Raw genomic sequence first — 57,671 nt, forward strand, 5'->3', positions numbered from 1 at the left:
GTGGATGAATCGGTGCAGATCTACAATAGGGAGCGGCCACACTTATCCCTGAAATACAAAACGCCCGATGCGGTGCATCGGGCGTTTTGAGCGTGAAACAGGTGTAAACCTATTTCAGGACTAGACAGACATCAGTTCATCATGTCCTTGACCATCCGCTCTTGTTCAATCAGATCCTTTTGCCGTGCATCGATGCGCGACGCTAGCTGAAAGTTGTTTGCCGCGCGGCGTTTGGCAAAGTCCAGCTGCTGGATCGCCTGACGGAAATCGCCGACCAGTGCGAAATATTCGGCACGCGCCTGATGCAGGCCGATGGTGTTGCCATTCAGGCCACGGGTTTCCGCCACGACGTACCAGATGTCGGGATCATCCGGGCGGGTCTTGAGCAGCGCTTCAAGGCTTTTTTCGGCTTCGGCGGTTCGGTTCTGCTTGAGCAGCACGTCAATGCGCACGTCATTGAGCGGGTAGCTGCCTGGGTACAGCGTCAGCATGCGATCGACCCGTTGCTGGGCATCGGCCAAGCGGTTATTGGTGATATCCAGGTCGATCTGCGTCAGATTGTAGGTGATGTCATTTGGCGCTTTTTCGATTAATGGCTTGAGGGTTTCTCTGGCTTCGTTCAGTTGCCCACCCTTGATCTGTGCGATGGCCAGACCATAGCGAGCCGGATCGGATTTCGGGTTTTCAACCAGTTGCGCACGAAAACGCTTGGCGGCGATACCAGGTGTTTCTTCGTATATCAACGCAACGCGGGCGCGCATCAGTTGATACAGCAGGCTATCTTCCTTGCCCCCAGGCTTGGCCTGCTCGGCGCGGTTGCGTGTGTCAGCGATCCGCGATTCGCTCACCGGGTGAGTCAGCAGAAACTCCGGTGGCCTTGCGTCAAACCGATACTGACGCATGAGCCGCTCGAACATGGTGGGCATGTTGCGCGGGTCATAACCGGCCTTCTCCAGATTGAGAATGCCGATACGGTCGGCTTCCTGCTCGTTCTGACGCGAAAAGCGACGTTGCTCCTGGATTGCAGCCGCCTGTGAGCCGGCGATGGTTGCGATACCGGCATCACCGGCACCTGCGGCAGCCATGACAATACCCGCCAGCATCGCGGCCATTACCGGCACCTGCATGCGTTGCTGGGCCTCCATGCCTCTGGCGAAGTGGCGTTGCGACAAGTGAGCCAGTTCGTGGGCCAGCACCGACGCGTATTCGCCCTCGGTCTGGGCATTTAGGAACAGGCCGCCGTTGACACCGATGATCCCGCCGGGTGCGGCAAAGGCGTTGAGTTGCGGGCTGTTGATCAGGATAAATTCAAGGCGACGGTCCTGAACCTGGCTGGTCTCGGCAAGGCGATACACCGAGGTCTCGACGTAGTCCTTGAGTTGCGGGTCTGACAGTTGCGCGACCTGGCCACGCAGCAACCCCAGCCATGCTCGACCCAAACGGTGTTCCTGTTCGGGGGAGACAATCGAGGAGCTGGCGTCGCCAAGTGAAGGCAGGTCATCAGCCATGCCGTGCGTAGCGAACAGGCAAGCGAGGGTGAGCAGTGTAGGACGCAAAAAATTCATGCACGAAGCTCTGGTCAGAAGAACCTGTACTGTAGCTGGCTCAATGGCGTGCTGACCAGAGTGAGGTATTCTTGCCGCCTTATCCGCCATGCCTTTTCGGACATGGTTTGTAATTCGATGTGTCCGCCTGGAGAGAAACGATGTCTGACGCTGTAGTGCGCCCCGAGGTGTGTGACGCCGAACTGGATGCCAGCGGTCTCAACTGTCCATTGCCTCTGCTGAAAGCCAAGATGGAGCTCAATCGTCTGGCCAGCGGCGCGGTGCTGAAGGTGATCGCGACTGACGCCGGATCGCAGCGGGATTTTCGAACCTTTGCCAGACTTTCCGGGCATGAGTTGCTGCATGAAGAGGTCGATGCCGGCACTTATCTTTACTGGCTGCGCAAGGCTTGAACCGCCACCGCCGTTTTTTTGAAAAGGATGTTTGATGTTCAATGTGCTTCGCAATTGGGTGCAACGCTACTTCTCTGACGAAGAGGCGGTGGTCCTGGCGGTTTTGCTGTTTCTGGCGTTCACCCTTGTCCTGACGCTGGGCGGCATGCTGGCGCCGGTCCTCGCCGGTCTGGTGCTGGCGTTTTTGATGCACGGGCTGGTCAGTGCCCTGGAGCGCCTGCGCATGCCCGAAATGGCCGCCGTCGGTCTGGTCTTCACCCTGTTCATCGGCGTATTGCTGGTGTTCCTGTTGGTATTGGTGCCCCTGCTCTGGCACCAGTTGATCACTTTGTTCAACGAAGCCCCGGGTATGCTCGCCAAATGGCAATCCGTGCTGTTGCTGCTGCCAGAGCGCTACCCGCATCTGGTTTCCGACGAGCAAGTGTTGCTGGCGATCGAAGTCGCCCGTGGTGAAGTGGGCAAGCTCGGTCAATTGGCGCTGACCTTCTCGATCTCCAGTCTGCCATTGCTGGTCAACCTGATGATCTACCTGGTACTGGTGCCGATTCTGGTGTTCTTCTTCCTCAAGGACCGGCACATGATCGGCCGCTGGGCACGCGGCTATCTGCCTCGCGAGCGTGCGTTGATCAACCGGGTGGCGGAGGAGATGAAGCGGCAGATTGCCAATTATATTCGCGGCAAGGTCATCGAGATTTTTATCTGTGGTGGTGTGACCTACATCGCTTTCGCCGCACTCGGGCTCAATTACGCAGCGCTGCTGGCAATGCTGGTCGGCATATCGGTGGTCGTGCCTTATGTCGGCGCGGTGGTGGTCACAGTGCCGGTGGCGTTGATCGGACTGTTCCAGTGGGGCTGGGGTGATCAGTTTATCTATCTGATGATTGCCCACGGCATTATTCAGGCGCTGGATGGCAACGTTCTGGTGCCGTTGCTGTTTTCCGAGGCCGTCAATCTGCACCCGGTCGCAATCATCTGCGCCGTGCTGCTGTTCGGCGGGTTGTGGGGGTTCTGGGGGATCTTCTTTGCGATTCCGCTGGCCACGCTGTTCAAGGCCGTCCTCGATGCCTGGCCGCGCAATGAGCCGACGGTAGCACCGTTGCTTTGACGCGATAGCCGCGACAGCAGGGCTGAATCGCTGCGGCACCTTGCGCGCCGCAGCGGGGCACGCGGATCAGCCTTTGTTCAGGGCCTCGGCCTGCGCCAATACTTCAGCTACATGGCCAGGCACTTTCACGCCGCGCCATTCCTGACGCAGTACGCCTTCCTTGTCGATCAGGAAGGTGCTGCGGTCCACGCCCAGGTATTCCTTGCCATAGAGCTTCTTGAGCTTGATGACGTCGAACAACTGGCAGACGGCTTCGTCCTTGTCCGAAATCAGCTCGAACGGGAAAGACTGCTTGGCCTTGAAGTTTTCATGGGTCTTCAGGCTGTCTCGGGAAACACCGAGCACAACCGTGTTGGCTGCCTGAAACTGCGCAATATGGTCACGAAAGTCCTGACCCTGCGTGGTGCAGCCGGGCGTGTTGTCTTTCGGGTAAAAATAAATCACGACCTGCTGCCCCTTGAGCGCAGACAGCTCTACGGTCTGTCCGCTGGTCGCGGGTGCCTGAAAGTCGGGAACCGGTTGATCTACTGTGACGGTCATGGGAACTCCTTACATTGGGGCTTGTGGGCGCCAGGGTTCGATCAGTGCGTCGAGATTCAGCGCGTCGGCGAAATCGAGGAATTGATCGCGCAGCCAACTGATCTGTGTGCCTGCAGGCAGTGTCACCGTGAATGTGGCATTAAGCATGGTGCCACCGGTCTGCGGAGCCTGATACGTGTCACAAATCAGATTTTCCAGCTCGACGTTATGGTCAATGAAGAACTGGCACAGCTCATTGATGATGTCCGGGCGGTACGCCGAGCTGACGTAAGCCACGTAGGGCAGGGCTTCCGGGCGATTCTCCAGGGTAGCGCTGCGCACCACGCTGGTGGTGAACGCATGCTTTTTGGAGAGGCTCGACAGGCCGGTTTCAAGGCGCGCCAGAGCGTCCCAGCTGCCTGATACCTGAAGAATAAGCGCACTGCACTCACCGTGGCGAGTAAGGCGCGAGGTGACGACCGAGCAGCGGTTTTCATGGCTGGCGCGGCACAGGACGTTGGTCAGCTCCATGGGGTTTGCGCCAAGGGCACTGATGACAAGGAATTGTTCGCGAACTGTGGGGGTGGACGACATGCAGCATTCCTAGACGATGAGCGGTCGGTACTTTTTCGGACTTGCGGGGCTGTTTCGACAATCGATGGCGCAAGATACCTTCCCGGGTCCCGGAGCGCCTGCCTTGCATGGAAGGACCATGACGGGGCTGGAGTGCACTGGGGCAGGGCTTCTGGCGACAAATTCGACCGATTGAGCGAGGTGCGCAGGTGACCAGTACCGATCAAAGGACGAAGGGTAGCGAAAACCATCGCTCAGGGGAATGCTCAGAGCGCGGTACTTCGCTTGTACAAGGCTGATAGCGCCAGTACCATTACGGCTCTCTTTTTCCGGCAGGAGCGGTTGCATGATTGCGGGCAGTATGGTGGCACTGGTCACACCAATGGATGCACAAGGTCGTCTGGACTGGGACAGCCTGAGCAAACTGGTTGACTTCCACTTGCAAGAGGGCACCAACGCCATTGTTGCCGTAGGCACCACCGGTGAATCGGCGACGCTGGATGTGAGCGAACACATCGAGGTCATCCGCCGTGTGGTTGCTCAGGTTGCAGGACGTATTCCGGTCATCGCCGGTACAGGCGCCAATTCGACGCGCGAAGCCGTCGAGCTGACCACCAACGCCAAGACCGCTGGCGCCGATGCGTGCCTGCTGGTAACGCCTTATTACAACAAGCCGACGCAAGAAGGCCTGTTTCAGCATTTCAGCCACATCGCCAATGCCGTAGACATTCCGCAGATCCTCTACAACGTGCCGGGCCGTTCTGCCTGCGACATGTTGCCAGAGACTGTTGCGCGTCTTTCCACGGTCAGAAACATCATCGGCATCAAGGAAGCCACCGGCAACCTGCAGCGCGCCCAGGACATTCTGGCCAGTGTCAGCAGTGATTTTCTGGTGTACTCCGGTGACGACGCTACTGCAGTCGAATTGATGCTGCTGGGCGGCAAGGGCAATATTTCCGTCACCGCCAACGTTGCACCGCGCCTCATGAGCGATCTGTGCGCAGCGGCCATGCGTGGCGATGCCGAGACGGCGCGGGCGATTCACGAAAAGCTCATGCCGCTCAACAACACCCTGTTTATCGAATCCAACCCTATCCCCGTGAAGTGGGCCTTGCATGAAATGGGTAAGATGCCAGCCGGTATCCGTCTGCCGCTTACCTGGCTCAGCGAAGCCTGTCACGAACCGCTGCGTCAGGCCCTGCGCCAGTCCGGCGTCCTGGTTTAATTGAGGAAGTATCACGCAATGAAGCGATTGGCCGGACTTTCCGCACTTGCTCTTATTATCTCCAGCACCAGCGGTTGCGGTTGGCTCTGGGGCGAAGATGGTTACTTCCGTGATCGCGGTAGCGATTATCTCCAGGCCACCCAGACCCCACCCATGCAGGTGCCTGCCGATGTGTCCGGCGTCAAGCGCCTGGACCCGTTGCTGCCAATCCCGCGCAATGTGGCTGACAGCACCCAGAAGGAAGGCGAATACACGGTCCCTCGCCCTCTGCCGCTGGGCACGACTTCCGAGTCGAGCGATTTCAGCCTGCAGAAAAGCGGCGATGCGCGCTGGATTCTGGCTCAGCGTCAGCCAGCCGAAGTCTGGCCGGTGGCTCATCAGTATTTCGAAGACAACGGTTTCCGTATCGCTGAAGAGCGTCCGCAGACCGGCGAATTCAGCTCCTCGTGGCAGCGCCTCGATGAGCTGTCCGCTTCGGTGGCCAAGCGCCTGAGCGCCGCTGGCGTTTCAGCCGACGCTGAAACCCGCGTGCGGGTTCGTATCGAACCGGGCGTGCAGCGCAATACCAGTGAAGTCTACGTGGTCAGCGTCGAGCGTCCTGCCGGCAGCACTGCCGACGTGGCCTTCCCGACGCGTACCACCAACCTGGGCCTTGATGCAGCACTGACCGACGATCTGCTGGCCAGCATGGGCCGCAACGCTGAAAAGGGCGGTTCGATTTCCCTGCTGGCAGCGCGTGACTATGACACCCCGAGCCGTGTTGCCTTGAGCGAAGACGGTAGCGGCAACCCGGTGTTGAACCTCGGTGCCGATCTCGACCGTGCGTGGTCGAGTGTCGGCCGCGCGCTGGATCAGGGTGACTGGCGCGTCGAGGACATCAACCGCAGCCTGGGTCTGTACTACATCAACCTGGCCGAAAAGGCCAAAACGCCTGAAAACGAGCCTGGTTTCTTCGGTCGCCTGTTTGGCAGCAAGTCGAGCAAGGAAGAGATCGATGCCCGTGCCGAGCGTTATCAGGTTCGCCTGAGCAAGGTGGGTGACAACGTTCAAGTGACCGTCGAGAAGAACATCAACACCGTTGCGCCTGCGGATATCGCGCGTCGGGTGTTGAGCGTTATTCAAGACAACCTGGGTTAAGTGCGTTTCGCGGTTCTCGGCAGCGGCAGTCGTGGCAACGGCACGCTGGTCGCAAGCAACGATACGTACGTACTGGTCGATTGCGGTTTCTCCCTGCGGGAAACCGAGCGCCGCCTGGCGCGTCTGGGCGTCGCTGCAAGCCAGTTGAGTGCGATTCTGGTAACCCACGAGCATGCCGATCATGTGCATGGCGTGGGTTTGCTGTCGCGGCGCTACAATGTGCCGGTCTACCTCAGCAGTGGTACCTTGCGCGGTATGCGCAAACCGGTTGAAGTCGCCGGTTTGCTGGCGGGCGGGGAGAGCTTGCAGGTGGGCGCACTGGGCATCGATGTGGTGTCTGTCGCTCATGATGCGCTTGAACCGACGCAGTTTGTCTTCAATGACGGCAAGCGCCGCTTCGGTCTGCTGACCGACCTGGGCTCTTACTGCTCCAACGTATTGCAGCGTTATCAAGGCCTGGATGCCTTGATGATCGAGGCCAATCACTGTCGCGACATGCTTGCCCGAGGCCAGTATCCGGTCTTTCTCAAGCAGCGCGTTGGCTGTGAAACAGGTCATTTGAACAACCATCAGGCCGCCAGCCTGGTGAGCGAGCTGGGATGGCAGGACCTTCAGCACTTGGTGCTGGCGCATCTGAGCAGCAAGAACAACCTGCCGCATCTGGCCCGGCAATGTTTTGTCGACACCCTTGGGTGCGACCCGGACTGGCTGCAATTGGCCGATCAAGATTCAGGGCTCGACTGGCGACATATCGCCTAGCCCAACTACTTAGCAAGCGGAGCCCATCATGGAAAAACGTGAAGAACTCTACCGCGGCAAAGCCAAATCGGTTTACAAGACCGACGACGCTGACCGCTTGATCCTGCTGTTCCGTAACGACACTTCGGCGTTCGACGGCAAGCGCATCGAACAACTGGACCGTAAAGGCATGGTGAACAACAAGTTCAACGCCTTCATCATGCAAAAGCTTGAAGAAGCGGGCGTTCCAACCCAGTTCGACAAGCTGCTGGGCGACAACGAGTGCCTGGTCAAGAAGCTCGACATGATTCCGGTCGAATGCGTCGTGCGTAACTACGCTGCCGGCAGCCTGGTCAAACGGCTGGGCATCGAAGAGGGTACCAAGCTCAATCCGTACACCTTCGAACTGTTCCTCAAGGACGACGCCAAGGGCGACCCGTTCATCAACGAGTCCCACGTAGTGGCGTTCGGCTGGGGCACTGCCGAGCAACTGGTCCGCATGAAAGAGCTGTCGATCAAGGTCAATGAAGTCCTGACCAAACTGTTCGACGACGCTGGCCTGCTGCTGGTCGACTTCAAGCTCGAATTCGGCGTATTCCACGGTGAAATCGTTCTCGGCGACGAATTCAGCCCGGACGGCTGCCGCCTCTGGGACAAGGACACTCGCAAGAAAATGGACAAGGACCGCTTCCGCCAGGGGCTGGGCGACGTCATCGAAGCTTACGAAGAAGTCGCAAACCGTCTGGGCGTGCCGCTGTAAGCGGAAAAAACACGCAAGCGCTTGATAGCACGAAAAAAAACAGCAGAAGGGCTTCGCCTTCTGCGCTGATACTGTTATGATGCGCGCCGTTGGAGAGATGCCAGAGTGGCCGAATGGGACGGATTCGAAATCCGTTGTACCTTCACCGGTACCTAGGGTTCGAATCCCTATCTCTCCGCCATTATGCGTCCTAAAAGCCCCGCTTTGCGGGGCTTTTAGGTTTTTAGCGTCAGTTGTTTCCCCATATGTCCCCCATTGCAGTCGTGCGCCTCTATTGGGACTAAGCGGCTGTATGACCGCTGTTCGGTTCACCGGCAGCCCTGGCGGCCAGGACCACCAATCCCAATGCTGCCGCAAGCAAGCTTACCGTAAGCAGGCTGAGCTCTGCAGCGACGATAACTTTTGCCGTGCTGAGTATCAGGGCTAATGCCGCAACGGCGCAGCCCAGCGCTAGCTTCAACATTATGAACTCCTTTGTACCTAAAAAAGAAATATGGGATGACCTGAGGGCATCCCATGTATGCGCCTGAACGTTCAGGCAACGAGCTCAAGCGCAGCATCCAACGCACGCTGTTTGATTCCTGCGCCTGGGCCGAACCAGGCCGAGTCCAAGCGGTAGTCTACCGATCGGGCACGCCTCTCGTGATCCACGTACTCGGTGACGGCGTTCAGCAAGCCCCAGGCTGCTGCAGGTGGGGCATTTGGCTGACATTTAACAGAACTCAGCTGTGGATTCACCTGAGCTATATAGATCTCAAATTTTGTGGAATCGAATAGACGAAGCCGGCGCATCCCGGCCAGTGCATCTCTCACTCTAGTAGCAGCTATTCCTGCTATCGAATAGCAGATCTGGTCCTTTGGCCCCCTCTACCTCCGTTATCTAGTCTGAAATTGCACTGTAATTCGCTGTAACCGTTTCAGAATCCACGTTGATCGCTTGCGTGGTGATAGGGGCGTGGGGAAAGAAATCCTTAACACAGGAGCAGAGTGTAGTGGTCCAATGATTCCGGACACCCATTTAGGCGAGAATGCTCGCCAGATAGATGTGTCTGATGACCAAACAACGTCGTTCCTTTTCAGCTGAATTCAAACGCGAGGCCGCAGGCCTCGTGCTCGATCAAGGCTATAGCCATATCGAAGCCAGCCGCTCGCTTGGGGTGGTCAAGTCCGCGTTGCGTCGCTGGGTTAATCAACTCCAGCAGGAGCGCAACGGCGTTACTCCTCAGAGTAAGGCGCTGACGCCTGAGCAGCAGAAAATCCAGGAATTGGAAACTCGAATCGCTCGCCTTGAACGGGAGAAATCCATTTTAAAAAAGGCTACCGCGCTCTTGATGTCGGAAGAGCACGAGCGCACGCGCTGATTGATCAACTGAGCGCACAAGAGCCGGTCGATTGGCTTTGCACAGTCTTTGACATTACTCGCTCGTGTTACTACTCCCACCGCCTCAGGCACCGAACTCCGGACGTTGAGCGGCTTCGGTTGCGCAGTCGGGTCAACGAACTGTTTACGCAAAGTCGAAGCGCCACCGGTAGCTGCAGCATCGTGTCGATGATGCAGGAAGACGGTGAGCAAATCGGGCGGTTCAAGGTGCGTGGCCTGATGCGGGAACTGGAGTTGGTTAGCAAACAACCTGGATCACATGCCTACAAACAAGCGACGGTTGAGCGGCCTGACACTCCGAACATCTTGAATCGAGAGTTTGATGTGCCGGCGCCGAATCAAATCTGGTGTGGCGACATCACCTACATCTGGGCTCAAGGGAAATGGCATTACCTGGCTGTCGTTCTGGATCTCTACGCACGCCGAATTGTGGGTTGGGCGCTGTCAAACAAGCCGGATGCGGATCTTGTCATCAAGGCGTTGGATATGGCTTACGAACAGCGTGGCAGGCCTCAAGGGCTGCTGTTTCACTCGAATCAGGGCTCGCAATATGGCAGTCGCCAGTTTCGCCAACGGCTCTGGCGTTACCGTATGCGCCAAAGCATGAGCCGTCGTGGAAACTGTTGGGATAATGCGCCGATGGAGCGCGTGTTTCGCAGCTTGAAAACTGAATGGATACCGACCGTGGGCTACATGACAGCTCAAGAAGCGCACCGCGACATCAGTCATTACCTGATGCATCGGTACAACTGGATTAGACCGCACCAATTCAACAACGGATTGGCCCCGGCTCAGGCCGAGAAAAAACTTAACGTCGTGTCCGGGATTAGTTGACCACTACAAGCGAACTCAAAAAAAGCATCAGCGGGAACACCTTCAACGCAGATTGAAGCGAATGGATTACGAGTATAATCTGACTGGCCACGGCATCCGCGGGACCATTTCAACAGCACTGAAAGAGATCGGCTACCTCAAGGCCTGGTTGGATACGCAGTTGTTCCCATGCGGATCCGAATAAGGTAGGTTCGGCCTATGACCCGGCTAAATAAGTTGAAGACGAAGAGGGCTAGGTCGATCAAGTCATCAAGCTCTACCTGGGGGTGATAGCACCGAGTCACGACACAGCGAGGATGAGGAGAACCATAGTCACGCATAGGCGTCCCTGGTTTTGGCGGGTTGTGCGAAAAGGCCGGCAAGGGCACACCGAGGACAGAGCACAGAAGCCTATGGAAGGTGTGACAGGGGAAATGTACAAAATTGGTAAGGACATACCTATCGTGCCCTCTACATAAATTGATTGCTCGACATCAAAACACCGTACTTGAAGTGCCTTCCAGTGGATTAATATGTATGGATGCTATCTAGAACAGGCGCACGCAGTTTCGATGTTGGAAGGGGATTGCTGGTCGCAACGTGGCTCCTGCCCTTATCGGCAGCCGGCGTATGTCCGCCAGAGATGCGAAAATAGACTAATCGCCCAATGAAGGGCCCGTTCGGCGGAGATGTTCCGCTAGGGACATGACAATGGACAGTAAGATAGAAGCAGCGACGCCCGACTCGCCCATGGATGCGTCGATTTTCCAGAGCGCGCTTCCCAACGCCGAGAAACTCGAGCACGCGCGCACGCAGTTGCTTGACCTCTCAGCGCGAAATCGACTCCTTAATATGCCGCGATCGAGCCGTACCTCGGCGATTGCGGTCGTCGATGAGAAGACATCCGAGGTCTATCGCCTCCTCGTTCGGGAGGGAAAAGCGTTTACCTTCCTGGCCGGCAAGGCGGCAACTGATGAGTCCGATAATGATTCGGCAGCCGACGATGCAAAGCCGGCCAAAGACTCCGATGAAATCGACCAGCTTGCCCAACCCGACGACAGCGTCGACGAGAGGGGCGTGCTCACCCGTCACAGCGACACGAAACTCCAGACTCGCCTCACGGGCAAGGGTCTGCAAAAGCATCTGCTCGAGCTCTACCTGAACTCAAAGACACTCGAGGAAGAGCAGGGCGTCAACGTCCTCTTTGCCTCCCTTGGCGCCCTCAAGTGGATCGATCCGAACAATGCGGCCAACGTTCGCCATGCGCCCCTGATCTTAATTCCGGTCGAGTTGAATCGCGGAACGGCGGGCGAGAAATTCCGACTCAAGGCCCGCGCTGAAGATGTCGCATCCAACCTGTCGTTGGAAGCGTACCTGGACCGCATCCACAAGCTTCGTATGCCCGCCTTCGAAGCCAGCGACAGCTTCGACATCGATACCTATTTTGCAGAGGTCGCGGCTGCGGTGGCGGACAAGCCCCAGTGGGAAGTGCTGCCGGATGAGATGACCGTCGGGTTCTTTTCGTTTGCCAAATTCCTGATGTACAGAGACCTCGACCCTGCCGTGTGGCCCAAGGGCAGCACACTCGTCGATCGCGCACTTATTAAGGGCCTGCTCTCAGACGGCTTCCCGGGTGGAGAGGGAATGCTCGACGAGAGTGCCAACATCGATCCGGTCATCCCGCCGGCGGACATGCTCCACATCCTCGATTGTGACAGTTCGCAAGCCATTGCCATCCATGAGGTGCGTCGCGGTCGCGACATGGTCATCCAGGGCCCTCCTGGCACCGGCAAGAGCCAGACGATCGCCAATATCATTGCGTCGGCTATCAAGGACGGCAAAACGGTCCTGTTCGTGGCCGAGAAGATGGCTGCTCTGGAGGTGGTAAAACGGCGCCTTGACGAAAAGGGCGTGGGCGATGCGTGCCTGGAACTCCATAGCAACAAGGCCAATAAGCGCGCGGTACTCGATGAGCTGCGACGCACCTGGGATCTCGGAGCCCCGAAGCCAGCTCCCACGGGAAGCCTGATTGCTCGCCTGACCGAAGCGCGGGACGAGTTGAACGGCCATGTGGCCCGGCTGCATGCCGTCGACCCAGCATCCAGTCTGTCCTCTTTCCAGGTCATGGGCCATCTCGCACGCCTGCGGCAAGCGGGGGTGATGCCCAATGATGTCGTTCTGGAGGGGATCGAAGCTTGGGGGGCGGATGGTTTCGAACGGCGTCATGCGCTTCTGAATGACTTGGTCACACGGATCGAGATCATCGGCAGACCCGACGACCACGCCTTTACCGGAGTGGGCATCGAAGCGATGCTGCCCACCGATCGTGAGCGTCTCGTCGCCCGTATCGAAACGCTGCGCGGCCAGCTCGAGGACGCCCGGCAGTACATGAATGCTACTGCCAGTTTGCTGGAAGCCCAGCCTCCGTCCAGGCTCGACGAACTGGCCGCTGTCAGCGCACTTGCCCGGCGCATCAGTGTGGCGCCTGTGCTTGATGCCGACGCCATGGCAGATGACGGTTGGTCGAACGTATCGGCGGTCGATACATTGCTGGCGTTGGGTCATCGCTATGCCGCCTTGCGCCAGTCGCTGTCGAGCGAAATCAATGTCGAGGCGTGGGACGAGGACACTCACGAAGTGCAGCAGGCGCTCACCGAATGCCCTGGTGACTTCGATGCGGACGCTGTTCGCCGCCTCTGCGCCGTCCGCGACGCTATCCCGGCGTTATTGCAGGCGGGCCGCGGTCTCGCTCACGCACTGGGCCGCGAATGCACGCCGACCGCTGGGGAATTTGCCCGCCTCGCCAAGATCGGCGAGCGGGTTGCAAATGCGCCACCGGCAAGCCCCGAAACGTTCGCTTCCGAGCTATGGGACGGCGGCGTAGAGCGGGCCGGGCAGATCGCCCAGACCGCTGCCGACCTCGAAGGAGTTCGTACGTCACTGGCAGGTCAGCTCCACGAGCTCGCCTGGGATATCGACGTAGGGCCCGCCCGCGCCGCGCTCGCGGCCAAGGGCACGAGCCTGTTCCGCTTCCTCAGTGGCGACTGGCGTGCAGCCAACAAGCTCATGCGCTCGGTCCTGGTTCAGCCCGCCCAACCTCTCCCGGTGACCCTGGCTTCTCTCGATACCCTGATCCGCGGTCAGGAAGCGCGGCGCGTGCTGCGCGATGAAGACAGCTTCGGCAAGGCTGCCTTCGCTGAAGACTGGCAAGGCGATCGCTCGGCTTCCGCGCCGCTGGTGGCTCTGGTTGAATGGATGCGGTCCCTGCGCGGTCTCGGGGCAGAACCCCGCCTCATCGCTTCCCGCGGTCCTGAGAAGGATGATGTCGCCCAGCGTTCGAAGCACGTAAGCCTTTTGCTCTCCCAGGTCGCTCCCGACCTATCCGGCGTCCATACCGATTTTCTTGCACAGGCAACGCAGGTGTTCGGTGACGCCACCGCGCCTGAACAACTCGACCTCGAGTCGTTGTTGCAGCTCGCCGTCCGCCACACGAACGCCTGGTCGACGGCCAGCCGCTTCCTGATTCAGCCCCCCACCAGCGCAGCATCAGCCTGTGCCATTTTTGAAAGGCTGGACGCGGGACGCGAGGAGCGCCAGGGCGTACGAGATGGGCATAGCCTCGGCCACGCGCTGTTCGGCTCCGCGTGGCGAGGGCTTGACAGTGATTGGGACGCCCTCTCGACAGCCGCTGGTTGGCTGAAAGTCAACGGAGACATCCGCGCGCTGGCCGGTCGAGTCAGCGAGCGTGAGGCGCTCATTCCTCGCGCCGAGGCTCTTGACGAGCAGGCCGCGCATCTCGCCACGGCCTTCCACTCCATTGCAGATGAGCTTGCACTCGATCTGTCAGCCAGTGTCGCTGCGCCGCGGATCTATGAGGTGCATTTGGATTCCCTGGCAGCACGGCTATCACGCTGGGTTACCGAACAGGAAGAACTGCACCGGTGGCTGGCCTATCGCGATCGTGCTGCACGAGCCATTCGCGACGGTTGCGCGGATGTCGTCGCCAGACTTGCCGATGGACGGCTATCGACGACGAGCGCGGTCGCTGCGTTCGAGTTCGCTTATTTTGAAGGGCAATACCGTCGGGTGCTGAAGGCTGAACCGGCTCTGGGCCGCTTCGATGGCGTCGCCCACGGCCATATCGTCCGCGAGTTCGCCGACCTTGACCGCCAGCGCATCGCAGCGGCGGCAGGCGAAGTCGTTCAGGCTCACCACCAGAATGTTCCTCGAAGGGACAGTGGTTCGATTGGCCCACTCGGGGTGCTTCGGGGGGAAATTCAGAAGAAGAAGGGTCACATGGCCTTGCGAAAGCTGGTCGAACGCGCGGCCCCTGCGCTCACCGCCCTGAAGCCGGTCTTCATGATGAGCCCGTTGTCGGTCGCGCAGTTCCTGCCGCCGGGCGCACTGGAGTTCGACCTGCTCGTGATGGACGAAGCGAGCCAGATCCAGCCGGTCGACGCCCTCGGTGCGGTGGCTCGCGCCAAGCAGGTAGTTGTGGTCGGTGACCCTCGTCAGCTACCGCCAACCAGTTTCTTTGCCAAGCTCACCAGTGGCGATGAAGACATCGACGAGGATGAGCCAACGAAGGTCGGCGATGTTGAAAGCATCCTTGGCCTGTTTACCGCACGCGGCCTGCCCATGCGCATGCTCCGCTGGCATTACCGTAGCCGCCACCAGTCGCTCATTGCGGTCAGCAACCGCCAGTTCTATGAAAACAAGCTGTTCATCGTGCCCAGTCCCTGGACTCAGGAGGGTGGGCGGGGCCTGCGCTTCCACCCTGTTCGGGATGGCGTCTTCGGTTCACCGGTCAAGAGCGTCAACGGGCCGGAGGCCAAGGTAGTCGCTGAGGCCATCGTCCAGCACGCCCGACTGCACCCGAAGCTGTCCTTGGGTGTGGCAGCGTTCTCCGCATCGCAAAGCCGCGCCATCTTCGACGAGCTTGAAGTGCTGCGCCGTGGTTTGCCAGCGGAGGTGGAGGCCTTCTTCAACCGCCGCAACAGTGAGCCGTTCTTCATCAAGAACCTTGAAAACGTTCAGGGTGACGAGCGGGATGTCATCTTCATCTCGGTTGGCTATGGACCGACCGTACCGGGCGGCAAGGTACCCATGCGTTTCGGGCCTCTCAACAACGAGGGCGGCGAGCGCCGGCTCAACGTGCTGATCAGCCGTGCCAAGCAGCGATGCGAGGTGTTCTCCTCGATCACCGATGAGGACATCGATCCCGCATTTTCCGCCAGCCGCAAAGGGATCGAGGCGTTCCGCATCTTTCTCCGCTATGCCCGCACGGGGAAGCTCGACACGGCGGCCGTCACGGGACGGGACTTCGATTCCATCTTCGAAGAGCAGGTTGCAGCAGCGCTCGAGGCTCGGGGATACAGTGTCCAGCGTCAGGTGGGCCTGGCCGGGTTCTACATCGACCTTGCGGTGACTGATCCGGAGCGCCCAGGTCGCTTCCTCTTGGGCATCGAATGCGATGGCGCGTCGTACCACAGCGCTCAGTCCGCCCGGGACCGTGACCGCCTCCGCCAGCAGGTTCTGCTTGATCATGGCTGGAACCTCCACCGCATCTGGAGCACCGATTGGTTCCAGCGTCCCCAAGAACAGCTCGACCTTGTCTGCCGGCATATCGATGCAGCGGGTGCTGCGTTCGACGAGCGCGTAGCCGAGGAAGTCCTTTCAGTTGAGCAGGCTGTCGCTGCAGCCGCCATCGAACGGGAAGTGAGGGCTGAAGACGGTGATTTCACCTTCGAACCGTATGTCGAAGCGAGTCCACAGCGGCCAACACGTCGTTCGGAAGAAATCCACGAGACTCCGACAGGCATTCTTACCGAGATAGCGGTTGATGTTGTGCGCATCGAAGGGCCCGTGCATACCGATGAGGTCGTGTCCCGTGTCCGTGACGCTTGGGGCGTCAAGCGAGCTGGAAGTCGCATTCAGGACGCCGTCGAAAGGGCAATCGATGTGGCTGTCCGCCAGAATTCCGTGGTTCGGGACGGCTCCTGGCTCGCCATGGCCAGCGCACCTGTTGTTCCACGCGATCGTTCGCAGGTATCTTCACTGGCGCTCCGCCGGGCGGAGTACCTACCTGAGGAAGAACTTGCAGAGGCCATAGTCATCGTCGTAGCGCGTAACTTTGGCGCGAATCGCGATCAGGTCATCGAACGCGTTGCGCGCGCCATGGGTATCCGAGCTATCTCGGCCTCGGTACGAGAGCGTGTGGCGGCGGTGGTCGAGCAGGCCGTCGCCTCTGGTCGTTTGGTCAATGAGGAAGGCCTCCTGAAGATTCGAGAGTAGCTATCTGCTTGGGGCGTCCTGATCGAGGCTAGCGTGTCGTAAGACATCTGCGATCGGTGAGGCGTCCGGCAACACGATGAGGAGTAAGTGCCCGGTGAACACACCTACCGAACTCCAGCATTAATGGCGATGGTGTCCGCGTATTTTTAAGCGGACGCGATCGCCCTTATCGCCAGGATTTTCATGCGCCAACTAAGCTCTTATCCAAAAACGTTCAAAGCCCAGGTGGTTCAAGAATGCCTGCAACCGGGCGCAACCATTGTAAACGTACGGGGAATACGCCTTGCGCAGATCAGCCAGTTATCCACTGATGCGGCAGCAGCTGCTCGATCTCAATGGCCTTCTGCGTCTGCAGCCGAGTCAGCACATCCTTGAGATACGCGTACGGATCATGCCCGTTCATGTGTGCCGACTGGATCTAGCTCATGACCGCCGCAGCCCGCTTACCGCTGCGCAGCGGCCCAGCGAAGAATCAGTGCGAACTTCCAAGTCCCTGTGGCTTGGTCTGACTCACCACTGCATATCGCCGGCCGGGTTACGAAACGGGGTTGGATGCCGTTGAGTGGCATTCAGTAGGACTATCTATCCGCCATACAAATAAAGACCCGTAGCTGATTCAGCTACGGGTTTTTTATTGCCTGAAATAACGATCCGGTAGTCCCGCCTTTCGGTAAACAAGCCCAGTGACAGCCAGCGCGAAGGCTGTTCTCAAACATTCGTGGCGGCAGACTCGACGCAGAGATTAGCTCAGCCTGCCATGGCCCAGGCAAAGCCCCGCTCATTTCCTGAGCTGGCGGAGGTTGCATCGCGTTTGTAACCGGACCTGGCTGATGCCCGTGCGCTTGCTACACCGCTGGGCCTTCTTGCCCCATCACAAACTATTCACTCCTCCCGGTTTCCCCTTTAGCCCTTTCTGATCTATACCTTGGGTTCAACGTTTTGTGAGGCGAGGAGCTATCAGATGTCGGACGTAGATCAGGTACAAAAGTCGCAACCCTCTCCCAGTCAGAGCCATGATGATGTGATTGCCCAGTTCAAGTGGCAGGGCAAGCAGATCGACTGGTTGCTGCAATGGCTGGTCAAGTTTGTCGCGAACACCAAGGTGGAGATGGGCGTGACGCTGTCGGTGGGCGGGAATCTGGTTTCCGGGCACCTGATTTCTCACGACACCTATTTTGAGCAGTTGGCTGACGATATTTCGGCGCCGTTCAGTTCGTTTGCAAATGGCACTGACGCGACGATGAAAGAAATGATTCTGTCCTTCAAGCCGGGAGAGTCTTCCGAAGACACGCCAGCATTCCATTTCATTCACTTGAAGGATTGCCGGACCTATTCCACTGACGGTAATCCGATTTGCGACGCAGGTGTGTTGTGGCGCGGCAGGATCTCGGCGGTGGACGGTTTCACTATCGGGCTCATCGCTGAAAAACCAGACGTGTCCTGACCTTTTAAGGCCCCGGCTTTCGTCGGGGCGTTCTCATCCATTCTGATGATGGTCTCCAGCGTGCTATGTGCACCCGCTGGTGTGGAAAGCTGCGCCGGTAGTAGCGTCACTTAGCCATTCTTTGCGCGACAAAATGTCGCAATGGGCCTTTAGCCGGGTAATATGTTCGCCCTGACCTTACACGCCGAATGGTTTTCGGCATGGCCTGATAGAGAACTGGCGACAAGAAAAAATAACAAGAAACGAGCCAGGCTGCCCGCCCCGGTCGACGTAAAGAATTAATGAGTAGACGAAAAAGGCGATTAGAGAAAATGACCAAGACTTCGCGACCTTTGTACATTTCCTATGCAGGACCCGCACTGCTGGAAATGCCCCTGCTGAACAAAGGCAGTGCCTTCACCCCGCAAGAGCGGGTCGAATTCAATCTGATCGGGCTGCTGCCGCAGAACGTAGAGACCATCGAAGAGCAAGTCACCCGGGTCTACAGCCAGTACAAACAGTGCGCGAGCGATCTGGACAAGCATATCTACCTGCGTTCGATCCAGGACAACAACGAAACCCTGTTTTTCCGCCTGCTGGACTCGCATCTGGACGAGATGCTGCCGATCATCTACACCCCGACGGTGGGTCAGGCGTGTCAGGAATTCTCCAAGATCTACCGCACGCACCGTGGCCTGTTCATTTCCTACCCCGAGCGCGACCGCATCGATGACATTCTGCGTAGCGCCACCAAGGACCGGATTAAAATCATTGTCGTGACCGACAGCGAGCGAATTCTCGGTCTGGGCGACCAGGGCATTGGCGGCATGGGCATTCCGATTGGCAAACTGTCGCTGTACACCGCTTGTGGCGGGATCAGTCCGGCGTACACGCTGCCGATCGTACTGGATGTTGGCACCAATAACCGTGAGTTGCTGGATGACCCGATGTACATGGGCTGGCGTCACGAGCGGGTATCGGGCAAGGAATACGAAGACTTTATCGCCTTGTTCATTGATGCCGTACAGCGTCGCTGGCCCGACGTGTTGTTGCAGTTCGAAGATTTTGCCCAGTCCAATGCCATGCCGTTGCTTGAGAAGTATCGGGATGAGCTGTGCTGCTTCAACGATGACATACAGGGCACTGCGTCGGTTGCCGTGGGTACATTGCTGGCGGCCTGCAAGGCCAAGAATGAAACCCTTGGCCAGCAGAAAGTGGTGTTTGTCGGTGCCGGTTCGGCGGGCTGCGGTATTGCCGAGCACATCATCGCAGCGATGCGCATTGAAGGCCTGAGTGAAAGCGAAGCGCGCAAACGTATCTTCATGGTTGATCGCTTCGGCCTGCTGACCGAGAGCATGGACAACCTGCTCGATTTCCAGAAGCGTCTGGCGCAAAAGACCGCCGATGTGTCTGGCTGGACTGCTGGCACAGAAGCCTTCCCGCAGTTGCTCGACGTGGTGACGAACGCCGGGGCTACGGTGTTGATTGGCGTGTCCGGGCAGCGTGGTCTGTTCACCGAACAAGTCATTCGCGAACTGCACAAGCATTGCGCCAAACCACTGGTAATGCCGCTATCCAATCCGACTTCCAAGGTAGAAGCCACCCCGGAAGAAATCCTGCGCTGGACGGATGGCAATGCGCTGGTTGCTACCGGCAGTCCGTTCGCGCCGGTGGAGATCAACGGTCGCACCGTGCACATCGCTCAGTGCAACAACTCCTATATCTTTCCAGGCATCGGCCTTGGCGTGGTGGCCTGCAAAGCGTCGCGCATCACCGACCGCATGCTGATGGCGGCGTCCAATGCGCTGGCCGAGTGTTCGCCGATGGTCACCGGGCAGGGCGATGCGGTGTTGCCGCCGCTCAAGGAGATCCAGCAGGTGAGCCGCAAAATTGCGCTGGCTGTCGCCAAGGAGGCCCAGGCTGAAGGCTTGGCACTGGAAACCTCCGAAGAGGCACTGCTTGAAGCCATCGAACGTAATTTCTGGCTGCCGGGCTATCGTGCCTATCGCCGTCGTTCGGTCTGATCGAGCGCTTCCAGAGTGACAGCGTCTGCGCGAGCCTGCTTGCGCAGACGCTGTATTGGCGGGGTTATTGAACGTTCATAGGCGCGTATTGCTTCACGGTGAAATAAGCTTCATTCAACCCGATCCTCTCACCTTTTTCACATAAAATTGATGCAGCGCTGCCTAGAGTGCGCGCCATCGGGGAGTTATCTGACTCCTGAATGCCCGATGCATATTAATTCGATAAGCAGACCACGATGCCGACACCCAGAACTGTTCGTCCAGAGGTTGTTACCTTACTTGCCAGTGCCTTTCTGTTACTGGGTTTCAATATAAATCTGTGGCAGCATCTTTTCGCGATTACCAGCTCCGATGCCAAAGGCCTGGCCATGCGCTTTGCATTCGGGCTGATGATTTTCTGCGTATTCAATATCGTTCTGACGCTGTTGGCATTTCGTCGTGTGTTTAAACCTGTGGTGATCGCTCTGTTTATGATCAGCGCCGGGGTGGTGTATTTCATGACCGAGTACGGTGTCATGATTGACGCCGGGATGTTCCGAAACTTCGCCGAAACCAACGTGACGGAAGTGCAGGGGCTACTGTCTTTTAAACTGGCGTTGTATATCGTTCTGTTGGGTGTACTGCCATCGCTGATTCTATGGAAACTGCCGATCAGCTACCGTCGCTGGCACCTGGAACTGTTCAGCAAGCTGGTGGTGGGCGTGGTCTGTTGCGTGGCGATAGGCGGCGTTGCACTGGCGAATTATCAAGGCTTGTCCTCGTTGTTCCGCAACCATCACGAATTGCGCCTGATGGTCGTGCCAAGCAATTACATCGGTGCCTCGATCGGCTACCTGAGCGAGCAGGTGATCTCCGCACAGCGCCCGTTCGTCAAGATTGGCGAGGACGCCAAGCGGTCGGCGGACTGGGCCACGCATGCCCGCAAGTCGTTGACCGTGCTGGTGGTGGGCGAAAGTGCCCGTGCCGAAAACTTCGGGATTCTTGGCTATGGCCGCGACACCACGCCGAACCTCAACAAGGAGAGCGGGTTGGTGGCGTTTACCGATGTTTACTCGTGCGGCACCGAAACCGCAGTGTCGGTGCCGTGCATGTTCTCCAACATGGGTCGCAAGAACTACAACGCAACCAAGGCCCGTAATCAGGAAGGTTTGCTGGATGTCCTGAAACGTGCCGGTATAGAAGTGGTGTGGCGTGATAATCAGGCGGGCTGTAAAGGGGCCTGTGATCGAGTGACCTTCCAGGATGTCAGTAATCTCAAGGACCCGCTGCTGTGCAACAGCCACGAATGCCGCGATGAAATACTGTTGCAAAACCTGCAGGGGTTTATCGATAGCCTCGACAAGGACACTGTTCTGGTTCTGCACCAGATGGGCAGCCATGGCCCTGAATACTTCAAGCGTTACCCTAAAGAGTTTGAAAAGTTTACGCCGGTGTGTGAAAGCAATGCCTTGAACAATTGCAGCCGGGACAGCATCGTCAATGCCTACGACAACACACTGCTGTATACCGATCACGTACTGGCCACGTTGATTGATCTGTTGCGCAGCAATCAAAACAAGGTCGACACTGCTATGGTGTACCTGTCGGACCATGGCGAGTCGCTTGGCGAGTACAACTTGTTCTTGCACGGCACACCGTATGTGCTGGCTCCTGATCAGCAAAAGCATGTACCGATGCTTATCTGGTTGTCCGATACCTACCAGAAGTCTTTTGCGGTCAGCCCGGAGTGCCTGGCCAAACAGCGCAATGCGCCGTTGAGCCAGGACAACCTCTTTCATTCAATGCTCGGCTTGTTGAAAGTCGACACCCAGGTCTACAACCCAAGCCTGGATATGTTTGCCGGGTGCCGCACTGAGCTGGCGGCCGCCGACAAGCAGTAAAATGTGTGCTTGCTGAGGATAGAGATCGTTTCCACGCTTGCGTGGGGACGCTCATCCTTGGCCCTTTTTCCAGGCAACAGCCCCTCCTGTCCGTCATTTGCGTGAAGATACGCCAGACCGGGACGACAGACGCGCGATAATCTCCCATCACGATATATACTGCGCGCCATTGTTGAAGGGAGAGCCGTGTGGCCATCGATATTCACTGGATTCGCGACGACGACAGCCTCGCCCGGCATTGCGCAGAATGGCAATTGCTGCCTTTTGTCGCGCTCGACACCGAGTTTATGCGGGTCGATACTTTTTACCCGATAGCAGCGCTACTGCAGATTGGCGACGGGCAAGGCGCCTGGCTTATTGATCCTTTGCTGATCAACGACTGGCGGCCGCTGTCTGCGTTGCTTGAAAACCCCGACGTCATCAAAGTGGTGCACGCGTGCAGCGAGGACCTCGAAGTTCTGCTGCGTCTGACTGGCAGCCTGCCGGTGCCGTTGTTTGATACCCAGTTGGCAGCCGCTTACCTGAACCTCGGCTTTTCCATGGGCTATTCGCGTCTGGTGCAGGAGGTCCTCAACATCGACCTGCCCAAGGGCGAAACCCGTTCTGACTGGCTGCAACGTCCGCTGTCAGAAACGCAGATCAGTTACGCCGCCGAAGATGCTGTGCACCTTGCCGAACTGTTCGCCATCCTGCGCCCGCGCTTGTCCGATGACAAATACGCCTGGCTGCTGGATGACGGCGCCGAACTGGTCGCCAACCTGCGCCGCGAAGTTGATCCGTACGAGGTGTACCGTGAGGCCAAACTGGCCTGGAAACTGTCCCGCGCCCAGTTGGCGGTGCTGCGTGAGCTGTGTGCCTGGCGTGAGCGCGAAGCGCGCGCCCGCAACCTGCCGCGCAACCGTATTGTGCGCGAGCACTCGCTCTGGCCCTTGGCCAGGACGCAGCCGGACAACCTCGCTGCACTGGGGCGTATCGAAGACATGCACCCGCGCACCGTTCGCCATGACGGCGAGTTTCTGCTTGAGCTGATAAAGACCGCAGGCACGCTTCCACCAGAAGAGTGGCCGCCTGCATTGCCTGAGCCACTGCCCATTGATGCGGCCGGGTCCATCAAGCGTCTGCGTGCAATCGGTCAGCAATACGCCGAGCAACTGGACATGGCCCCCGAGTTGATGCTGCGCAAGAAGACTCTCGAAGCGCTGCTCAAGAGCGGCTACCCGGACGGTCCTTACCAACTGCCCGACTCGCTGCGTGGCTGGCGTCGCGAGTTGATGGGTCAGGCGCTGCTGGACAGCCTGGCCACCCCCGGAGAACAGTCTTGAAGCGTATCTGCTCGATTTATCGCAGCCCGAAAAGAAACGAGATGTACCTTTACGTCTTGAAAAGCGATGTCCTCAAACGCGTGCCGCCTGAACTGCTGGTCGCGTTTGGCAAGCCGGTTCATGCATTCGACCTGGTCCTGAGTCCCGAGCGTGCGCTGTCGCGCGAGGACATCAATGTGGTGCTGGAGAATCTCGATAGCCAGGGCTATCACTTGCAGATGCCTCCCGCAGAAGATGACTACATCGAGCATTTGCCGGAAGAGCTGCTGCGCCGCAACGATCCGATGTAATAGTTGCTCACGTTGTAAAGCGGTCCACATCGCCGTGGGCTGCCTGTCCTGTTTTTAAGGTTTTTGAAACATGCGCGTTCTGATTGCCGAGCACGATTATCACGTTTATACCCAATTGTTGCGCAAGGCTGCGCCTGACCTGGAAGTCTTCAGCACGGGCGACTCCGCCGAGCTGTCGCGAATGGCCAGCGATTGCCCGGTCTGGCTGGGACAGCCGGACCTGATGGCCAACCTGCTGCGTCAAGGGCACAAGCCTCAGTGGCTGCAATCCACATGGGCGGGCATCACGCCACTGCTGGCCGACAGCCTGTCGCGCGAATATCGCCTGACGCGTGCAGTAGGGATTTTCGGTCAGGTCATGGCTGAATTTGTTTTGACCTACATGCTCGGCCACGAGCGTGAGGTGCTGGCGCGTCTGATGAGTCAGGTCGAGCGCAAGTGGGACAATCGTACTGGCCAGAGCCTGTCTGGTCGCAAGGTACTGATCGTGGGTGCCGGTGACATCGGCCAGCGCGTTGCCGAGTTTCTTTTGCCGTTCGGTGTGCAGGTCTACGGCGTCGCCTCCAGTGCGCGCACTCAGGCGCCGTTTATCGAGGTAACAGCGCTGTCAGACATGACGCGGCTGCTTGGCGAGATGGATTACGTCATCAACCTGCTGCCCAATACACCTGAGACCCACGACCTGTATGACGCGAAGCTGTTCACCAGCTTCAAGCCAACGGCACTGTTCATCAACGTCGGGCGCGGTGTGGCGGTTGTGGACGCAGATCTGGTCGAGGCGTTGAAGGAAGGCTATCTGGCCGGCGCGGTCATTGACGTGTGCCGTCAGGAGCCTTTGCCGCAGCGCCATCCATTCTGGACGGCCTATGGTCTGCTGTTGACCGGTCACAGTTCGGCACCGACATCGCCGGTGGCCATGACCGAGCTTTTCGTTGAAAACCTGAAGGCGTTTCAGGCTGGAGAAGCACTGCGCGGAGAGGTCGATTTTTCGCGAGGTTATTGAAGCCGTCCCGAGCGAGCCGACGTTTCAGGCGTCGGCTCGTTGGCATTGATTGCAGAAAACAGTCAGTTACAGCGAAAAATCACCTTCAGCGGCCAGCTCTGCCAGTGGCTTGCGCGGGCTTGGCGCTTCGCGGCCTTGCAGGTATTCCGGCAGTGTCGACTTGTCACCGATCTTGCCGATGGCCACCGCGGCATGCAGTGCGTAATCCTCTGGAATATTCAGCTCCTTGCGGGTCAGGTCCTGATCGAAGCCCGCCATGCCGTGGGTGTGCCAGCCGCTCAGGCTCGCTTGCAGCGCAAGATAACCCCAGGCCGAGCCGGTATCGAAGGTGTGCCACAAGGCCGGGCTTTCTTCGGTTGCCCCTGGTGCGACGAAGGTGGTCTTGGAGACAACGATCACCAATGCTGCTGCATGTTGCGCCCAGTTGCGGTTGAACTCGTTGAGCAGGCCCAGATAACGCTCCCAGTTAGGCGTGTCGCGACGTGCATACAGAAAACGCCAGGGCTGCGTGTTGTAGGCTGAGGGTGCCCAGCGTGCGGCTTCGAAAAAGCTCAACAGGGTTTCCTGATCGATACTTTCGCCGCTGAACGCGCGTGGCGACCAGCGTTCGGTGAATTGCGGGTCGATAGGGTGATCGGCGATGCGAGGGTTCGTGCTCATGAAAGTCCTTGATAGCGAAGGTGGAAAACGAGCGTGGCTTGATGGGCCGTGGTCGGCAGGCATCGCTTGAACGCACTGGAAAGCCCGTTAACGCTACTGTTTTGCCCTGTCGCTGACAAGTCCCGGCTACCGGCAGTCGCAAGTGCTTGGCCGGCACCCCTTGTACCTCTAGACTGGCGGCCTTTTCATTTTCGATACCGTTGTCCGAACCATGGCCGCTAAAGTTGAACCCTTCTGGATTCGCAAGACCCTTGACCAACTCAGCACCGAGGAGTGGGAATCGTTGTGCGATGGCTGTGGCTTGTGCTGCCTGCAGAAGCTGGAAGACGAAGAAGACAACAGCGTTTATTACACGCGGATCGCCTGCAAGCTGCTGGACCTGAAGACCTGCCAGTGCTCCGATTACGCCAATCGTCGTGCATCGGTGCCTGACTGTATTCAGCTGACGCCGGGCCAGGCAGATGAATTCAAATGGCTACCGCCTACCTGTGGCTATCGGCTGGTCAGCGAGGGCAAGGACTTGCCGCTCTGGCATCATTTGGTGTGTGGTGATCGCACAGCTGTGCATCACGAGCGTATCTCCCAGTCCGGCCGCATGCTCAGTGAGAACACGGTGGCCGAAGACGACTGGGAGGACTACCTGATCTTTCGCGCAGGTTGAGCGTTTAAACGACCGGCTTTGGCTCGGTCAGCGCTTCCACGCCTTTGACGGCAGCGTTTTTCACCGCGTTTTCAGCGTCGTCTTTCAGGTTGTTCAACTGGGCACCGGCACGTTCGATAGTCGAGCGGGCGCTGTGCAGGTCGCTTCGACCTTTTTCCACCAGACTTTTGGCCGAGCAGTGACCGCTGATGCCGCGAGCCAGCACTGCGCCGCCGATGGCCAGTTGGATCAGGCCCAGAAAGCCGCCACGACGGACACCTTTGCCCATCATCAATACACCGCCAGCCAATGAGCCAATGCGCTCCCAGCCGTGGACGTTCTGATCAGGGTTGCGCTGCAGCAGTTCAGGTGTGTCGATGCGTTCGATAATCGGGGTGTCGCGCATGATGGCTCTCCATGAGGCGGTAATTCGCAGGAAGTAGGTAGTAACCCGGTTCAGAGAAACTGACTGTTCGCCCGCGACACAGGTTCAATGCTTTTCCGTCAGCGGTCGCTGGCCGGATCGATTTTCTCGCGACCGAACTGTGGCCCCGAGCGGGTATTGATGCCTTTGGCCATGCGGTCGTAGAGCACAACGTTGACGGTTGCGGCCAGATTCATGCAGCCCTCGGTCGGGATATAGACCACGTCTTCACACCAGTCGCGAATGTCCTGATCGAGCGAGCCGTCTTCCGGACCGAAGATATACAACGCGCGGTCAGGGTGCGTGTATTCAGGTAGGGCACGGGCACCGTCGACCAGTTCGACGGCCACCGGAATGCAGCCCAGCGGCAGGATACTCTTGAGGTCTTCGATGCCGATCAGCGGGATGTCCTGATGGATTTTCTTGGTGTCGGTGATGAAGTCCCGCGCACGCTCATAGCGTTTACCGGTATAGAACACCGACGCCACACCGTAGCAGCCAGCCGCTCGCATGACGGAGCCGACATTTTCCGGGGACTTGGGGTTGTAAAGACCGATGCAGGCGTACCGTTTATTGGCCACGGGGAGGGTGCTCTGAAGAAAACCGCGGATTATACGGCAGCTTCAGAGCAATGCCATTTTCAATTCCGATGTTCAGAACCACATGCGTAAACCGACGACCAGCCGCGCGTCGGCAACGTCCTCACCGTCTTCGCGTGCGTAATCGGCAGTATTGCCGTAGGACCGATCCCAGGTTACGCCCACGTAAGGAGCGAATTGCGGGGTGATTTCATAGCGCAGCCGAAGGCCGAACTCACTGGTCGACAGGCCCGAGCCATTGCCGCGTTGCGGGTCGTTCTTGCCGTAGAAATTCAGCTCGGCAGTGGGTTGAAGAATCAGATTGTTGGTCAGCAACAGGTCGTAGTCGGCTTCCAGGCGCGCAGCGGTCTGCCCGGCTTCACCGATGAATGCCGTGGCTTCGATATCAAGATCCGAAATCGCTTGCCCTTGCAGGCCGAAAGCCGCCCAGGTTTGTGGCGCGCCAGGTTTGAAGTCCTGGCGTGCCCCGGCGACTACGTCCCACGATGAGCTGACGGCATGACCCCATAACGCCTGGACTTCCGCCTCCTCGGTCTTGCCGTTGCTGCGCTCGCCCTCCGAGCGCAGCAGCAAGCGGTCTACATCACCGCCAATCCAGCCGGACAGGTCCCAGGCCAGCGCGCTGCCGTCGTTTGCGTCCTGCCATTCCAGCTTGTCGGCCAGAAAGTAACTGTTGATGGCACTGTCGTGGACCTGATGCCCGCTATGGCTGGTGTACACCGCAGCCCGGTCGGCGTCGGTGACGGGCGGGATTGGTGTTCGGCTCTGCGTGGGGGCGGCATTGTGCTCGCTGGCGTCCATAGGCATCGAGTGGCTGCCATGATCCATGCCTTCCATGCCTTCCATTCCGGCAGCCTGCGTGTTTGCCCAGGGCGCTATGGCCAGGCCTGCCGTCAGCAGCAGGGTTGGCAGGCAGGACGAATTGCGTAATCCATTCACCGGTAAAATCCTCATTCTTTCACCCGCACTTCGCGGAACATGCCCATTTCCATGTGGTACAGCATGTGACAGTGATAAGCCCAACGGCCCAGTGCGTCAGCGGTGACGCGATAGCTGCGGCGTGAGCCCGGAGGCATGTCGATGGTGTGTTTGCGCACCATGAACTGACCGTTTTCGTCTTCCAGATCGCTCCACATGCCGTGCAGATGGATGGGGTGAGTCATCATCGTGTCGTTGACCAGCACGATACGCACTCGCTCGCCGTACTTGAGCATGAGCGGTTTGGCGTCCGAGAATTTCACACCGTCGAACGACCAGGCGAATTTTTCCATGTGCCCGGTCAGGTGCAGCTCGATCGTGCGGCTGGGCTCACGGCCATCGGGGTCTTCGAAGGCGCTGTGCAGGTCAGCGTAAGTCAAAACTCTGCGCCCGTTGTTCCTGAGGCCGATGCCCGGATCGTTGAGTTTGGGCGAGGTGCTCATGGCCTGCATGTCGACCAGCGGATTGTCCTGTTCGCTGTCCGGGTGTGACTGCATGGCAGGTGTTTCTTTCATCGGCATCTTGCTGTGGTCCATGCCTGACATGTCGTCCATTGCCGGGGCTGCGCCGTGGTTCATGCTGCCATGATCCATACCCGCCATGCCCACATCATCCATGCTCAGCAATGGGCGTGGATCCAGAGAAGGGACAACGGCCTGCAAGCCGGGTCTGCTGGCCAGGGTGCCGCGGGCGTAGCCGGTGCGGTCCATCGACTGGGCGAACAGCGTGTAGGCACCTTCGGCAGGCTCGACGATCACGTCGAAGGTTTCTGCCACCGCGATGCGCAATTCATCGACCGTCACTGGCTTGACGTGCAAGCCGTCGCTGGCGACTACGGTCATTTTCAGGCCCGGAATACGCACGTCGAAATACGTCATGGCCGAGCCGTTGATCAAGCGCAGTCGAATCCGCTCGCCAGCCTTGAACAGACCGGTCCAGTTCATGTCCGGGGCCTGGCCGTTCATCAAATAGGTGTAGGTCGCGCCGCTGACATCCGCCAGGTCGGTCGGGTCCATCCCCATTTTCGCCCACATCCAGCGATCACCAGTGGTCTCGCTCCAGCCTTTCTCACCGACGTCGTTGATGAAATCGCCGACGGTGCGCTTGTTATTGTTGTAGTAATCGGACTGTTTCTTGAGCGTCTTCATCAGTTGAAGCGGCTCTTCGTCGGTCCAGTCGCTGAGCATGATCACGTGTTCGCGGTCGTACTCGAATGGCTCCGGCTCTTTGGCATCGATCACCAGCGGCCCGTAAACCCCCGACTGTTCCTGCAAGCCCGAGTGGCTGTGGTACCAATAGGTGCCGTTCTGTTTGACCTTGAAGCGATAGACGTACATGCCATCGGGCGCGATACCGTCGAAGCTCAACCCCGGTACGCCGTCCATGTTGGCGGGCAGAATGATGCCGTGCCAGTGGATCGAGGTGGTTTCGTCGAGGCGGTTTTTTACCCTGATGGTCACCGTATCGCCTTCGCGCCAGCGCAACAGCGGGCCTGGAATACCGCCGTTGATCGCCATCGCGGTTCTGGTATTACCGGTGATATTGACCTGGGTTTCGCCGATGTACAGATCGAACTCGGTGCCGGACAGCCCTGCCGGTTGACCCGGGTTCGGAACCGCCCATGCCGGACTGCGCCAGAGCCCCAAGCCGCCGAGGATGCCACTGGCGGCAAGCCCTTTCACAAAGGTTCGTCTTGAGGTTCGGGTGGGCATGGCGAAATATCCGGTCGGTCGATTGGCCGCAGGCTAGGGGAAAATGCGGGTAGGAGTGGAGGATGTTCGTTGTCGAAGGTGCCGAGGTCACTCGTCTTTCTTCATCAACCCTGCCAGCGCGGCGAATGGATTATGGGTCGCCTTTGCGGTTTTCGGACTGCCCAGAGAGCCGTCTGCGAAGTATTGCTGGTCGGTATAGCGCGAGTGCTCGTTATCGTGGCAGTACAGGCACAGCAGCTCCCAGTTGGAGCCGTCCTGCGGGTTGTTGTCATGGTTGTGGTCGCGGTGATGCACGGTCAGTTCGCTGAGGCGTTTGCCAGCGAACTCGCGGGCGCAACGGCCGCAAACGTGCGGGTACATGCGCAATGCCTTGTCGCGGTAACCCATTTCACGGTCGCGCTGGGCGTCGGCCAGAATGCGGTCCAGCTTGGCAGTATGGGAAGGAGGATTGGCCGTGCTCATGGTGTCACCTGTGCGTGTGCGCATTGAAAGCGGAATATCGGCAAGTTTAGCGCCAGATGGGCAAACTCACACCTGCTGCGACAGTAATTGGCCGTCGACCATGCGCAGGCGCCTTGACAACGAGATGGCCAGGGCGCGAATGATCTTGGCGGCGATTTTCGGCGCTTCGTCAAGCATCTTGTCCAGAGAGTCGCGTCCCAGGTTCAATAACTGGCAATGGGTTGCCGCGATACAACTGGCCGAGCGACGTTCGCCATCCAGTACAGCCATTTCTCCGAATGCCCGCCCGCGACGCAGAACGGCAATTTCGACCTGTTGGCCGTCTGCAGCAAGTTTCTGCACGGACACAGTGCCTTGATGAATGATGCACATGAATGTCCCGGCATCGCCCTCGGCAAAGATGGTCTCGCCTTTTTCGATGTCGGTAATGCTGAAATACCCGGCTACGGTCACGAAGTCGCCGGGCAGCAGCGTGTCGAACAGGCCGCAGTCCAGCAGCATGTCGCGTATGGCGTTGTTCAGGTTGGACAATGGTTCTGACATGGTTCGGTCTTTCAATCCTGATACGAAGGGGGCAGCTCCGTGCCCCCCGATGCTAGTAAGACAGGTGTTTCACGCCAAGTTCATTCGGCGATCTGCAATACTTTGAAGATAAACGCGTACTCCAGCGCCACGTCACGCAACCCTTGATAACGTCCACTCATGCCGCCGTGTCCGGCACCCAGTTCGGTCTTGAGCAGCAGCAGATTGTCGTCGGTTTTGCTGGCGCGTAACTTCGCCACCCATTTGGCGGCTTCCCAATACTGCACACGGCTGTCGTTGTAACCGGCGATGACCAGCATGGCCGGGTACGCCTGAGCGCTGACATTCTCATAAGGCGCGTAGGCCTTGATGCGCTCATAGACCTCAGGCTCCTGCGGGTTTCCCCATTCGTCGTATTCGGTGACGGTCAACGGCAGGTCCGGATCGAGCATGGTGTTCAGCACATCGACGAACGGCACTTCGGCAATCGCTGCCTTGAACAGCTCGGGTCGCTGGTTGAGCACGGCACCGATCAGCAGACCACCGGCGCTGCCACCGCTGATCACAAGCTGTTCGGTACTGGTCAGGCCTTGGGCAACAAGATGTTCGGCGCAGGCAATGAAGTCGCCGAAGGTGTTCGGTTTATGCTCCTGCTTGCCATTGCGATACCAGGCCTCGCCCAGCTCGCCACCGCCGCGTACATGGGCGATGGCAAACGCCACGCCACGCTCGAGCAGGCTCAGGCGCGCGTGGGAAAACCACGGGTCGAGGCTTTCGCCGTAGGCGCCGTAGCCGTACAGATACAGCGGGGTCGCTTTGCCGACCAGTTCGCGCTTGACCACCAGGCTGATCGGCACCTGAGTGCCGTCACTGGCGGTGGCCCACAAACGCTGGCTGACGTAGGCATCGGCGTCGAAGGTGCCCAGCACCGGCGTTTCCTTGAGTACTACCTGCTCTCCGCTGGCCAGGGTCAGCTGACGCACCTGCGCCGGACGGTTCAGCGACTGGTAGCGCAGGCGAATTCTGTCGCTATCGAACTCCAGGGTGTCCTGCACATACAGGCTGTAGGCAGCGTCGGGCAGCTGCACGCGATAGGCAGGCAGATCCTGCGGGCGCACTTCGATGATCGGCAGGCCGCCCTCGCGAAGGCTCAGACTGACGGCCTTGGCGTTGAGGCTCACGCCTTCGAGCATGACCTTGTCATCGTGTGCAACCAGGGTCTGCCAGTCTTCGCGAGCCGGGGCGCCACTGGCGTGTTCCGCTGCGTGATACAGCGCGAAGTTGATGCCGCTCTGATTGCTGCGGATGAACCAGCTCCACACACCATCGAGCAGGCCGTGATCCGGATAATACTCGTGCCCTTCGCTGCGCGGCGCGAGGCAGGTGAAGGCCTGTTGCGGATGATCGGCGTCCAGCACCCAGGCTTCGCTGGTGGTTTTGCTGTTGAGCAGAATGATCAGTTGGCGTTCGGAACTGCTACGGAAGCAGTGCAGGAAAAATCGGCCGTCCGGCTCGTCGAACACTAGCTCTGCCGATGCATTGCCCAGCGTGTGGCGATGCAGCCTGCCGGGGCGATGGGTTTCGTCCAGCTCACCGAAAAACAGGGTCTGGCTGTCGTTGGCCCAGGTCATGCTGCCGTCGCAGTCTTCAAACGGCAGGCTGCTGATCTGGCCGGTGCTCAGTTCCTTGACGTAAAGCTGGTACACCTCGTCGCCACTGGTATCCAGGCTGTAGGCCAGACGCTGATGGTCGGGGCTGATGCTGAACGCACCGAGCGAAAAGAAGCCGCCATCGGCCATCGCGTTCGGGTCCAGCAACAGTTCTTCACGGCCTTCATCCACCGTATTGGAGTCGTCGGCCGGGCGCGGGCAGCGATAGTGACGGGCGTATTCATCGCCTTGTGTGGTGCGCGTGTAATAAAGGTACGGCCCCCAAGGGGAGGGCAGTGACAGATCGGTTTCGAGGATACGGCCCTTGATCTCCTGAAACAGGTTTTCGCGCAACCCGGTCTGCTCTGCCAGTTGCTGCTCCTGCCAGGCGTTTTCCGCCTTGAGGTAGTCGAGCACTTCGTCGGTGTCGCGGTTCTGTAGCCAGGCATAGGGATCGGAACCGTCGGCCTTGCGAGCAATCGGGGCGCTGGAGGTTGCATTCGAGAAGGACATGCTGGGCTCTCTGTTTAGGCATCAATCATGGAAATTCGGTACACGCTGAACCGATTACTGAAGCGAGGCAAGCCGCGTCAGGCAAAAGCCGTTATCATAAGCGCCTCTTTACCTGCCTTACCACGGACGTCATGACCGAAAACGACTATCTGATCGCCTGGAGCGTCTACGCCTTCGCCGCGTTGGGTTGCCTGCTGGTATGGTTCCTGATGACCCGCTGGATGTGGCGTTATCTCAAGGAACCTTTGCTGGTAGCAGTCGCGGTGCTGCTGTTTACGCCGACCATGGTCGACCCTGCCAAGGATGCGATGGCGCCAGCCGTGGCGATCACCGCGCTCGACCTGATGTTCAAGGTCGGCAGCAATGTCTGGACCGCTGTGTCGGATCTGGCCATGTACGGTATGTTCGCCTTCGCTGCGTACGCGCTGTTCGTGCTCATTCGCTGGCCGATCGAGCGCAGCCGCAAGGCTCGCCAGCCCCGGTCTGTCGCTCAGCCTGCCGACACAGACTCCACTGACGAACCGTTTGTCGAGGACGATCGCTACCCGCGCAAATCCGCTGCGCCGCTTCCTCCGACCAGGGCTGCACGGGTCGAACCGCGGTTATAGATCCCGCTTCGTTGGCATGCGCCGTTATTGTCGGCGCATGACCTGCTGCAAAAACGTCTTGAAGCGAGAACCTGAGCATGTGTGAACTACTGGGCATGAGCGCCAATGTCCCGACTGACATAGTCTTCAGCTTTACCGGGCTGATGCAGCGTGGCGGGCGTACCGGTCCGCATCGCGATGGCTGGGGTATTGCCTTCTACGAGGGCCGCGGCCTGCGCCTGTTTCAGGACCCGGCAGCCAGCAGTGAATCGGAAGTTGCACAACTGGTGCAGCGCTATCCGATAAAGAGCGAAGTGGTGATTGGCCATATTCGTCAGGCCAACGTCGGCAAGGTCTGTCTGTCCAACACACATCCTTTCGTGCGTGAACTCTGGGGCCGCAACTGGTGCTTTGCGCACAATGGTCAGCTAGCCGATTTCACTCCCGGTGCCACTTTCTACAGGCCGGTGGGCGATACCGACAGCGAAGCTGCATTCTGCGACCTGCTCAATCGCGTTCGCGAAGCCTTTCCCGAGCCGGTTGAGGTTGAGCAATTGCTGCCTTCACTGATCCAGGCCTGCACTGAATACCGTAGTAAAGGCGTGTTCAACTGCCTGTTGAGCGATGGCGACTGGCTGTTTTGCTTTTGCAGTACCAAACTGGTTCAGATCACCCGGCGCGCGCCATTCGGCCCGGCAAGGTTGAAAGATGTCGACGTGATTGTCGACTTTCAGGCTGAAACAACGCCGCACGACGTCGTGACTGTGATCGCCACCGAGCCATTGACCGAGAACGAAAACTGGAAGCGCTATGAGCCGGGCCAGTGGAGCCTGTGGCGCAAGGGTGAGTGCGTGGCGCAAGGCTCGGTCGAGACAGCAGTGCAGTAACAGCGTCTCCACCGGCACATTGGATAAAAGAAGAAGAGGGATATTGATGCTGCGAAGTTATCTGCGATTGGTCCTGTTCACGACAGGCCTGCTGTTCGGGGTACAGATTCCCGGGTTCATCAGTGATTACAGCAAGCGTGTCGAAGCGCATCTGATCGAGGCGCAGCAGGCCGTCAAGGGCTACACCGCTACTGCGCAACAGTTCTTCAAGGGTGATATACAAGCGCTGATCCAACACTATCGCAGCAGCGAAGACCCGGTTTTCCGAGCCGATGCGGACAACATCGATACGTTGATGAGCCGTACCCATATCCTTGAGCGTCAGTGGCTCGGGCTCCAGGGACCGTGGTATTCCAAAGCCCTGTTCGTCGTCACGTCTGCCGATGCGGATATTCGCCGCGAAACGTTCAACGGTTATACGTGGCAAGTTCTGCTGGCCCCCGAAGTCATTACCTGGGGCATCATCAGTGCATTGCTGCTGGCTCTTGTGGTGGAAAGCGTTGGGCTGTTGCTCGGCTGGGTGATCCACGGTGGGCGACGCAAGCCGCAACTTGAGCGGGACTGGCGCTGATTACGGTATATGGCGATAAAGAGAACGGGCGTTGCGTAGAGCCAGCACGCGCCCGTCATGCTTATTTCGCCAGATGACGCATGCCTTCTTCCAGGCCGCGCAGGGTTAGCGGGTACATTTGCCCTTCAATCAGGTCGCGCACGATATGCGTGGACGTGGTGTAGTCCCAGGCATCCTTGGGGTAGGGATTGATCCAGATAATCTTCTTGAATTTGGCCATGAAGCGCTGCATCCATACATAGCCTGCTTCTTCATTCCAGTGTTCGACGCTGCCACCGGGCTGGGTGATTTCATACGGTGCCATTGAAGCGTCGCCGATGAAAATCACTTTGTAGTCCGCGCCGTACTTGTGCAGCAGGTCTTGAGTGGCGGTTCGCTCCGAGCCGCGGCGCAGGTTGTTCTTCCACACCGATTCGTAGATGAAATTATGGAAGTAGAAATACTCCATATGCTTGAACTCGGTCTTGCAGGCCGAGAACAGCTCTTCGCAGATCTTGACGTGTGCGTCCATCGAACCGCCGATGTCGAATAGCAGCAATAATTTGATGGTGTTGCGCCGCTCAGGGCGCATCTGAATGTTCAGCAGGCCCGCATCGCGTGCGGTGTGATCAATGGTGCCGTCGATGTCCAGTTCATCCGCAGCGCCCTGGCGGGCAAACTTGCGCAGACGACGCAGGGCCACCTTGATATTGCGCGTGCCTAGCTCTACCTGATCGTCCAGGTTTTTATATTCGCGCTGATCCCAGACCTTGACTGCCTTGCCCTTGCGTTCCCCTGCGTCGCCGACACGAATGCCTTCGGGGTTATAGCCCCCCGAGCCGAAAGGGCTGGTGCCGCCTGTGCCGATCCATTTGTTGCCACCGGCGTGGCGCTCCTTCTGTTCTTCCAGACGCTTCTTGAACTCCTCGATCAGCTTGTCGAGGCCGCCGAGGGACTGAATCTGCGCGCGTTCCTCGTCACTCAGCGAGCGCTCGAACTCTTTGCGCAGCCAATCTTCGGGGATCAATGCCTGCAAATGATCGTCGAGATTTTCCAGACCTTTGAAATACGCACCGAAGGCCCGGTCGAATTTGTCGAAATGGCGCTCGTCCTTGACCAGAATCGTGCGCGCAAGAAAGTAGAACTCATCGATATCGGCAAAGATAACCCGCTGTTTCAGCGCATTGATCAGGTCCAGCAGTTCACGCAGAGACACCGGCACCCTGGCCGCGCGCATTTCGTTGAACAGGTTGAGCAGCATGGCTGTCGCCCTTTTACATAACGGGGTTGATGGAGGCGCTCAACGGTTGCCGCGGCGGCTCATGAAAGCCAGACGCTCCAGCAAATGCACATCCTGTTCGTTCTTGACCAGCGCCCCGGCCAGCGGCGGGATCGCCTTGGTCGGATCGCGCTCACGCAGCACGGCTTCACCGATGTTGTCGGCCATCAGCAGCTTCAGCCAGTCCACCAGCTCGGACGTGGAGGGTTTCTTCTTCAGGCCAGGCACTTTGCGCACGTCGAAAAACACATCCAGCGCTTCGCTCACCAGGTCTTTCTTGATGTCCGGGTAATGCACGTCGACGATGCGTTGCAGCGTGGCGCGGTCCGGGAAGGCGATGTAGTGGAAGAAGCAGCGACGCAGGAAAGCGTCCGGCAATTCCTTTTCGTTGTTGGAGGTAATGATGATGATCGGGCGCTTTTTGGCTTTGATCGTTTCATCGATTTCGTAGACGTAGAACTCCATCTTGTCGAGTTCCTGCAACAGGTCGTTGGGGAACTCGATGTCGGCCTTGTCGATCTCGTCGATCAGCAAAATGACCCGCTCATCGGACTCGAAGGCCTCCCAGAGCTTGCCCTTTTTCAGGTAATTACGTACGTCGTGGACCTTGTCGACGCCCAACTGAGAGTCACGTAGACGGCTGACGGCATCGTATTCGTAAAGGCCCTGATGCGCCTTGGTAGTGGACTTGATATGCCAGGTGATCAGCTTCGCACCAAAGGACTCGGCCAGTTGCTCGGCCAGCATGGTCTTGCCGGTGCCGGGCTCGCCCTTGACCAACAGCGGACGCTCCAGCGTGATTGCCGCGTTGACCGCCAGCTTGAGATCGTCAGTGGCGACGTATGCCGGGGTGCCTTCGAACTTCATGATCAATCCTTTTCACGTGGGTAGGCGCAGCCTGTCGGCGCGCACACCGTAACAGGGGCAAGCAATGCCGGAACTATAACGTGGCTTCCGGACGACTGTGAACGCAGACGCCTCATTCAGTTCTTGAATGGGGCGTCACGCAGTGACCGGGTCTAAATTGTAACGCTGCTTTTCGTGACGCTGATTTGGCGACACCCCGCCGCTAGATGTCGCCTGAATACAGGATTCAGTTGAGAGAGGAGGTTCACCCGCCTCCGCATGTTCATCAGGCACATGCCGCCGAGGAACGGTGCGTTCATTCCGTGGATTAAAAAAACCACTAAGACCCCTTGCTACTCTCATACCGCGCATTGAATGCCTGTACGAAGGCGTTGCGCAGAATCTGCAGAAACGCCTGGAAGCCGCTAATGTCCTGCTGATGGACGCTGCCGCTCAGGTCGACACGGGTGGCGAACTGGTTTTCCCGCTGGTTTTTCAACACGGTTTCGCTGGTGCCGACCAGCGCTTCCCAGATCGAGCGGAAAACGCCCTTGTCTTTGTTCTCGACGTCCTGATGCCAGTTGAACACGTCCACATTGCGTAGCAGGGGTTTTATGTAGCCGCTGAGCTGCCCTTTATCCGCTTGCGCTTCAATCACAAGATCGCCGTCACCGGCGTTAAAGTCGAATTTGCCGTATGCCGACGAGAAGTCGTTGAGCTTCTTGAGCTGGATGCCGGTGGCGCGCAGCTTGAAGTCGAAATCTTCAAAGTTGCTGAACGGATCGAATCTGGCGGTGCTCTCCAGATCGGCATGGCCCAGCAGGCGTGCCTTGCCTTTGAATTCGGCATCGCGGTTGCCTTCCACGTCGACCACGTTGGTCAGGTTGTAGATGCTGGCGTTGACCTGATCTGCCTCGATTTTGACCTTGGGCGTGGAGTTGAAGTTATTGAACGTAATGCGCCCGTTGTCGATGCGCAGCTCGTTGAGGGTAATGGGCAGCAGCTTGTTCATCTGGGTACGCCAGTCGGTGCCCTGACCGGTCTGCGAGGCTTGCTTGCTGCCACCGTCTACAAAGTTGATCTGCGGACCGGTGAACAGGGCTTTCGCCACCACGGCATGGTCATACCAGAGCGAATGCCAGCTGACCGCCAGCTCGATCATCGGCGCGTCGAAGAAAGGCACCGGGACCTTGCCATCGGTCTTGACGATCTTCAGTCCCTTGATCCGGTAAGCCCCTCGCCACAGTGCCAGGTCTACGTCGGTGATTTCGCCTCGGTAGTCACCCATGTCGGCCAGTTTGTCGTTCAGATAGTCGCGCACCAGATAGGGCAAGGCGATATTGATCGCGATCAGCAGAACTACCAGAGCGGCCAAGGTCCATAGCGGCCAGCTGTAGCGACGTTTCATGACATGAGTCTCCTGTTTCAATGAGGGATTGACTACGCACGCGGTCATCCGTTCGGTCAGACTGGACGCCCCAGGGTTGGCGGCATAGGCTTTGGGTCTTTAACCGATGTGCACAAGGACACTTTCATGAGCCGTATCTACGCTGATAACGCCCATTCCATCGGTAATACGCCGCTGGTGCAGATCAATCGTATTGCGCCCCGCGGTGTCACGATTCTGGCCAAGATCGAAGGACGTAATCCGGGCTACTCCGTCAAGTGCCGTATCGGCGCCAATATGATCTGGGACGCTGAAAGCAGCGGCAAACTCAAGCCCGGCATGACCATCGTCGAACCGACCTCGGGCAACACCGGGATTGGCCTGGCATTCGTTGCCGCCGCCCGTGGCTACAAGTTGATGCTCACCATGCCCGCTTCCATGAGCATAGAACGTCGCAAGGTACTCAAGGCGCTGGGTGCCGAACTGGTGTTGACCGAACCGGCAAAGGGGATGAAAGGCGCGATTGCCAAGGCAGAAGAGCTGCTGGCGGGCGATCCGGAAAAATATTTCATGCCCGCACAGTTCGAGAACCCGGCCAACCCGGCCATCCATGAAAAGACCACCGGCCCTGAGATCTGGACGGACACCGACGGCGCTATCGACGTACTGGTGGCAGGCGTCGGGACTGGCGGGACTATCACCGGTATTTCCCGCTATATCAAGCACACCGCAGGCAAGCCGATCCTGTCGGTTGCGGTCGAGCCGGACGGTTCGCCGATTATCACCCAGGCGATGGCCGGTGAAGAGATCAAACCCAGCCCGCACAAGATTCAAGGCATCGGTGCCGGTTTCATTCCGAAAAACCTCGATCTGTCGATTGTGGACCGCGTAGAGCGTGTCACCGATGAAGAATCCAAGGCCATGGCGCGGCGCTTGATGCAGGAAGAGGGCATCCTTTGCGGTATCTCGTGCGGAGCAGCCATGGCGGCGGCCGTCCGTCTGGCTGAAAAACCGGAGATGCAGGGCAAGACTATCGTGGTGATCCTGCCTGACTCTGGCGAACGTTACCTGTCCAGCATGCTGTTCAGCGACCTGTTTACCGATCAGGAGCTTTCTCAGTAACACATCTTCGCAAGTGTGCACTTCATGCGGGCAACACAAGGGTTTATGATGGCCAGCTTACGCGTCACCGGACGATTATCTCTGTCCGTCCGGTGTTTGCGGTCCTTCATTCAGAATCATGCATCAGTACTGCCCGCGTGACGTTTGGCGTTATCTGCCCGCTTCAAGGAGAGCTTCATGACCCTTTCATTTGTTGCCAAGGCATCGATCCTGATGCTGTTTCTGGGCAGCACGCTGTACGTTCATTTGCGCGGTCGGGCCCGGCTGCCCCTGTTGCGGCAGTTCGTCAACCATTCGGCATTGTTCGCGCCCTACAACGCACTGATGTACCTGTTTTCCCGTGTGCCGTCCGAGCCCTATCTGGACCGCAGCAAATTCCCTGAGCTGGATATCCTCAAGGACAACTGGGAAACCATTCGCGACGAAGCCATGCACCTGTTCGATGAAGGCTACATTCGGGCTGCCGAGAAGAACAACGACGCCGGTTTCGGCTCGTTCTTCAAGAAGGGCTGGAAGCGCTTTTACCTGAAATGGTACGACAAGGCACTCCCATCTGCCGAAGCGCTGTGCCCGAAGACCGTTGAGCTGGTCAACAGCATTCCCAACGTCAAAGGCGCGATGTTCGCGCTTTTGCCGGGCGGCAGCCACCTCAACCCGCACCGCGATCCGTTTGCCGGTTCCCTGCGTTATCACCTGGGGCTGTCCACGCCGAACTCCGATGACTGCCGAATCTTTGTGGATGGCAAGGAATACGCCTGGCGTGATGGCCAGGACGTGATGTTCGACGAGACCTACGTGCACTGGGTCAAGAATGAAACGCCGCAGACCCGGGTGATTCTGTTCTGTGACGTCGAGCGTCCGCTGACCAACCGCTTCATGACTCGTTTGAACCGCAGCGTCAGTGCGTTTCTGGGCCGCGCAACCGCGCCGCAGAATCTGGATGACGAGCGTGTCGGCGGGATCAATCAGGCATATGCGTTCAGCAAGCGCTTCAGCGACGGCTTCAGTGGCAAGGTCAAGCAGTTCAAGCGCGCCAACCCCAAGGCCTACCGAGTTTTGCGGCCTGTACTGGCGGTGGTGGTGCTGACGTTGCTGGGCTACTGGTTGTTCGGTTAAGCAACCGCTTTGATCCGGTTGTTCGCTGTCACGGCGAACAACCGTCAGCCCTTTCTCAGTCCAGATTCATATGCCGGCTCAACAACGCTCGCAGCGCTGCGGGTTTGACCGGTTTGGACAGGTAATCGAGTCCTGCTGCATGCACCTGGGCAATCAACTCCGGACGGCCATCAGCGCTGATGAGCACGCCCGGCACCGGTTGACCCAGGCGGGTTCGTAGCCAGGCCATCAGTTCAGTACCGGTTTCGCCCTCATCCAGATGGTAATCCACCAACGCAATCTGCGGTCTGACGCCATTGTTCAGCAGCGCTTCGCATTCCAGGCGACTGCGAGCGGTCCACACCTGACAACCCCAGCGTGACAGCAGGCTGTTCATGCCGATCAGGATGCTGTCTTCATTGTCGACACACAGCACCTGCGTGCCGTTCAGCGCGGGTCGGCTGACATCCGGCAGCGTGTCGGGCATTGTCGCCGGGGCTGCTGCCAGTGGCACGCGCACGCTGAAAACGCTGCCTTTGCCAGGCCACGAACGCACCTGCAAAGGGTGCTCGAGAATGCGACACAAACCATCGGCAATCGCCAGCCCCAGGCCCAGCCCCTTGGCTGCGTGAGTCTTGTGGCTGTCGAGGCGTTTGAATTCTTCGAAGATCACCTGGCGTTTATCTTCGGGGATGCCCGGCCCGCGGTCCCAGACCTCAAGGCTCAGACTGTCGCCGTGACGTCTGACACCCAGCAGAATAGGGCCTTTGGCATAGCGGAAAGCATTGGTCAGAAAGTTTTGCAGGACCCGGCGCAATAGCTTGATGTCACTGTCGACGCGCAGTGAACTGCCTCTGAAACGAAAACTCAGACCCTGCTCTTGGCCCAGCGCTTTGAATTCGGCGCCCAGGGTGTCAAACAGCGCGTTGAGCGGAAACGCTTGGCGGTCCGGGGTGATCTTGCCGTTTTCCAGGCGCGAGATGTCCAGCAGGTCGCTGATCAGGTCTTCGGCAGAACGCAACGAGCTGTCCAGATGCTGGACCAGTTGCTGGGCATCGCTGGAAATGCCGTCCTGCTGATGCGACAGCGCAGCAGAAAACAGTCTTGCAGCATTCAGCGGCTGCATCAGGTCATGGCTGACGGCGGCCAGAAAACGGGTTTTCGACTCGTTGGCGGCTTCGGCGGTGCCCTTGGCCTCGGTCAGCGCCTGATTGAGCTGCGACAACTCGTGGGTACGAGCGGCGACACGCTGCTCAAGGCTTTCATTGACGCCTTTGAGGGCCTGTTCGGCGGCACGAAACTCAGTGATATCGGTGAAGCTCATGACGAAACCGCCGCCGGGCATCGGATTTCCGATCAGCTCGATCACCTGACCGTTGGGGAACAGCCGCTCCGAGGTGTGCGCGCGGCCCTGACGCATCCAGTGCAGGCGTCGCGCCACGTGGACTTCGGCCTCACCCGGCCCGCACAGCCCGCGTTCGGCGTTGTAGCGAATGATGTCGGCAATCGGCCGACCGACGCCAATCAGGCCTTCGGGGTAATTGAACAGTTCGAGGTAGCGGCGATTCCAGGCCACCAGCCTCAAGGACTGATCCACCACACTGATGCCCTGGGTTATGTTTTCAATGGCACCCTGCAACAGCGCACGGTTGAACTGCAAGACCTCGGACGCTTCGTCGGCGATGCGTACGACGTCTTCCAGCTGCATATCGCGCCCTTCGATAGCGGCCTTGACCACGGCGCGGGTCGAGGAAGTGCCAAGCACGCCAGCCAGCAGCCGCTCGGTATGCGCGATCCACTCCCCATCGGCATTCAGGCTGGGGTTGAAACCCTTGCCTTGTCTGTAGGCGAAGCGAATGAAGCTCTGACGCGCCCGCTCTTCACCGACAAAACGCGCCGAGAGGTTGAGCAGGTCTTCTATCTGGACGGCAAGCAGCGGTCGGCTGAAGTCGCGTCCCTGGGTTTCCTGGCCAATGAAACGACCTGCCTGCCAGTGCTCCGCCACTCGGGTGCGCGACAACATCGACACCCAGGCGAACAGCGTGCAGTTACCGGCCATCGACAGCACTACGCCTTGAGTCATCGGCGAGATCGGCAGGTCGAACGGGTTGCTGTGCAGCCAGGACAGCAGCGGAAAATTGCTCAGCGACCAGCCCATGCCATGCGCCGCGACCGGCAGCACCAGGGTGTAGAACCAGATGAAGATCCCCGCCGCCAGGCCTGCAAATACACCACGCCGGTTAGCCTGCTTCCAGTACAGCGCACCGAACATGGCCGGTGCCAATTGGGTGATCGCGGCAAAGGCGATCTGGCCGATAGTCGCCAGGCTGGCCGTCGAACCCAGCATCCGGTAGCTGACATAGGCCAGCAGGAGAATCATCACAATGCTGATGCGCCTTACCGAGAGCATCCAGTGACGAAACGCTTCGAACGGCCGTTCGGTGTTTTTGCGCCTTAGCAGCCAAGGCAGCAGCATGTCGTTGGATATCATCGTCGACAGCGCCACGCAGGCGACGATCACCATGCCGGTTGCCGCCGATGCGCCGCCGATGAAGGCCAGCAGGGCGAGTGACGGATGAGCGTGCGCCAGGGGCAGACTGATCACGAACGAGTCGGGCAGCATGGAGGCGGGCAGCAGCATTTGTCCGGCCAGCGCAATTGGCACGACGAACAATGCAGCCAGTGCCAGATAGGCCGGGAACACCCATTTGGCGAGATTCAGGTCCTGAGGCTCGATGTTTTCGACCACTGTGACGTGAAACTGTCTCGGCAGGCACACAATCGCCATCATCGCCACACCGGTCTGCACGAACATCGACGGCCAGTTGATCGTGTCTTGCCAGTATTCCTCAAGGCGCGGCGCGAGCCTGGCCTGGTTGAACAGGTCATCGAAACCGTCATACAGGCCGAACGTTACGAACACGCCGACCGCCATGAAGGCAAACAGCTTGACCAGCGCTTCGAAGGCAATCGCAAGCACCATACCGCGATGGTGTTCGGTCACATCCAGATTGCGTGCACCGAAGACGATGGTGAACAGCGCCAGAATCAGCGACACCACCAGCGCGGTGTCCTGAGCACGGGTGCCGGTGGATTCAGCCACGGCACCAATCAGGATATTTACGCCCAGCACGATGCCTTTCAGTTGCAGCGCGATATACGGCAGCATGCCGATCAGGCAGATCAGCGCCACCATGACCGCCAGTGACTGGGACTTGCCGTAGCGTGCCGCGATGAAGTCGGCGATTGAGGTGATGTTTTCCTGCTTGCTGATCAGCACCATCTTCTGCAGCACCCAGGGCGCCAGCACCATCAGCACAATAGGCCCCAGATAAATCGGCAGAAACGACCACAGCTGTTCGGCGGCCTGGCCAACCGCACCGAAAAACGTCCAGCTGGTGCAGTACACCGCCAGCGACAGGCTGTAGACCCAAGCGCGCATGGTCGGGCGCAGGGAAGCGCTGTATCGGTCGCCGTAGAAGGCGATGGCGAACATGATGGCCATATAGGTAAGGGCAACGGCCGCAATCAGCCCGCTGGACAGCGACATATGAAATTCCACACCGTATCAATAGCGCGCAGTCTCGCACGATGGCAGCGCTTCGTCTTTGTCGACCAAGGTCGAGCGTGGCGGGGTGTCGCAGCTGCTCCGACAAAGCCCGAAGTCATAAAAAAGCGACACAGGTTTTGTAAAAGAAAATGTCCTATCGACATTCGGCGGCGTTACGTCTTCAATGTGCCTCGGATTGGCCGCTGCGTCAGTTCTCCCCAGCCTCTCAGGACCACGGACGATGAGCCAACAGTCACAATTCAGCTTGCTCGGGAAACGCCGTTTCCTGCCGTTTTTCATCACGCAGTCCCTCGGGGCGTTCAATGACAATATTTTCAAGCAGTCATTGATCCTCGCCATCCTCTATAAGCTGAGCATTGACGGGGATCGTTCGATCTACGTCAATCTGTGTGCCTTGCTGTTCATCCTGCCGTTTTTCCTGTTCTCGGCGCTGGCCGGGCAGTTCGGCGAGAAGTACCCCAAGGACACGCTGATCCGCATTATCAAGTTCGGCGAGATCGTCATCATGGCGGTCGGGGCTGCGGGCTTTCTGTTCAATCACCTTGAATTGATGCTGGCGGCGCTGTTTGCCATGGGCACGCATTCAGCGCTGTTCGGGCCGGTCAAATACTCGATCCTGCCTCAGCACCTGCGCGAGAGCGAACTGGTCGGTGGTAACGCGCTGGTCGAGATGGGCACCTTTCTGGCGATTCTGGCCGGCACCATCAGTGCTGGCGTGATGATGTCTTCTGCGCACTACGCCTGGGTGGTTGCGGCCGCTATCGTGCTGGTCGCCTGCCTGGGGTTCGTTGCCAGCTTCGGTATTCCGCGAGCGACTGCCGCCTCGCCCGAGATGAAGCTCAACTGGAATATTTTCACCCAGTCGTGGGCGACCCTGCGCATGGGGCTTGGACAGACGCCAGCGGTCTCGCGCTCGATTGTCGGCAACTCGTGGTTCTGGTTTGTCGGTGCTATTTACCTGACGCAGATCCCCGCTTACGCCAAGGAGTGGATGTACGGCGACGAAACGGTCGTTACGCTGATCCTGACCGTGTTCTCCATTGGCATCGCGCTGGGCTCGCTGCTTTGCGAGCGGTTATCCGGGCATAAGGTCGAGATCGGGCTGGTGCCCTTTGGCTCGATGGGGCTGACGATTTTCGGTCTGTTGCTGTGGTGGCATTCCGGTGGTTTCCCGCAGAACGTGCAGGGCAACGACTGGCTGGCGGTCCTTTCCTACGGGCAGGGCTGGCTGGTGCTGTTCGATATTCTGGGTATTGGCGTGTTCGGCGGCTTCTATATCGTGCCGTTGTACGCCCTGATCCAGTCGCGGACACCAGTGAAAGAGCGCTCACGGGTCATTGCTGCCAACAACATCCTCAACGCGTTGTTCATGGTGGTTTCGGCGATTGTTTCGATCCTGCTGCTGAGCTTCGCCAAACTGTCGATTCCGCAGCTGTTTCTGGCCGTGTCGGTGATGAACATCGCGGTCAATATCTACATCTTCAAGATCGTCCCCGAGTTCACCATGCGCTTCATGATCTGGCTGCTGGGCCATTCCATGTACCGCGTCGAACACCGGGATTTGAACCGGATACCTGATGAAGGCGCAGCGCTGCTGGTCTGCAACCATGTGTCCTTTGTCGATGCGTTGCTGATTGCCGGCGCAGTGAGGCGCCCGATCCGGTTTGTCATGTACTACAAGATCTACCAGCTGCCTGTGCTCAACTTCATCTTTCGCACCGCCGGGACCATCCCCATTGCCGGGCGTAACGAAGACATGGACATCTACGAAACATCGTTCAAGCGCATCGCCCAGTACCTCGCGGAAGGCGAGCTGGTGTGCATCTTCCCGGAAGGCAAGCTGACCACCGACGGCGAGATCAGCGGCTTCAAGAGCGGCATGAGCCGCATCATCCAGGAAACGCCAGTGCCGGTCATTCCGCTGGCACTGCAAGGCTTGTGGGGCAGCTTTTTCAGTCGTGACCCGAGCAAGACCCTGTTCCGTCGCCTCTGGTCTCGCGTGGTGCTGGTTGCCGGTTCGCCCATTGCAGCAGATGTTGCAACGCCAGTGGATGTGCGCGAAGAGGTGAAGGCGCTGAGAGGGAAAGTGCAGTAGCGCCGGCGCTCCGTACGACTGACGTGCCAGTCACTCTGCATTGGCACGATAGTCACAGAGCCGTCGTGTGACGCAGAGCGTCACTGCAGCTTGGACGTATTCTCTTCCTCCGGCATCTTCCTGAAATACGTCGACAGCAACGCCCCGGAAATATTGCGCCAGACACTGAACAGCGCACTTGGCACAGCCGCCAGTGGCGAAAAGTGAGCGCTGGCCAATGCGGCGCCAAGCCCTGAGTTCTGCATGCCGACTTCCAGCGCCAGTGACTTGCGTTGTGGCAAGGGCAGCTTGAAGGCCTTGCCGGTGAAATAACCCAGCAAAAAGCCGAAGGTGTTGTGCAGGATCACCACGGCCATGATCAACAAGCCCGATTCGGCGATTTTCGCCTGGCTGGCGGCGACTACGGCGCAGACAATCATCACGATGCTCACCACCGAGACCAGCGGCAGCACGTCCACAGCGTAGCTGACCCGCGCACCCAACAGACGCTGTGCAATTACACCGAGCACGATCGGCAGCATGACCAGTTGCAGGATCGACCAGAACATATCGAGGAAGGACACCGGCAGCCACGCCGACGCCAGTAACCAGATCAGCGTCGGGGTCAGCAGCGGGGCGAGCAGGGTGGTCACCGCTGCGATTGCCACCGCCAGCGCCAGATCACCTTTGGCCAGCCAGGCCATGACGTTGGATGACGTACCGCTCGGGCAGCAGCCGACCAGAATCACACCCACGGCGATTTCCGGCGGCAGTTCAAACACCTGACACAGCAACCAGGCCACGCCGGGCATGATCACAAAGTGCGCGACCACACCCAGCGCAACGCGCCACGGGTTGCGCGCCACCTCAGAGAAGTCTTCCAGCTTCAAGGTAAGACCCATGCCGAACATGACCAGACCCAGCAGCGGTACGATCCAGCTTTTCAGACCGATAAAAGCCTGCGGGAACAGAAACGCCAGGATGGCGAACAGCAGCACCCAATAAGCAAAGGTATTACCGACAAACCGGCTCAAGGCTGCCAATGCGCGCATGGCGTGTTTCCTCCTGTAAAAAAACCTGTGTGAAATGAACGCGCCGTCTCACAGGACGGCGCGGTGTTGCAGGCAGCGACGGGCGGGGATCAGATCCCCTGCGGGATTTCCTCGCCGCCCAGCGCGTCGAACAGCTCCGGCAGGAACTCGCCGAACGTCAGCATCATCAGTGTGAAGCTGGCGTCCAACTGGCCCAGTGCTTCGTCGCCACCGTCCTGTTCCGCCTGATCCTGCAGCAGGTCTTCGAACTTCAGGCGTTTGACTACCAGTTTGTCGTCCAGCACGAACGACAGCTTGTCCTGCCAGGCCAGCGACAGCTGGGTGACGACCTTGCCGGTGTTCAAGTGCAGCTGAATTTCGTCGCTGGTCAGGTCCTGACGCTTGCAACGTACGATGCCGCCGTCTTCGTGAGTGTCGCGCAGTTCGCACTCGTCAAGCACGAAGAAGTTGTCGGCCGCTTTCTGGGTCTTGACCCAGTCTGTCATGGTCGCACTTGGCGAAACCTTGACGGTCAGCGGACGTACCGGCAACGAGCCGATCACCTCACGCAGGGTCGACAGCAGGTCTTCGGCGCGTTTCGGGCTTGAGGCGTTGACCAGAATCAGGCCCTGCTTTGGCGCGATGGCAGCGAAGGTGGCGGAGCGGCGGATAAACGCACGCGGCAGAAAGGCCTGGATGATTTCATCCTTGAGCTGATCGCGTTCCTTCTTATAGACCTTGCGCATCTGCTCGGCTTCGATCTCGTCGACCTTTTCCTTGAGAGCGTCGCGCACAACGCTGCCCGGCAGAATACGTTCTTCCTTGCGTGCAGCGATCAGCAGGAAGTCCTGGCTGATGTGTACCAATGGAGCGTCCTCGCCCTTGCCGAAAGGAGCGACGAAACCATAGGTGGCCACCTCCTGGCTGGCGCAGGCACGAGCAGGTTTGGTTGCCAGTGCTGTCTCCAGCGCTTCGGCATCGAAAGGCACGTCCTGGGTCAGGCGATAGACAAGCAGGTTTTTGAACCACATGAGGTGAGTCTCTCTTTCTATACAAAGGCGGGCATTATTCGCTCCTCGGCGGCTGCGGCCAACCCTGCGCAGGGCGTTTGTAAGCCTTTGGAAGGATTATAAAAATTATTTAAAAAAGTGCTTGCCAGAGTACAGGTCGCTCCGTAGAATGCGCGCCACACCGAGAGTGAAGGGTGATTAGCTCAGCTGGGAGAGCAGCTGCCTTACAAGCAGCGGGTCGGCGGTTCGATCCCGTCATCACCCACCAAACTCGCTTTAAGTGTTACGCGCAGCGGTAGTTCAGTCGGTTAGAATACCGGCCTGTCACGCCGGGGGTCGCGGGTTCGAGTCCCGTCCGCTGCGCCATATTCAGCTTTGAAGGCCCTTGAACTCCTTGAAGCAAACAGAAAGCCCGCCTTGTGCGGGCTTTCTGCTTTCTGCTTTCCTGAAACGATGAAGTGTTCGTTCACTCATCGTGGTGTGACAGGCAGCTACCGAGCCATCCTGATAACCATACGACCAAGCCATTGCCGCCCATGCTTTTGACCATGCGCGGGCCACCTGCATCGGCCACGTTAGCCAGGGTCAGAAGTCCATTTTGATGCGCGTTGTGAAAAACAATATTCAGTGCAGTCATCGCAGTTCAATACCCTTGAGGTTTGGTTTCTGACGGCACGGTCTGGTTGATTTTTGCAGAGGAGCGCTGTTTTCATGTGATGCAATGTTGTGTGCTTCCACGCATCATCAGGTAAGACTTCCTCTTAGCCAATGTAAGTTATTTCCTTATTTATTGAAATTTCTGACTCACTCTTTGTTTAACCAGATCAAGCCCTTGATTTCTCATCTTCGCTGGTATTAGCTGATTTTGTCGGTTGGCGCCTTCAGTGTGCTGACCGAATGTCTTATATCTGATTCTGTAAGATCGCCCTGTCAAGGCGGTTGAACGCTCTATATTTAAATAAGGAAATTATATGAACACTGGTATTAAACTGCTTATGGCTGCCTCTGTCATGGCAGCCTCCGTCAGCGCGTTGGCCTTGCCTGTGCTGCACACCGCGACTATCGATCAGCACGGCACTGTCGTTGCTCAGTCGTCTCCGTGGATCAAGTCCGTAAGTTACAGTAGTAAGAACGACTATTTCGCAACGTATAAAGTGATTTTCAATGAAGGCCACTTCAAACACTCGCCTGGTTTCTGCTCGGCATCTTCTATTGATACCAGTGACTATGAACGGCTGTTCTACGGTCACGTCAAGTTGGGTGGGGCTGCCACCACAAAAGAAGTCAATGTGCTAGGTCTCATGGTCGGCAAGGACGGTGCCTCGGGCGATGCTTCCATGGGGTTTCAGCTGGCCTGTAGCAACTGATTGAATGAGCCTCGCTGGGTGCGGGGCTTTTACCCTATAGAATGGTGGGGCAGAAATACATTGGCTGGTGATTGTAAGTGTTTCATGGATTTCAGGAAATAGCTAAATAGTTAATCTTAAGTTGTGAGTGTTTTTGAACGCTAAAAGATTTCCGTTGTGGAATGTGTGAGCGTTTGCTTGCTCGTGTTGGCAAGCCGTGCGATAGATAAATAAAATGTTCTCGCTGTGGGGTTTTGAATAATCTTAGAAAGTAAGGGTAGAGCTAGATAGTCAATTTGGTTTGTGATTTCTGTCGAGTTTCAGTCTTGCATAGAAGGCCTTCGAGTCTCTCGAAAACCCCAGTGAGCGCCGGAACATCAGGGGGCGTCAAAGTACTCCTTTCAATTAGTGGAGAAAATAATGCCTATAGAGTTACCGAGTACCGTAATTTATGCCAATCCCCTGACGGTGGCCTATCAAGCGCCGACAATAACTGGGAGTGCAGTTATTCAACGGTGCCGAAGCATGTGTTGCAAATTATACGAATCAAAGAAACTGCACAAAATCTGACGCTGAACGGGCGGGCGGTTTGGGCCGCTGCAGAGACGTGTGATAATTTCATAGTGATGAACGAGGTTTTCAAGGGGTTAAGTGGCCAAGCCAGGTTTGAAGTGGAAACTCAATTGAAGATGCATGCTCAAGTACAGGCATACGCCGTATCGCATTACTGGCCAAGCAAATTCAGAGATGCCTGCTATGTAGGTAATGGGGGTGGCAGGGCGGCCGAAGGTGATTATGGAAAAATTGTAAATAACCATGCGTTGAGGCATATAGAAGGAGTATTGCCCAGGAATACGATTGATTTCTATGGGTCACCCAGCATGCCAATTGCTGCAATTGCTTATTGGATATTTGGAGGTGGTGAAGAGTGTAACGTTAATGTCGGTTCGCTGAATCTTCAGATGGTTCTGTCTGATTTCAAATTCATTACCGATGTTCTGAATAATCCTGCGACAGCTCCGGGCCATTATGCTATCAACTCTCCGTTTAGCTACAATACGTTCAGTAAAGCGCCGGTTAGTTTGCCGGTTGCTGGTGTGTTTGGGCGTGTCAATGGTAATTAATGGGGGTTTAGTCATCAATGCGGATAATACGCACACGTTTACTGAGTACTCTACGCTTAATAGAGATACCTATGACGCTGATGATAGTAATCGCTCGTACTGGCAAGAGACGTTGACTACGTTTTTGCATGATTTGGGGGATGCCTTTGGGCACGTTGACTACACCATCAATATTATCGGCACCCAGCCGGTTGTTTTCTCCAGGAGAAAGTAATGTTCGTATCGGGTGGCAAATTAATACCATTGTGTACCTTTTTCTTTTTTGCCTGTTGGGTGGTTGTAGCGAATCCGATCTGGAGCCATGCGCGGATAGAGGCGAGGCGTTTTTTACCGAGTCGATCAACCGGTATCTGAGTGCTCATGATCGCTCGGTAGACATAAACAGATTTAGTTATGCCGGCGCTCCCCGATATGACGATCACACGAACTGGTGGATGGTCCCGTTTGACCTAAACGGGGAGCGTTATCTGACAATGCTGAGCTGTGATGGCAAGCTTGAGCTAAGTGGTCGCCCGTAATATTGGCGTTTTGATAAAGATCATCTCTGAGCTGACTCTTTTGTAAAGGGCCAATACTCCGGCTTTCCATCTTCCCCATTTGCGCAGATCATTACCCCATTCCCTGACAAGAGTGGGCGTGTCATGAACCTGCCTCTGCAAGGCATCAAGGTGGTGGAGCTGGGCCAGCTTATTGCCGGACCTTTTGCGGCAAAGATCCTTGCCGAGTTCGGTGCCGAGGTCATCAAGGTCGAGCCGCCGCTGACTGGTGATCCTCTGCGCAAATGGCGTTTGCTGCACAACGGCACCTCCGTATGGTGGGCGGTGCAGTCGCGCAACAAGCAGTCGGTGACCCTCGATCTACGCCAGCCTCTGGCGCAGGAGATGGCGCGGCAGCTGATTCGTGATGCCGATGTGCTGGTCGAGAATTTCCGCCCCGGTACGCTTGAGGGTTGGGGGCTCAGTTGGGAAGAGCTGCATGCCCTCAATCCGAAACTGATCATGCTGCGCGTCTCCGGCTATGGGCAGACCGGCCCGTACCGTGACAGGCCGGGTTTTGGCGTAATAGGCGAGGCGATGGGCGGTTTGCGTCATTTGTCGGGCGAGCCAGGGCGTACGCCGGTGCGTGTCGGTGTGTCGATTGGCGACTCGCTGTCGGCGCTGCACGGCGTTATCGGCATTTTGCTGGCGCTTCGGCACCGTGAACAGAATGGCGGTGACGGTCAGCAGATAGATGTCGCGTTGTACGAGTCAGTGTTCAACGTGATGGAAAGCCTGATTCCCGAGTATTCGGTATTCAATACTGTCCGTGAGCCAGCAGGCAGCAGCATGCCAGGCATCGCACCGACCAACGCCTACCGCTGCAATGATGGCAAGTACGCGCTGATCGCAGGCAATGGCGACAGTATCTACCGCCGGTTGATGGAAAAGATCGGTCGCCTGGATCTGGCCAATGACCCCGAGCTTGAGCACAACGACGGGCGAGTCAGGCATGTGGCACGCATTGATGCTGCCATTTCGACCTGGACCGCTGAGCGCTCGATGGACGAAGTTCTTGCTGCACTCAACGAGGCACGTATTCCGGCAGGCAAGATCTACGACGCTGGCGATATCGCCAGCGACCCGCATTATCAGGCGCGTGACATGTTGTTGCGGAGCGCGCTGGATGACGGCACGCCCGTCACTCTCCCGGGGATCGTGCCTAAACTTCTAGACACACCGGGCCAGGTAAGAACGCCTGCGCCGACCCTGGGTCAGCACACCGATGCCGTTCTCGAAGCACACGGTATAGACGCAGCCACTCGCGCTGAATGGCGTCGGCTTGGCATCATCTGATCCGAAATGCGGCCTTTGCCGTAAACAAAACTCTATTCCAAACGGAGCTGATCCCGTGATTGATCATCTGGACCATCTTGTATTGACCACTGCTGATGTTGACGCCTGCAAGGACTTTTACGTACGTGTGATGGGTATGGCCCCAGAGCGCTTTCGCCAGGGCCGACTGGCGTTTCGCTTCGGCAATCAGAAAATCAATGTCCATGAGCGTGGCAAAGAGTTCGAGCCCAAGGCCCATCTGCCTGTGCCAGGTGCGCTGGACTTGTGTTTCATTGCCAGCATCCCGCTGAATCAGGTAATCGCGCACCTGCAAGAGCAGGACTGGCCTATCGTTGAAGGTCCGGTAGAGCGTACCGGCGCCACCGGGCCGATTCGTTCTGTGTATGTGCGCGATCCTGATCTGAACCTGATCGAAATTTCCGAATTGGCCTGATTCAGGTCGGCGACGGACTGACCCCTTCCGGGATAGCGGCAGGTCTGACCTGACCGGTTTTCGGCAGGGGTGAAAGCTCGGGTTGTGTCGGCTCGTCCTCGCCATTCAGCGCCCGGTGCATCTTCTCGCTGTCCAGTGCGCCAACCCATTTGGCGATGGCCATGGTGCCGACGCCGTTGCCGATGGTATTGGTGATCGCCCGCGCTTCGGACATGAAACGGTCCACGCCCAGTAACAGCACCATGCCCGCGACCGGGATGGTGCCCAGGGACGCGAGGGTCGCGGCAAGAATGATGAAGCCTGAACCCGTGACACCCGCCGAACCCTTGGAGGTGAACATCAGCACCACCAGTACGATCAACTGGTCGGTCAGGGTCAGTGGCGTATTGGTCGCCTGGGCGATGAAGATCGCGGCAATCGTATAGTAGATCGCCTGTCCGTCCGGGTTGAAGGTCAGGCCGGATGGAATGATCATTCCTGCAACCGGTTTTGATACGCCGGCTTTCTCCATTTTCGAGATCATCTGTGGCAGCACCGATTCAGATGAACTGGTGCCCAGTACCGTGAACAGTTCTTCCTTGATGAAACGCAGGAATTTCCAAAGGCTGAAACCGCTGTAGCGGCATATCGGCCCGAGCACGAAAATCACGAACACTGCGCAGGTCAGGTAGACGCAGGCCATCAGTTTGCCCAAGGAAAACAGCGAACCGAAACCATATTTGCCGATGGTGAAGGCAATTGCGCCGAATGCGCCGAGCGGTGCCAGGCGCATGACCATATTGACGATTCTGAACATGCCCTGCATCAGGCTGTCCAGCGCATCGACAAAAGGTTTGGCACGCGGGCCTACCTGAGCCAGAGCGATCCCGAGCAGGATCGAGAACAGCAGGATTTGCAGAATATTGCCCTTGGCGAACGCGTCGATAATGGTGTCAGGAATGATGCCCATCAAAAAGTCCATGAACGACGAATGCTTCGCCGCGCTGGTGTAGGTACTCAGGCTGGAGGAGTCCAGCGTTGCTACGTCGATGTTCATCCCTGCACCGGGTTTGAACACATCCACCACGACCAGGCCAATGACCAGCGCCAGGGTCGACACCAATTCAAAATAGATCAGTGCTCGAAACCCGACGCGCCCCAGCTCCTTCATGTTTTCCATGCGCGCGATGCCTGACACCACTGTCAGGAAAATCACCGGTGCGAGCAGCATTTTGATCAGCTTGATGAATGCGTCGCCGATGGGTTTGAGCGCTGCGCCGGTTTCCGGTGCCACAACACCAACGATGGCGCCAAGAATGACCGCGAGTAAAACCTGTACGTACAGTTTGCCTAGAATGCTTTTCATGACCCGGTCCTGAGTTTTTATTGTTGTCAGGAAATGCCCGGAGACTCGGCATGCCGGTCTCCGTAGCGTTGTACCGCGATACGACGTTGATCTGGCGAACGCGCCTCAGCGGTTGATCAGTTGCAGTACCGCGTCGGTGACCTCTCGGGTGGTGGCCGTGCCGCCGAGGTCCGGGGTATGCAGACCACTTTCGGTAACCGCCTCGATGGCCGACATCAGGGTTTTGGCCGCTGCCGATTCACCCAGATGCTCAAGCATCATCGCAGCGGTCCAGAACGTTGCAATCGGGTTGGCGACGCCTTTGCCGGTGATATCGAAGGCCGAGCCGTGAATCGGTTCGAACATCGACGGGAAGTTGCGGCCTGGGTTGAGGTTGGCGGTAGGGGCGATGCCCAGACTGCCGGACAGGGCGGCAGCCAGATCGGAAAGGATGTCGGCGTGCAGGTTGGTGGCGACGATTACATCCAGCGACGATGGCTTGAGCACCATGCGCGTGGTCACGGCATCGACCAGCTCCTTGTCGATCCTGACGTCCGGGAAGTCCTTGGCTACTTCGTAGAAAATTTCGTCCCACAACACCATGCCATGGCGCTGCGCGTTGGACTTGGTGACCATGGTCAAGTGCTTGCGCGGGCGAGTACGCGCCAGTTCGAAAGCGAAGCGATGAATACGCTCTACACCGGCCCGTGTGAACACCGAAACTTCGGTTGCGACTTCTTCTGGCAAGCCACGATGCACGCGCCCGCCATTGCCGGAGTACTCGCCCTCGGAGTTTTCGCGAACGACGACCCAGTCGATCTCATGGCCGTTGTGCAGCGGGCTCTTTACGCCGGGCAGAACGCGCGCTGGACGTACGTTGGCGTATTGGTCGAAGCCCTGGCAGATCGGCAGGCGCAAACCCCACAGGGAAATATGGTCCGGTACATTCAAGGCGCCCACTGCGCCGAAGAAAATCGCATCGAAGGTCTTGAGTTCGGCCAGACCACCTTCAGGAATGTAGTGGCCGTTCTTCAGGTAGTTATCCGAATTCCAGTCAAAGTGCTTGAAGGTCAGATCGAAGCCGGATTTTGTCGACAGCGCCTGCAGGACTTCAACACCTGCGGCGATCACTTCCACGCCAATGCCGTCGCCGGGTACTGCTGCAATGTTGTAACTGCTCATGGTCCACTCCACTGTCCGGTGCTTTTTGTTGTGCCTGCGAACGCTCTGTTCGACAGGGTGTGGACGGAGTATATGTAGTGAGCCGGAACGTATGAGTTACTCGAAATCACTACATAATTAACTTTGAGTTACCAATGAACCAGACACAGGACCTGTCGTTTTTCCATCTGTTGGCTCAGCAGGGCAGCCTTGCCGCAACAGCCCGCGAACTGGGCGTGACGCCGCCTGCCATCAGCAAGCGCTTGAGTCTTCTGGAAGCGCGGCTGGGCACGCGCCTGGTGAATCGCACCACGCGGTCCATGAGTCTGACTGCCGAGGGCGAGTTGTATTTCAGTCATGCGGCGCGGATTCTGACCCAGATCGATGAAGTCGAGCAGTTGATCACCAGCAGTTCTGCCAGCCCCAAAGGGCTAATCAGGGTCAACGCTTCACTGGGTTTCGGTCGCCGCCATATAGGCCCGGCACTGGCGGCTTTTTTTGCCCGTTACCCCGAGGTGCAGATCCAGCTGGAAATCAGTGACCACCCACTGGATCTGACCACCCATGGTTTTGATCTGGGCATTCGTTTCGGCAGTCTTCCGGATGCGGCCTTTCATGCGCGCAAGATCGCGTCCAATCGACGTCTGCTCTGCGCATCACCGCTGTACCTGGAAAAGCACGGTACGCCGACACGTCTGGCGGAACTGCAGCACCACAACTGTATTTTTTTGCGTCAGAACGAAACACCCTACGGGGTGTGGAGCTTCAGCAACGGGGGGCGTACGCAGAACGTCAAGGTACATGGCGCATTGGGCTGCAACGACGGTGAGGTCGCGCTGAACTGGGCGCTGGAAGGGTTCGGCATTTTGCTGCGCGCCGAATGGGACATTGCCCGGTACGTGCGCAGTGGCCGTTTGCGTCTGGTGCTTGAAGACCAGACCCCCACTCGGGCGGACGTCTACGCGGTCTATCCGCAGCAGTTGCATCTGTCCGCCAGGGTGCGTTGTCTGATCGATTTTCTGGTGGAGCGTTTTGCCAGTCTGGATCGGGTTGTCCCGCTGCAAGACCCGCATTGAACTCCGTGCGTCAGCAGCCCTTCGAAGCAGCCCCGTCCTTTGGTACGAATGCAGCCTTGTCGCCTGGTTTGGTAATGACGTAAGCGCGTCGCCACGGCTGGTCGTCGATCAGTTTCCAGCGATGGCCAGGGCCGGTGGTGTCCTGTGCCAGCAATATTTCCCCTGGGCGCAGTACGAAACTCTCTCCACCGGTGGTGGAAAATTCGAGAGTGCCGGAAAGGGTGATCACGTATTGCTCTTCTGGCGCGGCGTGCCAGTCGTATTGCGAGTGCGCCGGGGTTTCCTTGAAGTGCAGGGCGCTGACATCGGTCATTGCCTTTTGATCAATCGAACCCTCGATGACGTGTGACAGATTGTCGGGGCCCGTGCACAGCCTGTATGCCTTGATGCCCTCGGTTACAACAATAGGTGGCTTCTTGGTGGCGTAGGCAGCGCTGACCGGCACCATGACTGCTGCGGTGATGGCTGCAAGACCTGCCAACTTGTAAGCCGCCGAGCGCATCGGGCGAAAACGATTGTTCGATTGCATAAAACGTTCCTGAGCACGACAAACTGCATAAGCCCTGATCGCCAGTCGCGGGGATCGAAACAGGGGGTGGGCAGATTCGCCCACGCAGCGGATCGAACCACATCCGGTAACGGTTAAAAATTATCTTTAGTTTCATGTTGCCGGGCGCCGCGGCGTCTACCTGTTGTCATATTCATCTATGTCACCTGCCGCCCTTGGTTTCCTTACGCTAATGACTCAACCAGTCAGGCTTCCAAGGAGCCCCGGATGCACCCCGGAAAAAGAATTGAAAAACGGTCCATTGACCACTATCCCGGCATGCCAGCGTTCAGCGTGCCTTTCGATCATCCAGATGATGCGGCGCGCTATGCCCATGAGCGAATCGGCAACCGGCGTGATCGTGAATACGGCGGCTTTATTCTGGTTCGCAAGGATGGCAAGTACGTTGCGACCGAACCCATGAATGGCAGCCAGTTCAGCTTTGACCCCAACGAAGTCTTTCCACGCAATGAGGCGGAGGGCTATGTGCTCTACCCGCAAGGGCATGACGACTATGCTATTTACCATTCTCACCCGTCACTTCAGGCCGGGCTTGATGAATGGCCGGAGAGTGAAAAGGTTACTTACCCGAACAGTTTTTCGGCGGGCGACATCTATGCAGTGATCGATGATCAGGATATTTGTCCGGCGACCTATCTTTCCGGGCCTGACGGCTCCCTGATTAAATACACATTGTCCCGTTCTGCCGCCGAAAATGCCTTGTTTGCGCGCGTTGCCGATCCGACGAACATGCCGTACCGGAGTGAGCGCAGCCAGATCCACAAG

General features: G+C 58.0%; 49 protein-coding genes, 3 tRNA genes and 4 pseudogenes (1 of these 56 running past the window's edge). 32 read left to right on the top strand and 24 right to left on the bottom strand.

The genetic code is table 11. From position 1 onward, the window contains the following. The coding region (locus tag RGM3321_RS12630; RefSeq protein ID WP_146226174.1) for an integrase core domain-containing protein at positions 1–90 on the top strand (90 nt) is incomplete at its 5' end. 41 nt (positions 91–131) lie between these two features. Here RGM3321_RS12630 and RGM3321_RS12635 read toward each other — a convergent pair. After that, positions 132–1,565 carry a M48 family metalloprotease gene (locus RGM3321_RS12635; protein ID WP_002552586.1) on the bottom strand — a complete coding sequence of 478 codons (1,434 nt, stop codon included), beginning with the start codon at positions 1,563–1,565 and terminating at the stop codon, positions 132–134. Positions 1,566–1,705: 140 nt separating this feature from the next. On the opposite strand from RGM3321_RS12635, the gene RGM3321_RS12640 reads away from it, so the two are divergent. Beyond that, positions 1,706–1,957, top strand: a complete 252-nt coding sequence (locus RGM3321_RS12640) for a sulfurtransferase TusA family protein (protein WP_002552587.1) — start codon at positions 1,706–1,708, stop codon at positions 1,955–1,957. Positions 1,958–1,991: 34 nt separating this feature from the next. After that, positions 1,992–3,062, top strand: a complete 1,071-nt coding sequence (locus RGM3321_RS12645) for an AI-2E family transporter (RefSeq protein ID WP_244393317.1) — start codon at positions 1,992–1,994, stop codon at positions 3,060–3,062. Between the two features lie 66 nt (positions 3,063–3,128). On the opposite strand, the gene RGM3321_RS12650 is transcribed toward RGM3321_RS12645, so the two are convergent. Further along, positions 3,129–3,602 carry a peroxiredoxin gene (locus RGM3321_RS12650; RefSeq protein WP_002552589.1) on the bottom strand — a complete coding sequence of 158 codons (474 nt, stop codon included), beginning with the start codon at positions 3,600–3,602 and terminating at the stop codon, positions 3,129–3,131. Positions 3,603–3,611: 9 nt separating this feature from the next. Further along, positions 3,612–4,175, bottom strand: a complete 564-nt coding sequence (locus RGM3321_RS12655; protein WP_003317383.1) for a glycine cleavage system protein R — start codon at positions 4,173–4,175, stop codon at positions 3,612–3,614. 325 nt (positions 4,176–4,500) lie between these two features. Here RGM3321_RS12655 and dapA point away from each other — a divergent pair, with 325 nt between their 5' ends. The 5 genes from dapA (at position 4,501) to RGM3321_RS12680 (ending at position 8,195) form a co-directional block, all read left to right on the top strand. After that, positions 4,501–5,379, top strand: coding sequence for a 4-hydroxy-tetrahydrodipicolinate synthase (gene dapA / locus RGM3321_RS12660; RefSeq protein WP_244393318.1), 879 nt, complete (start codon positions 4,501–4,503; stop codon positions 5,377–5,379). A gap of 18 nt (positions 5,380–5,397) precedes the next feature. Continuing rightward, positions 5,398–6,516, top strand: coding sequence for an outer membrane protein assembly factor BamC (gene bamC / locus RGM3321_RS12665; RefSeq protein ID WP_005732873.1), 1,119 nt, complete (start codon positions 5,398–5,400; stop codon positions 6,514–6,516). Continuing rightward, positions 6,517–7,275, top strand: a complete 759-nt coding sequence (locus tag RGM3321_RS12670) for an MBL fold metallo-hydrolase (protein WP_044321071.1) — start codon at positions 6,517–6,519, stop codon at positions 7,273–7,275. It abuts the gene before it with no gap. Positions 7,276–7,303: 28 nt separating this feature from the next. Beyond that, positions 7,304–8,014: a phosphoribosylaminoimidazolesuccinocarboxamide synthase gene (purC, locus tag RGM3321_RS12675; RefSeq protein WP_244393319.1), complete on the top strand. Its 711-nt coding sequence runs from the start codon at positions 7,304–7,306 to the stop codon at positions 8,012–8,014. Positions 8,015–8,105: 91 nt separating this feature from the next. Continuing rightward, positions 8,106–8,195 (top strand) — tRNA-Ser (locus RGM3321_RS12680). 99 nt (positions 8,196–8,294) lie between these two features. On the opposite strand, the gene RGM3321_RS12685 is transcribed toward RGM3321_RS12680, so the two are convergent. Together RGM3321_RS12685 and RGM3321_RS12690 are read right to left on the bottom strand one after the other, a co-directional pair. Next, positions 8,295–8,477, bottom strand: coding sequence for a hypothetical protein (locus RGM3321_RS12685; protein ID WP_244393320.1), 183 nt, complete (start codon positions 8,475–8,477; stop codon positions 8,295–8,297). A 71-nt stretch (positions 8,478–8,548) separates the two neighbouring features. Beyond that, a pseudogene (locus RGM3321_RS12690) lies at positions 8,549–8,698 on the bottom strand (DUF932 domain-containing protein); the annotation flags it as partial. 368 nt (positions 8,699–9,066) lie between these two features. On the opposite strand from RGM3321_RS12690, the gene RGM3321_RS12695 reads away from it, so the two are divergent. From RGM3321_RS12695 to RGM3321_RS12705, 3 genes and pseudogenes are all read left to right on the top strand, one after another. Next, positions 9,067–10,229 (top strand): IS3 family transposase gene (locus RGM3321_RS12695; protein ID WP_244393321.1). Its coding sequence is split into 2 segments (ribosomal slippage): positions 9,067–9,322 and positions 9,322–10,229, totalling 1,164 coding nucleotides; the frame shifts between segments, so codons are not numbered across the junction. Further along, positions 10,226–10,441, top strand: a pseudogene (locus tag RGM3321_RS12700) (integrase); the annotation flags it as partial. The gene RGM3321_RS12695 and the pseudogene RGM3321_RS12700, both read left to right, overlap by 4 nt. A 478-nt stretch (positions 10,442–10,919) precedes the next feature. Further along, positions 10,920–16,502: a DUF3320 domain-containing protein gene (locus RGM3321_RS12705; RefSeq protein ID WP_244393322.1), complete on the top strand. Its 5,583-nt coding sequence runs from the start codon at positions 10,920–10,922 to the stop codon at positions 16,500–16,502. Positions 16,503–16,794: 292 nt separating this feature from the next. Here the strand turns inward: RGM3321_RS12705 and RGM3321_RS12710 are convergent. Then, positions 16,795–16,971: pseudogene (locus RGM3321_RS12710) on the bottom strand (transposase domain-containing protein); the annotation flags it as partial. A gap of 492 nt (positions 16,972–17,463) precedes the next feature. On the opposite strand from RGM3321_RS12710, the gene gvpU reads away from it, so the two are divergent. The 6 genes from gvpU (at position 17,464) to RGM3321_RS12740 (ending at position 24,444) form a co-directional block, all read left to right on the top strand. Continuing rightward, a complete protein-coding gene (gvpU, locus tag RGM3321_RS12715; protein ID WP_244393323.1) occupies positions 17,464–17,946 on the top strand; it encodes a gas vesicle accessory protein GvpU in 483 nt (160 codons plus the stop codon). A gap of 311 nt (positions 17,947–18,257) precedes the next feature. Continuing rightward, complete coding sequence (locus RGM3321_RS12720) at positions 18,258–19,949, top strand: NAD-dependent malic enzyme (protein ID WP_244393324.1); 1,692 nt, start codon at positions 18,258–18,260, stop codon at positions 19,947–19,949. Positions 19,950–20,185: 236 nt separating this feature from the next. Next, positions 20,186–21,829: a phosphoethanolamine--lipid A transferase gene (locus RGM3321_RS12725; RefSeq protein WP_244393325.1), complete on the top strand. Its 1,644-nt coding sequence runs from the start codon at positions 20,186–20,188 to the stop codon at positions 21,827–21,829. Between the two features lie 188 nt (positions 21,830–22,017). Then, complete coding sequence (gene rnd, locus RGM3321_RS12730) at positions 22,018–23,151, top strand: ribonuclease D (RefSeq protein ID WP_244393326.1); 1,134 nt, start codon at positions 22,018–22,020, stop codon at positions 23,149–23,151. Next, complete coding sequence (locus RGM3321_RS12735; RefSeq protein WP_003407219.1) at positions 23,148–23,441, top strand: YcgL domain-containing protein; 294 nt, start codon at positions 23,148–23,150, stop codon at positions 23,439–23,441. Before rnd ends, RGM3321_RS12735 begins: the two co-directional genes overlap by 4 nt. 70 nt (positions 23,442–23,511) lie before the next feature. Continuing rightward, positions 23,512–24,444 carry a D-2-hydroxyacid dehydrogenase gene (locus tag RGM3321_RS12740; RefSeq protein ID WP_244393327.1) on the top strand — a complete coding sequence of 311 codons (933 nt, stop codon included), beginning with the start codon at positions 23,512–23,514 and terminating at the stop codon, positions 24,442–24,444. A 66-nt stretch (positions 24,445–24,510) separates the two neighbouring features. On the opposite strand, the gene RGM3321_RS12745 is transcribed toward RGM3321_RS12740, so the two are convergent. Next, positions 24,511–25,104 carry a nitroreductase family protein gene (locus RGM3321_RS12745; RefSeq protein ID WP_244393328.1) on the bottom strand — a complete coding sequence of 198 codons (594 nt, stop codon included), beginning with the start codon at positions 25,102–25,104 and terminating at the stop codon, positions 24,511–24,513. A gap of 211 nt (positions 25,105–25,315) precedes the next feature. On the opposite strand from RGM3321_RS12745, the gene RGM3321_RS12750 reads away from it, so the two are divergent. Beyond that, on the top strand, positions 25,316–25,765 hold the full coding sequence (locus RGM3321_RS12750) for a YcgN family cysteine cluster protein (RefSeq protein WP_122258296.1): 450 nt from the start codon (positions 25,316–25,318) through the stop codon (positions 25,763–25,765). A gap of 4 nt (positions 25,766–25,769) precedes the next feature. Here RGM3321_RS12750 and RGM3321_RS12755 read toward each other — a convergent pair whose 3' ends face one another. From RGM3321_RS12755 to RGM3321_RS12785, 7 genes are all read right to left on the bottom strand, one after another. Next, entirely contained in the window at positions 25,770–26,150 is a 381-nt protein-coding gene (locus tag RGM3321_RS12755; RefSeq protein WP_054078587.1) for a DUF2892 domain-containing protein, read from the bottom strand. Positions 26,151–26,248: 98 nt separating this feature from the next. Then, positions 26,249–26,749, bottom strand: a complete 501-nt coding sequence (locus RGM3321_RS12760; protein WP_002552608.1) for an RNA methyltransferase — start codon at positions 26,747–26,749, stop codon at positions 26,249–26,251. A gap of 72 nt (positions 26,750–26,821) precedes the next feature. Beyond that, on the bottom strand, positions 26,822–27,706 hold the full coding sequence (locus RGM3321_RS12765; RefSeq protein WP_244393329.1) for a copper resistance protein B: 885 nt from the start codon (positions 27,704–27,706) through the stop codon (positions 26,822–26,824). An 11-nt stretch (positions 27,707–27,717) separates the two neighbouring features. After that, complete coding sequence (locus RGM3321_RS12770; RefSeq protein ID WP_244393330.1) at positions 27,718–29,457, bottom strand: copper resistance system multicopper oxidase; 1,740 nt, start codon at positions 29,455–29,457, stop codon at positions 27,718–27,720. 87 nt (positions 29,458–29,544) lie between these two features. Beyond that, complete coding sequence (locus RGM3321_RS12775) at positions 29,545–29,919, bottom strand: YajD family HNH nuclease (protein ID WP_003317410.1); 375 nt, start codon at positions 29,917–29,919, stop codon at positions 29,545–29,547. 66 nt (positions 29,920–29,985) lie between these two features. Continuing rightward, on the bottom strand, positions 29,986–30,462 hold the full coding sequence (locus RGM3321_RS12780) for a cyclic nucleotide-binding domain-containing protein (RefSeq protein WP_055005495.1): 477 nt from the start codon (positions 30,460–30,462) through the stop codon (positions 29,986–29,988). A gap of 80 nt (positions 30,463–30,542) precedes the next feature. Then, complete coding sequence (locus RGM3321_RS12785) at positions 30,543–32,603, bottom strand: S9 family peptidase (protein WP_244393331.1); 2,061 nt, start codon at positions 32,601–32,603, stop codon at positions 30,543–30,545. Positions 32,604–32,734: 131 nt separating this feature from the next. Here RGM3321_RS12785 and RGM3321_RS12790 point away from each other — a divergent pair, with 131 nt between their 5' ends. The 3 genes from RGM3321_RS12790 to RGM3321_RS12800 all read left to right on the top strand — a co-directional run bounded on the left by RGM3321_RS12790 (position 32,735) and on the right by RGM3321_RS12800 (position 34,648). After that, positions 32,735–33,211 carry an MFS transporter gene (locus RGM3321_RS12790; RefSeq protein WP_244393332.1) on the top strand — a complete coding sequence of 159 codons (477 nt, stop codon included), beginning with the start codon at positions 32,735–32,737 and terminating at the stop codon, positions 33,209–33,211. A gap of 77 nt (positions 33,212–33,288) precedes the next feature. Further along, entirely contained in the window at positions 33,289–34,077 is a 789-nt protein-coding gene (locus RGM3321_RS12795) for a class II glutamine amidotransferase (RefSeq protein ID WP_005782804.1), read from the top strand. Between the two features lie 46 nt (positions 34,078–34,123). Then, complete coding sequence (locus RGM3321_RS12800; protein WP_244393333.1) at positions 34,124–34,648, top strand: DUF2937 family protein; 525 nt, start codon at positions 34,124–34,126, stop codon at positions 34,646–34,648. Positions 34,649–34,709: 61 nt separating this feature from the next. Here the strand turns inward: RGM3321_RS12800 and RGM3321_RS12805 are convergent, their stop codons facing one another. The 3 genes from RGM3321_RS12805 to RGM3321_RS12815 all read right to left on the bottom strand — a co-directional run bounded on the left by RGM3321_RS12805 (position 34,710) and on the right by RGM3321_RS12815 (position 38,160). Next, a complete protein-coding gene (locus RGM3321_RS12805) occupies positions 34,710–35,888 on the bottom strand; it encodes a VWA domain-containing protein (RefSeq protein ID WP_004664285.1) in 1,179 nt (392 codons plus the stop codon). Between the two features lie 39 nt (positions 35,889–35,927). Beyond that, positions 35,928–36,773 (bottom strand): MoxR family ATPase, encoded by an 846-nt coding sequence (locus tag RGM3321_RS12810; RefSeq protein WP_002552618.1) that lies wholly within the window; start codon positions 36,771–36,773, stop codon positions 35,928–35,930. A 319-nt stretch (positions 36,774–37,092) separates the two neighbouring features. Continuing rightward, positions 37,093–38,160, bottom strand: a complete 1,068-nt coding sequence (locus RGM3321_RS12815) for a DUF748 domain-containing protein (RefSeq protein ID WP_244393334.1) — start codon at positions 38,158–38,160, stop codon at positions 37,093–37,095. Positions 38,161–38,286: 126 nt separating this feature from the next. Here RGM3321_RS12815 and cysK point away from each other — a divergent pair, with 126 nt between their 5' ends. After that, complete coding sequence (gene cysK, locus RGM3321_RS12820; RefSeq protein ID WP_244393335.1) at positions 38,287–39,261, top strand: cysteine synthase A; 975 nt, start codon at positions 38,287–38,289, stop codon at positions 39,259–39,261. A gap of 177 nt (positions 39,262–39,438) precedes the next feature. Continuing rightward, positions 39,439–40,377 carry an aspartyl/asparaginyl beta-hydroxylase domain-containing protein gene (locus RGM3321_RS12825; RefSeq protein WP_244393336.1) on the top strand — a complete coding sequence of 313 codons (939 nt, stop codon included), beginning with the start codon at positions 39,439–39,441 and terminating at the stop codon, positions 40,375–40,377. A gap of 55 nt (positions 40,378–40,432) precedes the next feature. On the opposite strand, the gene RGM3321_RS12830 is transcribed toward RGM3321_RS12825, so the two are convergent. Beyond that, on the bottom strand, positions 40,433–43,906 hold the full coding sequence (locus RGM3321_RS12830; RefSeq protein WP_244393337.1) for a PAS domain-containing hybrid sensor histidine kinase/response regulator: 3,474 nt from the start codon (positions 43,904–43,906) through the stop codon (positions 40,433–40,435). A gap of 241 nt (positions 43,907–44,147) precedes the next feature. Between RGM3321_RS12830 and RGM3321_RS12835 the strand changes: the two genes are divergently transcribed. Next, positions 44,148–46,022, top strand: a complete 1,875-nt coding sequence (locus tag RGM3321_RS12835) for an MFS transporter (protein ID WP_244393338.1) — start codon at positions 44,148–44,150, stop codon at positions 46,020–46,022. An 80-nt stretch (positions 46,023–46,102) separates the two neighbouring features. On the opposite strand, the gene RGM3321_RS12840 is transcribed toward RGM3321_RS12835, so the two are convergent. Together RGM3321_RS12840 and rdgC are read right to left on the bottom strand one after the other, a co-directional pair. Continuing rightward, on the bottom strand, positions 46,103–47,053 hold the full coding sequence (locus tag RGM3321_RS12840; protein ID WP_244393339.1) for a bile acid:sodium symporter family protein: 951 nt from the start codon (positions 47,051–47,053) through the stop codon (positions 46,103–46,105). 89 nt (positions 47,054–47,142) lie between these two features. Then, entirely contained in the window at positions 47,143–48,063 is a 921-nt protein-coding gene (rdgC, locus tag RGM3321_RS12845; protein ID WP_002552626.1) for a recombination-associated protein RdgC, read from the bottom strand. 171 nt (positions 48,064–48,234) lie between these two features. Here rdgC and RGM3321_RS12850 point away from each other — a divergent pair. Both RGM3321_RS12850 and RGM3321_RS12855 read left to right on the top strand, forming a co-directional pair. Continuing rightward, positions 48,235–48,310 (top strand) — tRNA-Val (locus RGM3321_RS12850). 21 nt (positions 48,311–48,331) lie between these two features. After that, a tRNA-Asp gene (locus tag RGM3321_RS12855) sits at positions 48,332–48,408 on the top strand. Positions 48,409–48,537: 129 nt separating this feature from the next. Here RGM3321_RS12855 and RGM3321_RS12860 read toward each other — a convergent pair. Continuing rightward, positions 48,538–48,679 (bottom strand): annotated as a pseudogene (locus tag RGM3321_RS12860) (isocitrate lyase/phosphoenolpyruvate mutase family protein); the annotation flags it as partial. A gap of 334 nt (positions 48,680–49,013) precedes the next feature. Here RGM3321_RS12860 and RGM3321_RS12865 point away from each other — a divergent pair. The 4 genes from RGM3321_RS12865 to RGM3321_RS12880 all read left to right on the top strand — a co-directional run bounded on the left by RGM3321_RS12865 (position 49,014) and on the right by RGM3321_RS12880 (position 52,777). Further along, on the top strand, positions 49,014–49,409 hold the full coding sequence (locus tag RGM3321_RS12865; RefSeq protein WP_244393340.1) for a hypothetical protein: 396 nt from the start codon (positions 49,014–49,016) through the stop codon (positions 49,407–49,409). Between the two features lie 341 nt (positions 49,410–49,750). After that, positions 49,751–50,512 (top strand): hypothetical protein, encoded by a 762-nt coding sequence (locus tag RGM3321_RS12870; RefSeq protein WP_244393341.1) that lies wholly within the window; start codon positions 49,751–49,753, stop codon positions 50,510–50,512. Between the two features lie 641 nt (positions 50,513–51,153). Beyond that, a complete protein-coding gene (locus tag RGM3321_RS12875) occupies positions 51,154–52,344 on the top strand; it encodes a CoA transferase (protein WP_244393342.1) in 1,191 nt (396 codons plus the stop codon). Between the two features lie 55 nt (positions 52,345–52,399). Beyond that, entirely contained in the window at positions 52,400–52,777 is a 378-nt protein-coding gene (locus tag RGM3321_RS12880; protein WP_244393343.1) for a VOC family protein, read from the top strand. 1 nt (position 52,778) lies between these two features. Here RGM3321_RS12880 and RGM3321_RS12885 read toward each other — a convergent pair whose 3' ends face one another. Both RGM3321_RS12885 and RGM3321_RS12890 read right to left on the bottom strand, forming a co-directional pair. After that, positions 52,779–54,122, bottom strand: a complete 1,344-nt coding sequence (locus RGM3321_RS12885) for a dicarboxylate/amino acid:cation symporter (protein ID WP_244393344.1) — start codon at positions 54,120–54,122, stop codon at positions 52,779–52,781. 105 nt (positions 54,123–54,227) lie between these two features. Next, positions 54,228–55,283 carry a tartrate dehydrogenase gene (locus RGM3321_RS12890; RefSeq protein ID WP_244393345.1) on the bottom strand — a complete coding sequence of 352 codons (1,056 nt, stop codon included), beginning with the start codon at positions 55,281–55,283 and terminating at the stop codon, positions 54,228–54,230. A gap of 134 nt (positions 55,284–55,417) precedes the next feature. Here RGM3321_RS12890 and RGM3321_RS12895 point away from each other — a divergent pair, with 134 nt between their 5' ends. Further along, positions 55,418–56,338 carry a LysR family transcriptional regulator gene (locus RGM3321_RS12895; RefSeq protein ID WP_244393346.1) on the top strand — a complete coding sequence of 307 codons (921 nt, stop codon included), beginning with the start codon at positions 55,418–55,420 and terminating at the stop codon, positions 56,336–56,338. 10 nt (positions 56,339–56,348) lie between these two features. Here the strand turns inward: RGM3321_RS12895 and RGM3321_RS12900 are convergent, their stop codons facing one another. After that, positions 56,349–56,867: a hypothetical protein gene (locus RGM3321_RS12900; RefSeq protein ID WP_244393347.1), complete on the bottom strand. Its 519-nt coding sequence runs from the start codon at positions 56,865–56,867 to the stop codon at positions 56,349–56,351. Positions 56,868–57,113: 246 nt separating this feature from the next. Between RGM3321_RS12900 and RGM3321_RS12905 the strand changes: the two genes are divergently transcribed. Then, positions 57,114–57,671, top strand: the 5' end (the start) of a protein-coding gene (locus RGM3321_RS12905; protein ID WP_244393348.1) for a DUF4329 domain-containing protein. 852 nt of this gene lie beyond the right edge of the window; the window shows 558 of its 1,410 coding nt (coding positions 1–558); the start codon lies at positions 57,114–57,116; the stop codon falls past the right edge of the window.

The organism is Pseudomonas sp. RGM 3321 (genome assembly GCF_022836805.1).
GTDB lineage: Bacteria > Pseudomonadota > Gammaproteobacteria > Pseudomonadales > Pseudomonadaceae > Aquipseudomonas.

Bases quoted from the DNA above. Each gene is read 5' to 3' on its own strand.
- RGM3321_RS12750 (WP_122258296.1), top strand. From the start codon at position 25,316: ATGGCCGCTAAAGTTGAACCCTTCTGGATTCGCAAGACCCTTGACCAA.
- RGM3321_RS12785 (WP_244393331.1), bottom strand. From the start codon at position 32,603: ATGTCCTTCTCGAATGCAACCTCCAGCGCCCCGATTGCTCGCAAGGCC.
- RGM3321_RS12655 (WP_003317383.1), bottom strand. From the start codon at position 4,175: ATGTCGTCCACCCCCACAGTTCGCGAACAATTCCTTGTCATCAGTGCC.
- purC (WP_244393319.1), top strand. From the start codon at position 7,304: ATGGAAAAACGTGAAGAACTCTACCGCGGCAAAGCCAAATCGGTTTAC.
- RGM3321_RS12895 (WP_244393346.1), top strand. From the start codon at position 55,418: ATGAACCAGACACAGGACCTGTCGTTTTTCCATCTGTTGGCTCAGCAG.
- RGM3321_RS12810 (WP_002552618.1), bottom strand. From the start codon at position 36,773: ATGAAGTTCGAAGGCACCCCGGCATACGTCGCCACTGACGATCTCAAG.
- RGM3321_RS12835 (WP_244393338.1), top strand. From the start codon at position 44,148: ATGAGCCAACAGTCACAATTCAGCTTGCTCGGGAAACGCCGTTTCCTG.
- RGM3321_RS12645 (WP_244393317.1), top strand. From the start codon at position 1,992: ATGTTCAATGTGCTTCGCAATTGGGTGCAACGCTACTTCTCTGACGAA.
- RGM3321_RS12795 (WP_005782804.1), top strand. From the start codon at position 33,289: ATGTGTGAACTACTGGGCATGAGCGCCAATGTCCCGACTGACATAGTC.
- RGM3321_RS12865 (WP_244393340.1), top strand. From the start codon at position 49,014: ATGAACACTGGTATTAAACTGCTTATGGCTGCCTCTGTCATGGCAGCC.
- RGM3321_RS12640 (WP_002552587.1), top strand. From the start codon at position 1,706: ATGTCTGACGCTGTAGTGCGCCCCGAGGTGTGTGACGCCGAACTGGAT.
- RGM3321_RS12800 (WP_244393333.1), top strand. From the start codon at position 34,124: ATGCTGCGAAGTTATCTGCGATTGGTCCTGTTCACGACAGGCCTGCTG.
- RGM3321_RS12650 (WP_002552589.1), bottom strand. From the start codon at position 3,602: ATGACCGTCACAGTAGATCAACCGGTTCCCGACTTTCAGGCACCCGCG.
- RGM3321_RS12900 (WP_244393347.1), bottom strand. From the start codon at position 56,867: ATGCAATCGAACAATCGTTTTCGCCCGATGCGCTCGGCGGCTTACAAG.
- RGM3321_RS12705 (WP_244393322.1), top strand. From the start codon at position 10,920: ATGGACAGTAAGATAGAAGCAGCGACGCCCGACTCGCCCATGGATGCG.
- cysK (WP_244393335.1), top strand. From the start codon at position 38,287: ATGAGCCGTATCTACGCTGATAACGCCCATTCCATCGGTAATACGCCG.
- RGM3321_RS12745 (WP_244393328.1), bottom strand. From the start codon at position 25,104: ATGAGCACGAACCCTCGCATCGCCGATCACCCTATCGACCCGCAATTC.
- gvpU (WP_244393323.1), top strand. From the start codon at position 17,464: ATGTCGGACGTAGATCAGGTACAAAAGTCGCAACCCTCTCCCAGTCAG.
- RGM3321_RS12890 (WP_244393345.1), bottom strand. From the start codon at position 55,283: ATGAGCAGTTACAACATTGCAGCAGTACCCGGCGACGGCATTGGCGTG.
- RGM3321_RS12755 (WP_054078587.1), bottom strand. From the start codon at position 26,150: ATGCGCGACACCCCGATTATCGAACGCATCGACACACCTGAACTGCTG.
- RGM3321_RS12770 (WP_244393330.1), bottom strand. From the start codon at position 29,457: ATGCCCACCCGAACCTCAAGACGAACCTTTGTGAAAGGGCTTGCCGCC.
- RGM3321_RS12805 (WP_004664285.1), bottom strand. From the start codon at position 35,888: ATGCTGCTCAACCTGTTCAACGAAATGCGCGCGGCCAGGGTGCCGGTG.
- RGM3321_RS12840 (WP_244393339.1), bottom strand. From the start codon at position 47,053: ATGCGCGCATTGGCAGCCTTGAGCCGGTTTGTCGGTAATACCTTTGCT.
- rdgC (WP_002552626.1), bottom strand. From the start codon at position 48,063: ATGTGGTTCAAAAACCTGCTTGTCTATCGCCTGACCCAGGACGTGCCT.
- RGM3321_RS12780 (WP_055005495.1), bottom strand. From the start codon at position 30,462: ATGTCAGAACCATTGTCCAACCTGAACAACGCCATACGCGACATGCTG.
- RGM3321_RS12725 (WP_244393325.1), top strand. From the start codon at position 20,186: ATGCCGACACCCAGAACTGTTCGTCCAGAGGTTGTTACCTTACTTGCC.
- dapA (WP_244393318.1), top strand. From the start codon at position 4,501: ATGATTGCGGGCAGTATGGTGGCACTGGTCACACCAATGGATGCACAA.
- RGM3321_RS12885 (WP_244393344.1), bottom strand. From the start codon at position 54,122: ATGAAAAGCATTCTAGGCAAACTGTACGTACAGGTTTTACTCGCGGTC.
- RGM3321_RS12775 (WP_003317410.1), bottom strand. From the start codon at position 29,919: ATGAGCACGGCCAATCCTCCTTCCCATACTGCCAAGCTGGACCGCATT.
- RGM3321_RS12635 (WP_002552586.1), bottom strand. From the start codon at position 1,565: ATGAATTTTTTGCGTCCTACACTGCTCACCCTCGCTTGCCTGTTCGCT.
- RGM3321_RS12815 (WP_244393334.1), bottom strand. From the start codon at position 38,160: ATGAAACGTCGCTACAGCTGGCCGCTATGGACCTTGGCCGCTCTGGTA.
- RGM3321_RS12685 (WP_244393320.1), bottom strand. From the start codon at position 8,477: ATGTTGAAGCTAGCGCTGGGCTGCGCCGTTGCGGCATTAGCCCTGATA.
- RGM3321_RS12825 (WP_244393336.1), top strand. From the start codon at position 39,439: ATGACCCTTTCATTTGTTGCCAAGGCATCGATCCTGATGCTGTTTCTG.
- RGM3321_RS12720 (WP_244393324.1), top strand. From the start codon at position 18,258: ATGACCAAGACTTCGCGACCTTTGTACATTTCCTATGCAGGACCCGCA.
- bamC (WP_005732873.1), top strand. From the start codon at position 5,398: ATGAAGCGATTGGCCGGACTTTCCGCACTTGCTCTTATTATCTCCAGC.
- RGM3321_RS12830 (WP_244393337.1), bottom strand. From the start codon at position 43,906: ATGTCGCTGTCCAGCGGGCTGATTGCGGCCGTTGCCCTTACCTATATG.
- RGM3321_RS12875 (WP_244393342.1), top strand. From the start codon at position 51,154: ATGAACCTGCCTCTGCAAGGCATCAAGGTGGTGGAGCTGGGCCAGCTT.
- RGM3321_RS12790 (WP_244393332.1), top strand. From the start codon at position 32,735: ATGACCGAAAACGACTATCTGATCGCCTGGAGCGTCTACGCCTTCGCC.
- RGM3321_RS12740 (WP_244393327.1), top strand. From the start codon at position 23,512: ATGCGCGTTCTGATTGCCGAGCACGATTATCACGTTTATACCCAATTG.